Below are 47,189 nucleotides of genomic sequence, written 5' to 3' on the forward strand. Positions count from 1 at the left end.
TAAAAAACGAAACATCATCGAACGCTTCTTCGCCAGACTTAAACAGTTCAGAGGTATTGCAACACGATATGACAAGCTGAAGTCAGCCTCCGCGTGCTTGGCGTCTTCTGCGGCCACGTCTGCGCCATGCCGGATATAAGCCGACAGGAACAGGGCCACCCCTCCGCACAGGTCTGCGTCCCCGCTATCGGGGCCACCTGCCTTGTTGCTGAGGTAATCGGTCAGGGCGTCACAGATCACGGCAACGCGGCGTTGGTGGTCGGCCTGCCAGTTCAGAGAGTAAGCTGCACGTTCCAGAGGGGTCATTGTGCCGCCTTACAACTGGGCGTGCGTGATTTGGCATCTGCTGCCAATGTTTCTCCCACGACGATTACTCGTTTAGAACGTGGCGAACCCCTTTATTCCCGTACAATCGAAGCCATCCGCACAGCCTTGGAGGCAGCGGGGGTCGAGTTCGTTGGAGAGACAGGCGTCCGTCTGCTGGGGCCTGCCGCTCAAGCGTTACGGAAGCGCGAGAAAGAAAAACAGAAGCTGCGTGAAGATTCCGGTATTCCCGAAGCAAAATTTATTCCCCGCGATGGCTCCGATCTGAAAGCACCGGCAGCCCCCGTTCCCACACCCCAAAGAGCAAAAGAAAAGTGAAGTTGTTGCTGAGAATGGCGGGGGTGATGGGGCTGGAGTTAGGTTGAGGAAGGATACAAACGGTTGAGCAACAAAGCTCGAACAGCCCAAGCTGGTGTGGCTTACATTGCGTGGCAGTTGGCGCGCCGGGGCTGGGAAGTTTTGCCTGCGTCAGAAACTCAAAAACAATCTACTTTACTTAAGGTTAAGAAAGAAGGAATCAGTTCCCCTTTTCTTATCCAATCTCGTGCATTTAGCAGCAAAGCCGCTGTCAGTCTTGGCGCGGATATCACTGGGCCAGACAGTCTCCCGTTCGATTGGATGGCGATTACCATCAATGTGCGTTCAGAGACGCCAACATGTTTTTTGCTGAACCGGCAGGACGTGATTGAGCGCATGAAGCAAGACCCTAATGGACCGCTTTATTGGGTAGATCCCTCTCGGTATATTGATACTAAATTCGAAGGCCGGTGGGACAAAATTTAAAAACTTGATTCCAGCGGACTACGAAGTAGTCATTATCATAATGTCACTTTGATTCCTAAATGGTGAGAAATGGACGTACGCATTCTAGAAGAAGTTATTCATCCCGAGCACCTCAAGGGTGATTGGCAGTTGTGTTTGCAAAAAGTCATTTATGAAGATGGTAAAGAAAACCTTGGAGGATATCGCTTTATTTGGCGTCATGAGGGACGTATGCAGCCAGCTCGGGGACAAGCCAGAATTCCAACGCTGGAAGATGCCGAAATTCTGTTTCTCTTAGCGCGCAGAAACGGCTGGGGTCGTTAAAATAAGCGCGGTTGTGGTTAGGCCGGGTGCGGGAAGGTAGTAGCTCCCCATCCGGTCGCTTAAGCTCTCTTGCGAGGTGTCCCCATTGATGACATTGTCATTTTATGGATGCGAGAGAAAAAGTCATCAATAATGACATTATCCCCGCCCAGATTAGAGCAGCCCGCGCCTTGATAGGCTTAACGCAGGATGATCTGGCATCCGCAAGCGGCCTCCCTAAACGTACCATTGCGCGTATCGAACTGGCAGAAGTCGCCCCTCGCCAGTCCACACTGTCCGCCATTCGCACAGCTCTAGAGACCGCAGGCGTGGAGTTCATTGCTGAAAACGGTGGTGGGGCTGGGGTGCGGTTGAGGAAAAGCACGGGTGAGAATGATGATACCGAATGACTGGGAGGATCGGCACGCACTTTCAAAAGAAACCTCCTATCGAACGCACATCTCAAGCCATGGACGGTCTGGAAAAGAGTTCTGCTTTCTACGAATGCCGTGCCCTGTCGAAATTATGGATTATGGCCTTGTCCTTTTCCCGCTCTGCAATGGGGTCCAGTCCGCTTTCCAGCACCTTACGGCACTCAGAAGCCCGCACCCGCGCATCGGCCAAGGATAGACTGTGCGCACTGCCAAGGCTCATCTGGCGGCGGGTGCCTGTTATGGGGGATTTGAAGCGTAGCTCCCAAATGCGGGACCCTCCCACCACCATAAGCCAGAGACCGCCCCCGTCACATAGGCCGCCATTTTTGTGTTTGGATGCCTGCAAGGCTGTCAGTCGGTTGGGTGGGAGTCGGCTCATCGTCTTTTACCCCTCTTATTACCCCCCTTAAAACATGGAATGTGGGGGAACGTCCAGAAACAACCGTGGACGGAAAGGGGCGTAATGCGCTGGTAAACCAATGGTTTTTGGAACGCCATGGAACGGTATGGGGCGTGGGTTAGGCGGACTTCCCCTCCGCCAAAGCCTCCCTACCATCCAGACAAAAATCTAAAATACACAGCAAAAACCTATAACGTCTGTAAAGCATACAGGCGTTGGTACAGCCCGCCCTGTTGCTGGACCAGTTGGGCGTGTGGGGCGTCTTCTACAATCCGCCCGTGGTCGAAGACCAGTATGCGGTCCAGCCCCACCACGGTGGACAGGCGATGCGCCACAACAAGCACCGTGCGGCCATCCATCAGCCGTTCCATGGCCTCCTGCACCTGTGCCTCGGACTCGGAATCCAGACTGGCCGTGGCCTCGTCCAGCACCAGTATGCGGGCATCGGCCAAAAAAGCGCGGGCAATGGCGACGCGCTGGCGCTCCCCACCCGAGAGTTTAATGCCCCGCTCCCCCACCAGTGTTGCGTAGCCTTCGGGCAGGCGTTCTATAAACTCCGCGGCATTGGCCAGACGGGCGGCCTGTGCAATCTGCTCGGGCGTGGCGTCTGGCTTGCCGTAGGCAATATTTTCGGCCAACGAGCGATGGAACAAAATAGGCTCCTGCGGCACCAGAGCAATCTGGCGCCGCAGGTCGGACTGGCGCACGGTGGCCGTGTCCACGCCATCAATCAGCACCTGCCCGCTGTTTTGTGCGTAAAGGCGCAAAAGCAGCTTGGTAAAGGTGGATTTACCAGACCCCGAAGGCCCAACCAGCCCCACACGGCTCCCCGGCGCAATCTGCACTGACAGGTCGGTAAAAAGGGGGGTCTGCTGCCCCGGATACTGGAAAGTCACGTGGTCAAACGCGATAGCCCCGTGCGCTACGTGCAGGTCAACAGGGTGTGCGGGGTCCGCCACCCCTGCGGGTGTGCGCCACAGCAGGAGAAGTTCCTCCATTTCGTTCACCGAGCGCTGCACGACCGAGACCTGCTGCCCGATATCGCGCAGGTAGCCCTGCACCAGAAAGGTCATGGTCAGCACATAGGCCACATCCCCCGGTCCCGCACGGCCATTGCACCACAACCAGACCGCAGCCGCCGCCAATGACAGGCGCATGACCACCACAGCGGCGGACTGGATGTTGGCGCTATCGGTCCCGCGTATCCACATCCGTGCGGTTGCCGTGCGCCACTGGTCCAGCGTGTTGGCCAGTCGCGCCTCCTCGCGCGCTTCCGCCCCAAACGCCTTGACCACCGCATTACAGGTCATGGCATCGGCAAGGGCGGCCCCCACTTTGCTGTCCCCCGCATTGGCCGCCTGTGCGGAAGGGGCCACATAACGCAGCGTTAGCATGCACGAAAGTGCGACAAACAGCGCGGACAAAACCCCAAGCATGGCCCCCATGGCGGGCCAGTGCCAGCCCAGCACCAGCGTGGTCAGCACCAGCAGGCAGAACTCGGGCAGCAGCATGAGCAGAAGTGTGTCGTCCAGCATATCCACCGCCCACATGCCGCGCGTAAGCCGCCGCACGGTGGAACCTGCAAAGGTGTTGGCGTGCCAGTCCGTGCTCAGGCGTTGCACATGGGCAAACGACTCCGTGCCGATTTTTTGCATGACCCGCGTGGTCAGCCGCGTAATACCAAGGTAGGCGTAGCGTTTGGCCACAACACTGCCAAACCCGCAGGCCGCAAGGGCGGCAACCATCCACTCCGCATCGTGCAGCCGCGCGGACTGGCTGGCCGGTTCCGCCACATCGGACACCAGACGGCCCGCAGCCAACGGCATAAGCACATCAGCCAAAGTCGCCAGCAACACCGTAATCACGGTCACGGCCAAAGGCAGGGGAAAAGCCAGCCACAGGCGGATGACAAAACCCAGCACATCAACAAACAGGGATGTTTTGCGCGCAGCAGAGGAGGAGCGCGAGGCAGAAGTGACCATGAACCAGAAATCCGAAAAAAGCGTATTCGTCCGCACCGGCGGGGCAGGTGCTCAGTCTGTATCGTGAAGGCGCGATATTGCGCAAATCCGCCACCGCTGGAAAAATGGCACCCCCCACCCCTTTGCGATACACAAGCCCCATGCCCCCCAAGACCCCGCGCAAAAGCCCGACCAGCCCCTCCGCCACACACAGCGCCCCTGCGCAGGACGGCCCAGTGCCCGAGCGCAACACGCCCACACCTGCTGCACCGGGCAACGCCGGTTCGGACCCGCACGCCCAAAGCGGAGGCGGCAAAAGCGCACCCAAAACCGGCAAAACCACCAGCACCCGCCCGGCGGGCGGAGCCACAAAAGCCAACGCGCAGGCCAAAAAAAGCGCCCCAAAACCCCGTGCAAAAGCTGCGGCAGCGGCCCCCACCAGCACGCCCGCCCAGACCGCCCCGCGTGATATGACAAAGGCAGAAGTCCACCTGTTCCTGACCGATCTGTCCCGCGCATGGCCGGATGCACAGACGGAACTGCACTACACCACCCCCTTTACGCTGCTGGTGGCTGTTGTGCTGTCCGCTCAGGCAACGGATGCTTCGGTCAACCGTGTCACTCCAGCCCTGTTTGCCGCCGCCCCCACCCCGCAGGCCATGGCCGCACTGGGGGACGAGCAGGTGGGCCAGTTGATCCGCACCATCGGGCTATGGCGCAACAAGGCCAAAAACGTGGTTGAACTCTCGCGCCAATTACTGGCCGAGCATGGCGGGCAGATTCCCGGCACGCGCGAAGAATTGGAAAAACTGGCAGGTGTTGGGCGCAAGACCGCCAACGTGGTGCTGAATGTGGCGTTCGACCAGCCCACAGTGCCGGTAGACACGCATGTCTTCCGGCTGGCCAACCGCTCCGGCCTTGGCCGTGGCCGCACGGTGGAAGCTGTGGAAAAAAAGCTGGAAGCCCGGATTCCGCGCCCCATGGTGCGCGATTCCCACCACTGGCTCATTCTGCAAGGGCGTTACGTGTGCAAAGCGCGCAAGCCCGAATGCTGGCGGTGCGCGGCACAGCAGAGCTGCCTGTTCCCCGATAAAACACCCCTCCCACGGCCCAAGGCGCCACGCGCAGCACTGTAGGTGGGGTAAGGCTGCGGGTTACAGCCAGCCGAGCAGTTCACGCCGGGCGAGTTTTTCCAGCAGGCGGATGCTGGCTGGGCTGTCGTTCAGGCAGGGAACAAGGGTAAAGGACTCGCCTCCCGCCTTAAGGAACTCCTCGCGCACTTCGTGGCCAATTTCGTCCAGTGTTTCCAGGCAGTCGGCCATAAAGCAGGGGGTGACCACCGCAATATGTTTGACCCCTCTGGCCGGGAGCGCCGCAATAAAGGGGGCTGTGTACGGCTCCAGCCACTTGGTTGGCCCAAACCGGGACTGAAAGGTCATGGGCAGGGTGGTCTCGTCCATCCCCAGTTCGGCGCGCAGGGCGGCCACAGTGCGGGTGCATTCCGCCAGATACGAATCGCCCTTGTCCACATATTGCTGCGGCAGACCGTGGAAGGAGGCGACAACCATCTGGAACGGCCGGTCCGCGTGCATCTGCTCCTCGCGGATGGAGGAGGCCACGGCGGTAATAAAATCCGGATCATCGGGGAAGGATGGCACGGTGCGGACGGCGGGCTGGTTACGCAGCTTCATCAACACCCGAAAAAACTGGTCATTGGCCGTGGCTGTGGTGGTCGCACTGTATTGCGGGTACAGCGGCAGGCACACAATACGGTCACACCCCTGCTCCATAAGCGAGCGGAGCGCCTGCGCAACAGAAGGGCGGCCATAGCGCATGCCCCACGCCACGGGCACGCCATCGGCTGCAAACTGCTCGGCCAGTTTTTCGCCCTGATGGCGGGTGTAGGTGCGGAGCGGGCTTTCGTTCCGTTCGGCGTCCCACACACGGGCATAGGCGCGGCCACTGCGGCTGGGCCGTGTGGTCAGGATCACACCTTGCAACAGAGGCTGCCAGAACAGGGGCGAGCCTTCAATAACCCGCCGATCAGACAGGAACTCGGACAGATAGGCGCGCACGGCGCGGTACCCCGTACCCTCGGGCGTGCCAAGGTTAAGCAGCAGCACACCCGGCCTGCCACCGCGCGGCTGCCCCTGAGCGGACTGTTGGGCCTGTGGCGGAATATGGTGGAAAACCATGCAACCTCTTTATTTCTTTTTTATAGCCCGACCCAAAGGGCCGTTGGCCGGGTGTGCCAACACCGCCTTTGAATTCATGCACGATGCAGGAAGTCGTATCCTGTTGACATACATTTTTGCATAATTGATGGCAGGGATGCGGTTTTGGCCTGCGCCACAGGCAGCAAAAACCCTTCCCCGACATCCTGATTGGAAAAACGCGCCACACGCGCCGCGTAAACCACCACATTAAGCGTAAAATGCGTGAACACATGCTTAACAGCACCCGCGTTGCACCACTGGGCGGCAACGGGTGCATGGGTCAGGGCTTCGGCCTCGGTCCAGGGTGCGGCACGCCAGTCTGTGCCGGGCAGTTCGGTCATGGCGGCCAGCAACCCGGTTTCTGGCCGTTTGCGCAGCAGCACATGCCCTGCTGCGTCCATAACCATAAAATGCACGCCATACCGCACGGGGCGTTCGGCCTTGGGGGCCTTGCGCGGCAATGTGGCCGCAGTACCCTGTGCATGGCCCGCGCACACATCCTGCCATGGGCACAGCCCACAGGCTGGCTGGCGGGGCGAACACAACGAAGACCCCAGATCAAACAGTGCTTGTGCAAAATCGGACGGGCGGGCGCGGGCCGGGGCATCCGTATTAAGCCCGCTGGCCAGTTGCGCCAGCGTTTTGCGCGCCGCAGGCAATGGGGCCTGCACATTGTACAGCCGGGCGGTTACGCGCTCCACATTGCCATCCACCGGCACAACCGGCACGCCAAAGGCAATGGCGGCTACAGCAGCGGCGGTGTACGCACCAATACCGGGCAGGGCGCGCAGCCCCTCCACTGTGCGGGGGAACGCGCCCAGAGCCGCCACAGCCTGCGCGCAGGCATGCAGGTTGCGCGCGCGGGAATAGTAGCCAAGCCCGGCCCATGCGGCCAGCACATCATCCCGCGGGGCGGCGGCCAGCGCCTGAACAGTTGGAAATTTTTCCACAAATCTGAGATAATACGGCCCAACAGCCTTGACCGTTGTCTGCTGAAGCATGATCTCGCTCAACCAGACCCGATACGGGTCGGGTGTTTCCCCCTCCCTGCACCGCCATGGCAGGGTACGGCGGTGTCTGTCATACCAGTGCAGCAGGGCGTGGGCGGGTGGCGTAATCACGGAGGCTGTTATGGCGAAGGAAGTTCATTCGGGCAAGGCGGGAGCACCCGCAAGGCAGGCCAGCCCCCCCCGCAAGCCCGCCCCCCGTGCACGGGCAAAGGAGGAGGCCCCGCCCCCGCGCCGGGTCATGAAGGCCCTTACACTGGCGGCCCTGCTGCCCAACGTGACCGCCCCTGCCTTCCGCCGCCGCTCCCCCACGGGGGCCATGCTGTTTGCCCGCTGGGCAGATATTGTAGGCCCCGCCCATGCCGCCGTGACCACCCCCCACAGGCTGAGCGCCGCCACGCTGACCGTTGCCTGCGCAGGGCCGGTTGCCATGGAACTGCAACATCAGGCGGACATGCTTATGGCGCGGATTAACACATGGTGCGGGGAGCCACTGGTGGCGCGGCTGCGCTTTGTGCAGGACCCCACGGCGGGCACACGCCGCAGGCAGCCTGCGCGCAAAAACCACGCCCCCGCCTGCACCCTGCCCGACATGCCAGATGATTCGCTACGCACCGCGCTGGAGCTGCTGGGCACGGAAATTTTACAGGCCACGACAAAAAAAACCTAACAGAATTAAAGAGTTATTTCTTTTATTGTCATGGTTTTATGACAAAGCCGCTTAATGCTTGAAATTGACACATTGTCGGTGTTCTAAGACCGCGCACCAGATGCGCAGTGGCACTCTTGTGCAACAGTCAAGAGCAGAGCAGTTAACGAACAGGACTTATCATTATGTTGCGTAAACCCGGCACCACGCCAGGGATTACTACCCCCGCCGCCCTAAAAACATTGAGGCAGCATGGGCCAGAAACCCTGTCCGATCTCCAGTTTCTGGAAAACTGGACAACCCGGCCGCGCTATACCGCCGCCAGTGTGCTGCGCGCGGGCCAGATCCGCCGCACAAACCCGAACCTGATGAACGACATAACAGCAGGCATGCGCCAGCGCGGCAAATAACTCCGGCAGGGTAACCCCCTGCACGGCAGGACCATTTGCATCCGCCCGCCCGAACGGGCACCATGGGCTTTATGCTGCTACGTGTTTTTACCTGTGCGGACCAGCGTGTCTGGCGCAGGGCCTTTTCCCTTATCGCTCTGGGCGGGCTGGCTGTGCTGTCCGCCTGCGCGGGGCCGGGCAAAACATCGTACAATGCGCCGGGGTCGGCCCTTAATCCGTGGGGGCCGTATATTCACGAAGCCTCGGACCGGTTTTCCGTTCCCCAGTCATGGATCCGGGCTGTCATGCAGCAGGAATCGGGGGGCCACCAGTACATAAACGGGCATCTGACACGCTCGGTACACGGCGCGGTCGGGCTTATGCAGATCAAGCCGGACACTTACGCCGAGCTGGCCCAGCGTTACCACCTTGGCTCCGACCCCTATAACCCGCACGACAATATTATGGCCGCTACCGGCTATATTCACGAACTCTACGAGCGTTTTGGCTCGCCCGATTTTCTGGGCGCTTATAACTGCGGACCACAATGCATGGAAAACCACCGCTCACGCGGGGCGCCCCTGCCCGGTTATGCCCGCACTTACATGGCCGCCATTACCCCCCACCTGAACGACCCCGTACCCCCCAGTTCCCTGCCCGTACAGTCCGAGCCAACGTTAGCGCCAGAACAGGTGGCCCCGGTGCAGGTGGTCCAGAACACCCCCCAACCCTATGGCCCGGCCAGCGCCCCCCCTATGGAGGATGACACATTGCCCCCGCCCTCCGCCGGAGCGGACAGCCCCACCCCACAGGGAGCGGACACCTCCGACCTCCAGCCCGCAAGCTACCAGCCCGACACGTACCGGGCTGTCAGTTCCGCCCCCCTTGCCGGTTCGGGCATTGTCTGGCGGCCTGCGGGGGCTACGGGTAACGCTGTTATTCAGATCGGGGCTTTTTCCACACCCGTGCGGGCCATGCATGCCATAGCCCTCGCCCGGCAGTCCTCCCCCGCACTCAGCCACGCCCAGAACCGGGTGGAAAAGGTCACACCCGCCGGGCGTGCGCCAGTATGGCGTACACGGCTTGCGGGGCTGCCCGCAGGGCAGACCGACACCATATGCTCTGCCCTGCGCCAACAGGGGCTTTCCTGTATTGCCATCACACCCTAAAATATTACATAACTGTTAAGTTTACTTTTTGCTAAAACCTTCTTTTTACAGGGGATTACTAAAATAATTTTTTCTGACCGGCGTGAATGATCTTAATGTTCGTGACCGGTACCAACTACTGGTAACCAACGGACCCATCTGCCCATGCACGCACCCCCCACAGATAAAGGCGCACAACCAGACCGCCCCTTGCTCAACATTTTTCTGCTGGGGCACATGCGCGTCCTGTCTAACACGGGGCTTTCGCTTTTACCCACGGGCACCAAAACCAAGGCACTTCTGGCCATTCTGGCCCTGTCCAACCGTCGGCCTGTCGCCCGCACACGGCTGGCCGAACTACTGTGGAGCAAACGTGCGCCCGAACAGGCGCGCGCCTCCCTCAGGCAGGAAATCCACCGGCTGATGGACGTTCTCCACCCCCTTGGGCCGGAAGTCCTGGACGTACAGCGCCACACACTGGCCATACGCCCCAACCTGACCGACATTGATACCGAGCATGTGCTGCGCGCCACACCCCAGACGGTTATGGACCTGCCCGACCCCCTGCCCCCGCTGCTGGAGGACCTGAGCGCGGTGGACCCCGGCTTTGCCGTATGGCTGGAGGAAGAACGTAACCGCCTGCTTGACCACAAAATTGCACAGCTTGAAGCCCTGCTGGCCAGCGCCCCCACCCCCGCCACAATCATGGCCGCAACGCGCAGGCTGCTCCGCCTGAACCCGCTAAACGAGGGCGCATGGCGCGCCAACATTCTGGCCGCCATGCACAGCGAGGAGGAAGGGACTGCCTTACTGAGTGCGGAAACCTGCCTCCGCACTTTTCAGGACGCCATTGCCACCACACCGGGGCAGGAGACCATGCGCCTGATTGCAAAGCTACGGGCGACACACCTCCAGAACACACAGGCGGCCGCGCACACGCTGCCCCAAACACCGCATCCCGCGCAGACAGTGGCAGACGGGTCCGGGTGTATGCTCAGCGCCACGGTGTTTCTGGCCTGCACCCAACAGCAGAACAACACGGAAACCGTGGCTCTGGCCGAACAGTTCCGTGGCGAGCTTGGGCTGGATCTGGCCATGCACGGCGTACTGGACGTAAGCGTACAGACCGAGCATTTTGCCGCCTCGCCTTTTCCGTCGCTCCCCGCACGGGGGCGGTGGGATTTTCTCATCGGCATTACCATAACCGGGGGGAGCGGGTCGGCACTCACATGTCTTTTGCAGGCGTTTGACACCCGCCTGAACGACACGATCGTATGGGGCCACAGGCTTACCCTGACCCCCACCACCTTACGCGCCCTGTCCAACCGGTTTGCCGCCATACTGATTCTGAGCCTGTTCAAGACTGAAGCGCGCAGAATGGCCAGTATTCCCGTAGCCGAGCTTTCCCCCTTCGGGTTGGGTCTGCGGGCCTTTACCCTGAGCATGCGCGCCGATGCAGGCCTGTACCACACCATTGAACACCTGCTGAATGAGGCGGAAAAACGCGCACCGGAAAACCAGTTCCTGCTGTTTGTGCGCGCGCATTACCTGCTCATCCGCATGTATGATGAATGGCATGTGCCCGTGGCGGACGCCATCCGCCCCATGATTACCATGCTCAAGCAGAATTTTGCCCTGTTCCCCGGCAATCGCGCCACCCGCTACCTGCTGAGCACCGGCCTGTTTTACGCCAACCAGCCAGACGAGGCGCGCTTTCTGCTTGCCCAGATGCACCTGAGCCTGCCCACCGATTCCCCCGCAAGCATGCTGGCCCTGCCCGATGGGCTGGACGCCCTGTGCCGTGGAGACGCGGTGACCGCAGCGCGCATTTACACCGATTTTTTTAGCATGGTCTCCACCATGCCGCAGTTCAGTGCGCCGGATCAGGAATTTATTCTGTCGTGTTTTCTGGCAGACCAGTATGAGGAAACCCTGCTTCACGCACGCGGCATTCTAGCCACCTCCCCCGACCGTTCGGCCATTCTGGTACCAGCCCTTGCCGCGGCCAACATGCTGGGCCACCAGTCTTTAGCGCAGGATTACCGCCAGCGGCTGCACCGTTTGCAAACCCCGCTCACCCCCTGCGCCATAGAGGGGCACTATGCCTACCTGCCCCTGTTTATGCGGCAAAAACTCTGCCACGCGCTCCACCTGCCCCAACCCTGAGCGCGCAACACACCCCCACACCAGAGCAGACAGGCCACGCAGACGCTTGGCGGAAAAGAGTTGAAAGGATATGAAGACGGACAGGAACACCTGTGCCGCCAGCCAGACCTGACTTCTTTTTTATCCGGCGGACCGGGAAAGACGGATACCCAAGTGCCAAGGAGCCACATCAACGCCATGCTTCGCCGTCTCATGCCCAGCCATGCCGCTGCAAGTCGCCCCCACCCCATGCCTTTTGGCAAATGGATGACCACCGCCACAGCTCTGGCCGGGGTCAGCATGCTCAGCGCGTGCTCACTCTTTGACCACTCCCACAATGGCATTACCGCCCCACAGAACCACCTGCTGGTTGAAGACCGCGGCGCATCCGGGGGGGAAGCCAGCCTGAAAGGCGGCGTAAACGCCTACCTGTGGCGCGCAACGCTGGATACCCTCTCCTTCATGCCAATCGCCACGGCTGATGCGGAAGGCGGCCTGATCCTGACGGACTGGTACACCCCCCCCGCAACACATGATGAGCGGTTCAAGATTACCGCCTTTGTGCTGGACCGCCGCCTGCGCTCGGATGCGCTGCGCCTGAGCGTGTTCCGCCAGCTCAAACAGGACGGCACATGGGTGGATACCCCACCAGCCCCCAACACGGCGTCCGACATTGCCACGCGCATTCTCTCCCGCGCGCGCAAACTCCGCGCCGATAACGGCAATCAGGACTAACACCCCCGGCCCTGGCCGTGTTTGTCCTTAGTTTTTCCTTATAGCCTGCAAGCGTAGATCCAAATTCCATGTCCCAGCCTTCCAGCCCATCCCCTTCCTATGACTTTAACGCAGTTGAGCCAAAGTGGCAGAAGGCGTGGGAACAAGCCGATATTTTTACCGTGCCCGATGTCCCTCCGGCGGATAAGCCCAAATATTATGTGCTGGAAATGTTTCCCTACCCCTCGGGGCAGCTCCACATGGGGCATGTGCGCAACTATGCGCTAGGCGACGTTATTGCCCGCTACAAGCGCGCCCGCGGCTTTGCGGTGCTGCACCCCATGGGCTGGGATGCCTTTGGCCTACCGGCGGAAAATGCCGCGCGTGAGCGGGGCGTACACCCGCAGGAATGGACGCTCGCCAACATTGCCGCCATGCGCACGACTTTGCAGCGGCTGGGCTTCTCCCTCAACTGGGACCGCGAGATCGCAACCTGCCTGCCCGAGTATTACGGCAAGCAGCAGAAGCTGTTTCTGGACTTCATGCAGGCAGGTCTGGTGGAACGGCGCGAAAGCTGGGTGAACTGGGACCCGGTGGACCAGACCGTGCTGGCCAACGAACAGGTCGTGGACGGCAAGGGCTGGCGCTCTGGCGCGCCCATTGAAAAAAAACAGCTCTCCCAGTGGTTCCTGCGCATTACCGACTTTGCACAGGACCTGCTGGACGGGCTAAAAACGCTCGACCGCTGGCCCGAGCGCGTGCGCACCATGCAGGAACGCTGGATTGGCCGCTCCGAAGGGGCCAAGCTCACCTTCTCGCTGCACGAACCCCCTGCCGGGCTGGACACCAACCTGAACGCGGTGGAAGTGTTCACCACCCGTCCGGACACGCTGTTTGGCATGTCCTTCCTTGCCATTGCCCCCGACCACCCGCTGGCCCAGTGGGTCGCCCAAAGCAACCCGCAGGCTGCCGAGTTTGTGGCGGAATGCCGCCGCCTTGGCACATCGGTCGAAGCTGTGGAAACCGCCGAAAAGCGCGGGTTTGATACCGGGCTGCGCGTGAACCACCCGTTCATGGACAAGAGCTTTCCTGTCTGGATCGCCAATTTTGTGCTGATGGATTACGGCACGGGCGCGCTGTTTGGCTGCCCCTCGGGTGACCAGCGCGATCTGGACTTTGCGCACAAATACACCCTGCCGATCATACCCGTAGTACTGCCCGAAGGGCAGGATCAGGCTGACTTTGCCGTGACCACCACCGCCTATGCGGGCGATGGCACCATGATCAACTCCGGTTTTCTGGACGGGCAGACCACCGCACAGGCCCGCAAGTCCGCCATTGCGCGGTTGCAGGACCTTGGCGTGGGCCAAGGGGTTGTCAACTGGCGGCTGCGGGACTGGGGCATTTCGCGCCAGCGGTACTGGGGCTGTCCCATACCGGTTATTCATTGCCCCACCTGTGGCGCTGTGCCGGTGCCCGATGCACAGCTCCCGGTCACGCTGCCCGAGGATGTAACCTTCGACAGGCCGGGCAACCCGCTGGACCACCACCCCACATGGAAGCACACCACCTGCCCATGCTGTGGCAAGCCCGCCACGCGGGAGACCGACACGTTTGACACGTTCGTAGACAGTTCGTGGTATTTTGCCCGCTTTACCGCCCCCCACGCCGCCACCCCCACCGTGCGCGAAGCCGCCGATGGCTGGCTGGCCGTGGACCAGTATATTGGCGGGATCGAACACGCCATTCTGCACCTGCTCTACGCCCGCTTTTTTACCCGCGCCATGCACCGCACCGGCAACCTGAATGTGGATGAGCCGTTTGCGGGCCTGTTTACGCAGGGCATGGTCAGCCATGAAAGCTACAAGGACAGCGCAGGCCACTGGCTGTACCCCGAGGAAGTGGAGCGCACGCCCGAAGGTGTGGTCAAGCGCGGCACCACCGACCCCGTAACTGTGGGCCGGGTGGAAAAAATGTCCAAGTCCAAGCGCAACACGGTGGCCCCTGTTGCCATTATCGAGCGTTTTGGGGCCGATACAGCCCGCTGGTTTGTTCTGTCCGACAGCCCCCCCGAGCGGGATATGGAATGGACCGAAGCCGGTGTGGCCGGTGCCGCCCGCTTTGCCCAGCGCCTGTTCCGCACCGTGTGTGGCGTGGCCGCCAGCGTGCCTGCCAACACCCCCTGCCCGGCAGATATAGACCGCAAGGCGGACGCGCTACGCCGCACCACCCACCGCACCCTTGCCGCGGTCACCGAAGCGCTGGAAAACTTTGCCATTAACGTGGCGGTTGCCCGCCTGCACGAACTGACCTCCGCTCTGGCGGATGCGGAAAAAACCGCCAGTGTTGCAGGCATGGACTTTGCCCGGCGCGAAGCCGCCCACATTCTGTGCCTGCTCTGCGCGCCCATGATGCCCCATCTGGCCGAGGAAATGTTTGCAGGTCTGGAACCCGGTGCGGGCCTTGCCGCAACACAGGCATGGCCCACCCCCCTGCCAGAGCTGCTGGCGGCAACGCAGGTCACCATAGCCGTGCAGATTCTGGGCAAGCTGCGTGGCACCATAGAAGCCCTGCCCGATGAAGACCCCGCCGCCGTGCTGGCACGGGCGGAAGCCGAACCCAACGTGGCGCGGCTTCTGGAGGGCAAACGCATTGTCAAACGCGTGCATGTGCCCAACCGCATTGTAAACTTTGTAACGGCAGGCTGATGACCCGGACCCGCTCCCTTTTATCCCTCGGCAAGGCCACACTGGCAGCCACCGCTCTTATGGCAGCCCCACTGCTCCTCAGCGGGTGCGGGTTCAAGCCATTATACGGGGAGGAAAAGGGGGCGGTTGATGTGTCCGCCGAGTTGCAGGACATTTACGTTGCCAATATTCCAGAGCGTTTTGGCCAGCAACTCCGGCTTGCACTCCAAAGCCAGATGGCAGCCGATGGGCCGGAAGACCCACACAAATACAAGCTTGTCGTCCTGCCCACCCTTAGTGCCGAAGCCATTGACATTCATGGTGACAACACCACCGGGCGGACCCGTATGCTGGCCACCGCGCACTGGCGGCTGATGACAATTGAACAGGCCCCCCAACTGGTCGCGCAAGGGTACACCCAAACGCTGGATGGGTACACAAACACCTACGAACAGTATTTTGCACTGGCCCTGAACATGGAAAGTGTTCGCGGCCGCGTGGCGCAAGCGTTGGGCGAGCAGGTTACGCAGCAGGTGGCCACGTGGTTTAGAACCCACGCAACCCCCGCCGCCGTACCCGATAACCAGCCCAAAGCCTTCTACCCCTCGCCCAACCTCATTCCCGATTCCGACAGGGGCGCTGCCATGGAACAGGAAGGGGCAGACGCCATTCCGAACATGGCGACCGGGCGCGAACCCATTGACACCAATTTCTGACCGCCGGGCGGGCTGGTCATGAAAATAGATGCCCGAGGCACCGCCCGCGTTCTGAACGACCCCGGAGCGTGGCGCGTTATTCTACTCCACGGGGAAGATACGGGGCTGATCCGCGAACGCGCGTTACAGGCCACGCACCGGCTGGCTGGCACGCTGGACGACCCGTTCCGCATTGCCCTGCTGGACCGCGAAACCCACAACAGGCTGGAAGAAGAAGCAACCGCCCTTTCCCTTATGGGTGGCCGCCGCGTTGTGCGTGTGCGCGATGCCTCGGACGCACTGCTCAAGCCTGTTGAGCATGTTCTGGCCCAGAGCACGGACACGCTGGTCATTCTGGAAGCCCCCGGCCTTGCCTCCCGCTCCAAGCTACGCCAACTCATGGAAAAACAGCCCCAGTGCGCCAGTATTGGCTGTTACCCCGAGGAAGGGCGCAATCTGGAATCCTCGATTACCCAGATGCTGGCAGCCCATCAGGTCCGGATAGAGGCAGACGCCCTGCACTGGCTGGCTGGCAGGCTGGGCGCTGACCGCGCGGCAGCCCGCAGCGAGGTGGAAAAACTGGCACTTTACGCAGGAGATGGCGGCACACTGGCCCTTGAAGACGTGCGCGCCTGTATTGGCGATGCAGGCAGCGTATCGGTCGAGGATGCAGCCTTTGCCGCCACTGAAGGCAACCGGACGGAGACCGACACAGCCCTGGAGCGCGCTCTGGCGGAAGGCACCGCCCCCATTGCCATTATTCGGGCCTTTATGGGCCATATGCACCGCCTGCGCCGGGTGCGTGCGGCCATGGCTGCGGGGCAGAGCCGCAGTGACGCGCTGAAAACCCTGCGCCCGCCGGTGTTTTTCAAACGCACGGCAAGCTTTGGCCGCGCGCTGGAGTTCTGGTCCCTGCCTGCACTGAGCAAGGAGCTTGCGGAACTACAGGCACTGGAGCTGGCCTGCAAGCAAACGGGAGCGCCCGATGTGCTGCTGTGCCGCCGCCACATTGCCACGCTGGCAGCCCGCGCGGCCCTGTACAGCCGCCGCTAGTTCCTGCTTTTCCCCTTGTCCGGCGGGGGGGCATTCAGTATACAAAAACGGTGTGTCCGCGTAGCTCAGTAGGATAGAGCACAGGATTCCTATTTAATTGGGCACCATAACTGGAAACACTATGGTGAATCCGCTCAAAGTCGGGGAACGCTACGGCCTGCAAGGGCCTTGCCAATCCCGAGCCAAGCCGTTCCTTACGGGCGGAAGGTGTAGAGACTGGACGGGCGGTGCCTAAAGACCTGCAAACACAGGTCTATGGTAAAGGGACAGTCCAGCCCACAAACGCTCCGGCAACGCAGCGGCAGTGAAAGCTGTAGTGGGATGAATCCTGGGGCCGTGGGTTCGAATCCCGCCGCGGACACCAACACACACACTCCCCTTTTCCGCCCTGACAAGCACCACCATAACAGGTGGCTGTGTGTGAAAAACCTCCGTTATTCTCTTGATAAACACAAACACCTACCGCCAGACTGGCGTGTGGGAGTGCCCCAGACCACAACGCCCCATTATGCCAGAAAATATTATGTTAAGTATTACCTGACACGTTATGAAATACTAAACAATTTATACCAGAAAAAGAGCGTCACAAAAAAGTTATTCCCCCATTCCACCTTGCCCACACCCAGAAATGATGCTCTAAAATAGTTTATTATATATTTTGTATAGAATGTTTGAGCCAATCCAGCATTCTGAAAGGTGACACATGAAACGTGTAGCTGAAAGAATATTGTGTAGCTCTCTCATTTTACTCACAAGTGGCTGCTATAGTATTGGAAGTTATAAACTCGGAAAAGATCAGGACCAATACGCAAGTTCCATGATCGAGGCCAGTAAACGCCAGACACTTTCCAACCTTGTGCGCCTGCGTTACGCCGATACACCCGGATTTTTGGATACAACACAGCTCATCTCGGGTTACCAGCTACAGCGCAGTGGTTTTCTTGGTGTTGCATCCGACACTTTTCCCATCCGCCCCAATGGGGGCATAGCCGCGCAATTACAGGAAAGCCCAACCTTTACGTTCCAGCCCGTAACGGGTGATGCCTACGCCCATAATTTTTTGCGCCCCCTGCCCCCCGCCAGCCTGTTGCCACTGGCCATGGGTGGCCTACCCATAGATGTGTTGCTGCGCCTTTCCGTGCAGTCTATTGATCTTATGAGTAATAACCGCCCATTTTCGCGCAATGCGGGCGATCTGGATGCCGAGGTCGATGCCCATAGTGCGGATTTTTTAAGCCTGCTGCATGACCTGCGTCTTTTGCAGGCGGCGGGCCTGCTGAACATCCAGTTGCAGCAGGCACCCGGAAGTGGAAAAGAAAGTGAAAACAGCCGTGTTTTCATGAGTATTTCTTCAACAACAGACCCAAACCTGTCCGCTCTGGTTGAAAAAACCAGAAAGCAGCTCAACTTTTCGCCCAAATACGAGCGGATGGAAGTGGTTTACGGCGTTGGCGCCCCAAGCCCGGGGCAGATTAAAATGCTGACCAGAAGCATGTTGAGCATTCTGGGCCAGATTGCCTACCAGATTCAGATCCCAGACGATGAAGTCTCGTCCGGGAACACCCGCAAATCTGTTGATAATGGCGGCAATACCGGGGCCAAACCCCTTATGGACGTTCATTCGGGCCACAAAGAGCCAGACAATGCGTTTGTCGCCATTTTGTACGACCATTACTATTACTGGATTGATCGCGGGGATTTTGAGAGCAAACTGGCCTTTACCATTACCCAGATGCTGCTTGAACTGTCCAAAACAACCCTGAACCCCGGAGCCGTGGTGACCATTCCTGTCAACAAATGACGGGCCACCACAGCAGAACAGACCTCCACCAAAATAAACTTATTTTTCTTCAGTTTTTCACAAAACAGGAAAAATCTTCATGACGTCCAGCACTCCTTGCGATCAGCCTGCGCGTTCGCTTATCAGCACATCTCTGGCCACACCCGCCCTGCGCGCGGACCGGTGGCTACTGGTCCTTGACCTTGCACGCAAATGGTCTACGGCCAATGGTGTCGACATTAAAAAAAGCCTTTCCAGATCTTTGGAAAAACTGGATGAGGTTGAACGATTTTTTGCCTATCCGGGTGCGCAGTTGCTCGACCGGCTCAAAGCCTGCCTGAACGATGATGACAGCAAGGCCTTCCTGCGCCTTGCCCAGCGCATTTCCACCACCATTGTATCACGCAAATACCACCGCGACGCCGCATCGTGGAACATGGATGACCATGAGGACGAACCCCTTAACCGCCTGCCGCAAGCCATAACGCACCTTAAAAACACGCCGTATTTTGAGGTCCTGAGCGTTGTGCCGCACGCGCCCTCGCGCTGGCCGCTTATTCAGGAAGAAGCCCGCGGTGTGCGCCGTGCGGAAGACGACTTTATCTACCAGCCGGTCATTGTGGGCAACGCACAGGACGCCCTGACCGGCATCCTGCTGAACCCCGATATTGGGGCTGTGGTCCTGTACGAAGGCTTTACCGCACAAAGCCCGGCGGAAAACCCCCTTCTGGCGGCTTTTCAGAGTGTGATCGACTTCTCAAGCATTGAGGATGACGAAACACTTGTGCTCCAGCTTGCGCAGGCCATTAAAAAAATCCGCCCGGAAATGGATATCTACCTTCTGAGCGACAGAAACATTGAAACACTGGCAGGCAAGCCCGAAAGCCGGTTTTTCAACCGTATTTTCTACCAGATGGAAGAACCGCTGGAGTTGCATCTTTCCATTCTGGAAGGCATTCGCAACCGCTACAGAACGCCGTTTTTTGATAACCTCAAACGCTATGCCCAGCGCCCTATTGCAACCTTCCATGCCCTGCCCATAGCCCGCGGCAAGTCGGTCTTTACGTCCAACTGGATCAGCGACATGGGCGAGTTCTACGGCCCCAACCTGTTTCTGGCTGAAAGTTCCGCAACAACCGGCGGGCTGGACAGCCTGCTGGAGCCGACCGGCAACATCAAGGACGCGCAGTCCATGGCGGCGCAGGCCTTTGGGGCTGACCACGCCTTTTTTGTCACCAATGGCACATCCACCAGCAACAAGATGGTGCTACAGGCCCTGCTGGCTCCGGGCGACATTGTTATTCTGGACCGCAACTGCCACAAATCCCACCATTACGGGTGTGTGCTTGCCGGTGCGCAGCCTTACTATGTGGAAGCCTTCCCGCTGGTGGAATACTCCATGTATGGCGGCGTGCCCCTGCGCACGATCAAACAGGCGTTGCTGGCGCTCAAGGCGCACGGTGACCTTGCGCGTGTGAAAATGGTCGATCTGACCAACTGCACGTTTGACGGTCATGTCTATGATACGCGCCGGGTTATGGAAGAATGCCTTGCCATTAAACCGGACCTGATCTTCCTGTGGGACGAGGCATGGTTTGGCTTTGCGCACTGGTCCCCCCTGCTGCGCCAGCGCACCGCCATGGGGGCCGCCGCCGCCCTGACCGAATCCCTCGCCCGGCCGGAAGCCCAGAAAGCATGGGACGAGCAGGCCAGCGCTCTGGGCAAAAACCCTGATGATGAAACCCTGCTGAACACACGGCTGGTCCCCGACCCGCGCGCGGTGCGGCTGCGGGTGTACCAGACCAACTCGGTGCACAAATCCATGTCCGCTCTGCGGCAGGGGTCCATTGTGCTGGTCAAGGATGTGGACTTTGAGCATGTAGAATCCCAGTTCCACGAAGCGGTGTTCACACATGCCTCCACCAGCCCCAACCTCCAGATTATTGCATCGCTCGATGTGGCCCGCCGCCAGATGCAGCTTGAAGGGTATGGACTGGTCAGCAACGCCTTGCAGATTTCGCTTGAAATTCGCAAACAGATCAACAGCCACCCGCTGATTTCCAAATACTTCCGCGTGCTCAACAATGCTGAAATGATCCCCGAGGCATTCCGCAAATCTGGTCTTGCAGATTACAATGATCCCAACATAAGCTGGGACAAAGCCCTCCAGTCCATCAAAACGGATGAGTTCCTTCTGGACCCCACGCGTATGACCCTGTCCTGCGGGGCGGCGGGTTTTGATGGCACAACGTTCAAGAACATTCTGGCCGACAAGTTTAATATCCAGCTCAACAAAACATCGCGCAACAGCGTTCTGCTCCAGTCCAACATCAACAACAACCGGTCCGACATTGCCCTGCTGATCCGGGTTCTGGTGGATATTGCCACGGACATTGAAAAGAAAGTTCTTGATAACGACGATGGTTATCGGAAAACTTTTGAAAACAAAGTGCATGAACTGGTGGACGACCTGCCAGAACTCCCCAACTTCAGCCACTTTGATGACCGTTACCGCGACCAGCCCACAGCCAAGACCCTGCACGGCGATATCCGCCGAGCTTTTTACGATGCGTATAACGAGGCAGAGTGCGAATATATTCCACTCGATAGCCCCGAAATTGCCCAGCGTCTGCAATCTGGCCCGGCACTGGTGTCTGCCAACTTTGTTATTCCCTACCCTCCGGGGTTCCCCATTATGGTGCCGGGGCAGGTGATTACACAAAGTATTGTGGACTTTATGCGCAAGCTGGATGTGAAGGAAATCCACGGCTTTAACAAAGCTCTGGGCCTGAAACTGCTCAAGCGTGTTCCCGACAGAAACAAGGGCTGAACACGCCCGCGTGCCGCTCCCGCACCCACCGTGCGGGAGCATTTTTTTTGCATCGGCTCTGCAAGGCTGTCACTTGCGGGTGAAGGAGCTTACACATGACAGTGCACTGGATTGCAGAGACGCTCCGCGCCTCTCCTGAACTGGCGATCTTTCTGACACTGGCGATCGGGTTTTGGGTCGGGTCGCTCAAATTCGGCAGTTTCAGCCTTGGGGCCGTTACGGGCACGCTGCTGGCCGGGGTTCTGGTCGGGCAGTTGGGCATTGCCATTTCGCCTCAGGTCAAATCCGTCTTTTTCATTATGTTCCTGTTTGCCGTGGGCTTTGGCGTAGGGCCACAGTTTGTCCGTGGCATAGCCAATGACGGTTTGCCGCAGGCTATTTTTGCCGTCATTATTTCCGCTTTATGCTTGGTGTGCGTGTATGTGGCCGCCATTGTTTCGGGCTACGGGCCGGGCATGGCGGAAGGGCTTCTGGCCGGATCGCAAACCATTTCCGCCTCCATTGGGCTGGCAACCGATGCGATCAACCGTAGCGGCCTCTCGCCCGAGCATATCCAGTCCGAACTGAACGCCATACCCGTGGCCTATGCGGTAACCTACCTGTTTGGCACCGTGGGCACAGGCTGGATGCTGGCATTTTTAGGCCCCAAAATCCTGCGCATCAATCTGGCAGAGGAGTGCGAACGCTATGAGCGGGATATGAACATCCGCTCCGCAACCGAAAGCGCGGATACCGCGTGGCACACCTACATTATGCGCGCCTACAAGCTGAAGACGGCCGGCCTGATTGCGGGCAAAACCGTAGCGGATGCGGAAAAAGCGCAGGACAAACGTATTTTTCTCGAAAATCTGCGTCGTAATGGCAAAATTATTCCGTTCGACAACACAACCCTCCTGCAAGAAGGCGACATTGTTGCCGTATCCGGCCCGCATGACGCGCTGGTCTACTGGTCCAACCATGCCGAAGAAGTGGCTGATCAGGAACTGATCGAAATTCCCGTGGAAACGGTGGATGTGATTGTGACCAGCAAACAGCTCAGCGGCCAGCGCCTTGTTGACCTGTCCACCGCCCCTTACGCCCGCGGCATTTACATTAACTCCATCCGCCGTGGCTCCATGAATGTGGAGATCCCCGTCCTCTCCCAGACCGCAATCAACCGGGGGGACATCATTAATATAACCGGCAGCCGCAGGCATGTGGCCGATGTGATTGCAAATGTGGGTTATGCCGACCGCCCCACCAATGTCACCAGTATGGTGCTGGTGGGCGGGGGTATTTTTGTGGGGGGGCTGCTTGGCTCGCTCGTGCTGCCTATTGGCGGTGTGCCCATTACCCTTTCCTCCTCCGGCGGGGCGCTGATCGCAGGGCTTGTGCTGGGCTGGCTGCGCGGTGTTACGCCAAAGCTGGGCAATGTGCCTTCGGCTTCCGTGTGGTTCATGAACACGGTTGGTCTGAACATTTTTATTGCAGTTGTTGGTATTTCCGCCGGGCCAACCTTTATCCGGGGGTTGCAGGAAGCGGGTGTGAGCGTGTTTTTCTGGGGGGTGTTCGCCAGCGCCATACCCATGCTGCTGGCCCCCCTTATTGGCAAATATATTTTCCGCTTTGACCCCGCAATCAATCTGGGCTGCTGTGGGGGAGCGCGCACCAGCACGGCCTCGGTCGCTATGGTGGCGGATGTTGCCAAAAGCAATGTGCCCATGCTGGGGTACACAGTGCCTTACGCCGTAAGCAATACCCTGCTGACCATGTGGGGTCTGGTTATTGTGCTGCTGCTCGCCTGAGCCAGCAGACCTGCCCAACGGCTGCATGACCATGGCAGCCCAAGGCGGGCGCCACAACGCCCGCTAACCCATTTGTGTCTGGTCGGTCCATGGCTGCCGCCCCTGCTGGGCAGAACAGCCTTATACTGGCCAGACACCCCCTTATTAGTCCAAAAAAATATTCACCCGCGCGCACAGGCTGCTATCGCACGCGCCTGTGCATCGCCTGAAGTTGAATTGCACCCAAAGCGCCAATAAGGGCAGCGTGCCTTACCTTGTAAAAATTCGGGAAATCCTTTTTATAAGTGCGCCACAAAATACTTAATTTAAATATGAATTAACGGAATAATCGCATGCCCCCGGCCCCGCAACCTGTTCCTCCATCCACGCAAAAACCGGCCATAACCAACCAGAACGCCTATATTGTGGCGTGGTTTTTGTGCCTGGTGTTCTACTGGTTGCAATATTCCACCCGCTCCGCACCCAGCGTTATGGTGGGGGAGCTGATCTCCTCCTTCGGGCTGACAACCGTTGGTTTAGGCTCCCTGCTTGGACTTTATTACTACACCTACTCGTTGTGCTCCATTATCTCCGGGGCGGCGGTGGACAGGTGGGGGGCCAAATACACCATTTCCTTTGGGGCACTGGTTCTGGCTGCGGGCACATGCCTGTTTGGCTGGGGGAACGAATGGATGGCAAGCCTTGGCCGCCTGATGCAGGGTGCGGGGTCGGCTTTTGCTTTTGTCGGGGCGGTGTACCTTGCCGCGCGTGGTTTTTCCAAAGAACATCTGGCCACAGCCGTAGGGATAACCCAATGCGCGGGCATGATGGGGGGCGCCATGGGGCAGTCCACCGTGGCGTGGCTGATTCATGGCGTGATCAACTGGCATTTTTTCTGGATTGATACGGGCGGGCTGATTGCACTTGTGGCCGTGTTTATTTTTTTCCTGACCCCACAGGAACACAAAAGTGCAACAACCGCTGTCCACCCGGCAGGGTCCATGTTTACGCCGTACAGGAGCGTACTCTCCAACCCTCAATCCTATTTATGCGGGCTGTGCTCGGGTCTGCTGTTTTTGCCAACAACCGTTGGCAGCATGACATGGGGCATAACTTTTTTAACCCAGAGCTGGCACATTGGGTACCATGAGGCCGTTATGCGCGCAGCCATGGTGCCGGTTGGCTGGATGGTTGGCTGCCCCGCCCTTGGCTACCTGACCGACCGCATAGGCCGCCGCAAACCTGTGCTACTGGGCGGTATTGTTGTTATGGCGCTAACCGTAGCCGCCATTATTTACCTGCCGGGCAACACCTTTCCCCCCTATGTTCTGGCGTTTGTGCTGGGGGTATCCTCCGGTGCGGCCATGATCCCCTACTCCATTATCAAGGAGGTCAATGCCGATGAGGTCAAGGGGAGTGCAACGGGGGCCATCAATTTTCTGGTGTTTGTCATGAGCGCCATTGTATCGCCCCTGTTTGCAGCATTTTTGCAGCATCTGGGCCACGGAGCGCCTTTAACTGGCGTGCAGTTTTCACAAGCTTTCAGCTTTGGGCTGGTGGGTATTGTGCTGGCTGGGGTGCTGACCTTTTTCCTGCGCGAGACAGGTCCGGGCCGCCACCCCAAGCACTAAGCCTGCTTGCACAGGCACTGGTTGGTGCGGGCCATCAGGTCCGCACCATAGGGTGCGGGCATAAAAGCCAGAAGTTTTTTCATATCGAGAAAACACGCCTCGAACCCGGTTTCGAGTGTTTTTTGAAAAAACTCCCGCGCCATAGAAATATTTCCATTCTGCAAGGCCAGCCGGGCCATATTCAGCGCTCCCCAACAATCCCCCGCCTCTGCTGCGGCCTCGTAATACTCACGGGCCACGGACAGACCTTTTGGGGAATTATCCTCGTGCAAAAGCCCAATCATGTTCAGTGCTTTTGCAACACCTGCCTGAGCGGCCTGAACGTACAGGCCATAAGCCCGCGCCACATCACGCGGCGGGCCATGACCAGCCATATACAGATCAGCCAGATTGAAAAAAGCCCAGCCGTAATTCTGCCCGGCCGCCATTTCAAAATACTGCATGGCCACTAACGGGTTGGGTGTTACCCCCCAACCACGTTCGTAGGCGCGACCAAGCATGTTCAGGGCCGCAGGCTGGCCACTTCTGGCGGCAACCTCGATCATGCTGAAGGCTGCCTGCATCTGCCCCCGATCCAGATAGATCTGGGCCAGCACAAGCTGCCCTTCCACCGGGGAGGGTGGCACCCTCCCCCCCTGCGTTAAGGTGGCTGGCGTGGGCGGCACGCTGCCCTCGTTCGTGTTGGAGGGCAGCGTGCTCCCGGCTCTGTGCAATACCGGTTCTGGCATTGTTCAGAATGTCACGCCAACGTTGCCAATAAAGGTACGCCCGGCCGCAGGCACCGCGCGGCTACCAGAGAAGGACGATGCATAGTTCAGGTGGTTGGTAATGTTATTGGCATTGAAGGACACACGATAATGCCTGTACTCCCATGACAGCATGCCGTTGAAGTTGAAGTTATTGGGCATGCGCGCGGTATTGGTCGTATCCGGCCCGGCCCAGTAGCCCGATGCGTACTGCACCCCGCCACCAATCTTGAGATCACCCCAGTTGGGGCTGAGCAATGCACGTGACAGATCATACGAACTCCAGACAGACATGGAATTATGCGGCACCTGTGGCGCGGTCTTGCCATTGGAGGTAGTGCTATGGGTCACTTTGCCATCCATGTAGGAGTAGGATGCAAAAACCTGCCAGTCTTCTGTAATTTTCCCGGTTGCACTCAGTTCAACACCACGGATGCGGCGACCACTCCCCGCATCTCCAAAACCGGATTTCAGATCACCATTCACGTCCGTGTATTGTGAATTGTTTTCGCTAATCTGGAAAAAGGCCAGTGTGGTGCCCAGTCTTTTGTGCAGGAAGTCAGCCTTGGTGCCAAATTCAAACAGGTCACTGCGCTGGGGGGTCAGGTCAACTCCTTTCTGCGCCACGTCGTGTGTGGTGGTTCTGAGTGTAACCTGAGAGGACACATCCGTGCCAACCGGCTTATAGGACCGGGCGAACGTGAAGTAAAAAGACGCCATTTTGAAAGGCGAATACACAAGACTACCCGATGGACTCCAGCGATCAGACTTCTGCTCCGCACGACCATTGGCCTGTGTAGCGCGGGTATAATACGTGCTGGAGAAGGAATCCCACCGTCCGGTGCCAAACAGAGCAAGCTGCTTGGTCAACTGGATTTTGTCCGCAATAAACAGGCCCAGATCCCGCGCATTGGCATTGCCGTACCCTGCATCGGGGAAGCTGATTGTTGTGCCACTCGCCTGATATTGCGGGTTACGGATGGTCTGGTTGTTGCTACGGTTGGCATAGCTGCCCGGCCAACGGCTATCGCTGGTATAATTGATATCTATACCGGCCTTAACATCATGTTTGATAAACCCGGTGTTAAAGCGCGCACGGCCCATGAACACATTTTCCACCCCCCAGCCCTGCTGGCGGTATGCGACGCCACCACCTGCGCCATAAGGCAGGGTCGGGTTGCCACCGTTCAGGAACGCCGTAGCACAGGCCCCGCTACAGGCGGCCGGAGTTGTGGCTGCGTATTCACGGTCATACAGGCTCAGGCGGGTGTCGTTGGTAATGGTCAGCCAGCTATTAACCTCGGATTTAAGAGCCGATGTAATGGCATGAATATTGGACTGGTCGCGGTCAAAGCTCCGGGTGTAGCTGGTGTTGCGCGGCAGGCCGTATTCGGTAATCGGGCGATATATGCCGTTTACTTGCAACATGCTTACCCCGTAATCCGGGTTGCTGTCGCTCCCCAGCCACTGCCATGTCAGATGCCACGATGTTTTGCTGCGCAGGCCCACACCAAAGTCCACCGCCGCACCATAACGGTTTGCACTGACATTATTGCGGTCCACAATATCCTGCCGGTTGAACATGCCGTTCACCCGAATGGCCATGTCATTATTGATCTGGTAGTTGATGTCCCCCGCTCCACGGAAGAGGGGGCCACTGCCAAATGACTGGTCATAACTGAAGGCATTGCCAAGGTGGGCGTGTTTCTGGCTCATGTTGATCACACCGCCAACATTGCCTGCGCCAAAATATTCACCCGATGGGCCTTTAATGACCTCCACACTCTCGGTATTGAACATATCGCGCGTGTAGGTGCCAAAATCGCGCAGGCCGTCGGTGTACATATCCCCACGTGCCTGTAGGCCACGAATACGGAACTGGTCGCCGTTCAGCCCCCCGGCACCTTCCCCGGTGGACATGGTAATGCCGGGCACATTGCTGAGTGCCTGATCCAGAGTAAAGGCGCGCTGCTGCTTGATCAGCTCTTGCGGAATAACGCTGATTGTTTGCGGCGTGTCCCGCACACTATCGGGCATTCTGGAAATATTGAGAATCTGGCTGTTGGTATTGCCAGACTGATAACCATTCTGGTCATCCTGCCCGGTATGTCCGCCAACCCGCACGGCTGGCAGCCTGATGGCATGATCGGACGAGGATGGTTCGCTTCCCCCCGGCAGATCCTGCGCCTCGGCCTCCCCTGCGGCAAAACCAAACCCCACCGAAACACCAATGGCCATGGCTGTGCGCAATGTTTTGCTCTGTGTTGGGGGCCGCTGTGTGTAACCCATGCCCTAATACTCCCCGTTCCGCCCTTGGGATAAGGCGGAACGCTTTCAAAATCTGGTTGAAACACACCGCCACATAATTTTAGTCAGGGCTGATATGCAAATGATTATCAATATCATGAATTGCCTTGCCCTGATGGCTGTGTTAATTTTGCCACAACCAATGAGCACCGCATTGGTGCTGTTTTTTTATTACATCCTGAAAAAATAAAGACCAATCCAAAACCGGGTTTTATAGACCGAACGGTTCCCGCTGGATTTTCCTGCTTTGATAAAGATTCTCACTTGCAATTAAAATCGCATTTAGGCATTGCTCACCCACTGCGCGAGTACTCACCCGTTGCGGGTGGAACCTCTGGCACAACCATAGCCCCAATGCGCTCATGGGTGAAAAAAACGCCATAACCCAAGAAAGGAACTGGTGTTTTTACATCACTGTCACTCAATGGGCTTTTATTGAACAGGTCTGAACCATGCCTTCTGCCACGCAACTGTCACAGAATTTTTCTCCGTGGGATATGTTCCTTGGCGCAGGCGCCATTGTGCAGAGCGTTATGGTCATTCTTGCTCTGGCAAGCCTGCTCAGCTGGACTGTGCTGATCGCCAAGTCGGTCGAGTTCATCCGCACGAAAAAAGGCCTGACAGAAGCTGAAACCATTCTGGAAGAAGCCGAAACGCTGGATGGGGGAGAAGCCCATACGCGCTGCTGCCGCATTGCCCACACACTGGTCATGGCGGCAGAAACAGAACGTGCGCGCTCGGCCGATATTCCCGATGATACGGACGGCCTGAAGGAACGCATTGTGCTGCACCTTGAACGGCTGGAAGCTGCCGAAAGCCGCCGCCTGATGCGCGGCACCGGCCTGCTGGCCACCATTGGCGCGACTTCCCCTTTTGTCGGGCTGTTTGGCACGGTCTGGGGGATTATGACCTCCTTTACCGGCATTGCCGCCACCAAGGCCACCAGCCTTGCCGTGGTGGCCCCCGGCATTGCCGAGGCCCTGCTGGCCACAGCCCTCGGGCTGGTCGCAGCTATTCCCGCAGTGGTTATTTATAACCATCTGGCCCGCCAGTCTGCTGCATGCCGTGCGCAGGTGGCCGATATTGCCTCCCTTATCATGCGTCTGGTCTCGCGCGATCTGGGGCGGATGCAAAGCCTGCTGGATGGCGGGCGCGTTGTGCGCTTTGGCAACCGCGCCACCGGCGCGGAATAACAGGAGCGGCAAACATGGCCATTCACCTGCGCCACACGGATGAAAACCCGCACGAAGCGCACGACATTAACGTCACCCCTTTTATTGATGTCATGCTGGTTCTGCTGATCATTTTTATGGTCACCGCACCGCTGACAACCGTAAACGTGCCCGTGGACCTGCCCTCATCCACCCAGCAACCAGCCCCCCGACCGGAAAATCCGGTTTTTGTAACCATTCAGGCAGACCAGACTCTGGCCGTAGGCGAAGACACGGTGACCCAGAATGACCTGCCCGCAGCCCTGAATACTGCGGCAAAAGGGAACAAGGACGAGCGCATTTTTTTGCGCGCAGACAAAACCGTGGATTACGCAACCCTTATGAGCGTTATGGATAAGCTCCGCGCGGCAGGGTACCTCAAGGTCGCATTAGTGAACCTGCAAGGGCAGGAAGAAGGCACGCAGGCTCCATGAGTGCCTCTACCCCCCTTCCCCCGCTTGCGTTCTCTTTCCACCATTGGAAAACAGAACTGCTCCGCAGGGAACAGCGGCGTGAAAAACGGTTATGGGGGCTTTCCCTCCTGGCCGTAAGCGTCATAAGCGCAGGTGCTCTGTGCTGGGCCATGCGTCTGCCTGCCCCCGTCCCGCCCATGCCAGACGCGGCCCCTGCGGCCATTGCCATGGATCTGGCCCCCAGCCCGGTTTCCATTCCGGCACCTCCAACGGACGCACCACCGGGGCCGCCACAAACCCTCTCCCAACCCGATCCGGAACCTGTTCTTCCACCACAGGTTGCAGCACCGCCAGCACCGGCCCCCAACCCGCCGGTACCCGTGCCAGAACCTGAAAAACTCCACAAAATTGTTAAAAAGCACAAACCTGCCCCACGCGTGCCAGTGCCCGCCCCAGACCTGCACAAAACAGCAGAGCAAAACACCGCACCCCCAGCCTTTACGGCCCCTGCATCCACCGCGCAGGCCGCTCCGCCACCGGGCCTGACCTCGGCCCAGCACACGCACGAACCCGCCACATGGCAGGGCTTACTGCTGGGACAACTGGAAAAATTCAAACGCTACCCCGCGCAGGCCCAAATGGCTGAGCAGCAGGGCACGTCCATGCTGACCTTTACCATGGACCGCAAAGGCCATGTTCTGTCCGCCCATCTGGCGGGCAGTTCTGGCCACGCTCTGCTGGATGAGGAAACACTGGCCCTTGTCCACAGGGCCGAACCCCTGCCCACCCCGCCAGACAGCGTGCCGGGGGAGCAGATCACTCTGACCGTACCCGTGGAGTTCGACCTCAAACACAATAGTGACTGAAACCCCACGCACAGGCGGGAGTTACTACTCCATAGCGGAACTGCACCACCCTTGGCGCAGATGCCATGCAGCACCCAGGGCGCACCGCAAAAAATACGAGATATAAAAGGAAACCGTTATGGCTTTTGAACTGCCAGCCCTCCCCTTTTCCTACAACGCCCTTGCCAACAAAGGCATGTGTCAGGAAACACTGGAGCTGCACCATGACAAACACCATCAGGCCTATGTAACGGCACTGAACGGTTTTGTAGACGCCAAACCGGAATTACAGGGCAAATCGCTTGAGGAGATCATTCTTGCCGCCAAGGGCAAGTCCGATCTGGCGCCGGTTTTTAACAATGCAGGGCAGCACTGGAACCATATTCTGTTCTGGAACAACCTCTCCCCCACCGGCGGGGCCATTCCCAGCGCGCTGGAAGCCAAAATAAAGCAGGATTTTGGAAGTGTTGAAACGTTTAAGGACGACTTCAAAAAAGCCGCGATCTCGCAATTCGGATCAGGCTGGGCGTGGTTGGTGCTCGCCCCCTCGGGCAAGCTGGCCGTCACCAAAACCGCCAATGGCTCCAACCCGGTAGCCGAAGAGCAAGGGCAGGTTCTGCTGGGGTTGGATGTGTGGGAACACGCCTATTATCTGGACTTCCGCAACCGCCGCCCCGACTACATTACCAACTACCTCGACAAGCTGGCCAATTACGAATTTGCCGAAGCCCAGCTTAAAGCGGTCTGATCAGCACATTGCCGTGACCCGTGGCGCTAATTATCCACGGGTCATGCGGGCCAGAGCCAGTTCGGACTGTATTGTCCGCACCAGCTCTGCGGCAGGCATGGCTCTGGCCAGCGGCGCTCCCTGCCCGGCCCATTGCGCACCAAACCCTGTTTCTCCACATGCGCGGGCGGCAGTATTGAGCGCCTTGGCTGCGGCATAGGCTATGGGATAGGCCGGTGGTTCTGGCATAGGCTGTGGCCCGACCAATGTGCTCCAACGGTTGGCCAGACCACGTGCGGGTCTGCCAGAAATACACGATAGCAGACGGGTATGGTGTGCAGCAGGCCCCATAAGCGCCTGCCGGTAGGCGGCATCCGCGCCAGATTCGGAGCATGCTACAAAAGCCGTTCCCAACTGGGCGGCGACTGCTCCCAAATCCAACATGGCGGCCACGCCCGCGCCATCCATAACGCCGCCAGCCGCCACCACAGGGCAACCACCCCAGCGCGCCAGAAGCCGCGTTAACGCAACCACGCCCAACCCGTCATCCGGGGCTGCGGCATCAAACAGACCTCTATGCCCCCCGGCCTCCAGACCTTGGGCGACCACTCCATCCATACCCGCTTTTTGGGCCATTTGGGCTTCGGTCAGGCTGGTCACAGTTGCCAGCAGAACTGCGCCCGTATTCCGCAATGCCTGCACGTCTTCAGGGGCAGGTAATCCAAAATGAAAGCTGATAACGCGCGGCCGGGTCGCCAGCAGCATAGGCAGCATGTCCGGGTCATCATTAAAACTGGTGTAGGGTGCTTCCAGCGTTGTAGGCACCGGCGCACCATATTGAGCGAATAGCGGTTGTAACCATGCCAGCCACGCGGCCTCCTGCAATGGGTCAGGTTGCGGTGTGGTGTGCACGAACACATTCACATTAAACGGCCGCTCAGTGCGTGCCTGCACCTGTGCAATCATGTCGTGCGCGCCAGCTGCATTTGTGGCGCCAACCCCTATGGCCCCCAACGCGCCAGCATTACACACCGCCGCAGCCAAAGCCGGAGTGGATACACCCGCCATGGGAGCCTGTAGCAAAGGAAGATCTAATCCAAGCTGATCAATAAAGGACATACTGGCTCCTTTGGCCTCAAGTCGGCAAAGCCTCTGCTGGCTTTGACCAACTACAGAATAACAATGACCGGGTAATCATCCAGAAAAATCCAATCCCGCGCACATCTATATAAAAATTAGATGAATTGATTATAAAAACCGCCAAAATCCAATGCCAGACCCGGGTCTGCATTATGAACATGGAGATTTTTCAACATAAATATGTCATATGGCACTCACAACAAAGCCCAACAGGCATATTAGCCACCAGAAGGAAAAGAACCATGATGCTACGGAGTAACACCGTAAAAACCGTTTTTCTTTTAAGTATTGCGCTATTTGTCTCGCACCCGGCAAAAGCCGAACCGAGTATTATCGGTCTTGGTAATTTTTCTTGTGAGAAGTATCTGAAGCTGCTGGATATCAACCCGCGCGCAGATGAAAAATTCATGGCATGGGCACAAGGCTATATCAGTGGCCTGAGCAATGACCTTCTGCAGGCTAACCCCAACGCCAACCCGAATGACTTTGTGAGCAACATGACGTATGGCTCTGAAAAAATAAAACAGTCCTGTATCGAAAACCCAGAATCCAAGTTCTATACTGCTGTGGAAAGCGCATTCCACGACATTGAAAAACATCAGGGCGCTGAATAACACCCTGAGGGCGCGGACTTTCCCGCCATCAGCGCTGCGTTACGGTCCATCCGTGCTCACACGCAGCGCTTTTCAACCTGACTCACAACCACGGTACAGCCCCCGTGAATAAACCTGTGGATAATGTGCATAAAACAAAATGGCACCGACTCCACACATGGGAATAAACGGCAGAATACTGCCGAAAATATACTTTATTCCTTGTTTTCTACACATTCCTTTCTGAGAGACGAGTCTCTCCAGAGATGCGGTCATTTCTCTCGTATGCTTGGCCTTAAAGAGTACGCACACTTGCGATCAGCCAATACAAGTCTCTCATCTTCAGTCTCCTCAGGGAGCCTGAAGCACATCATGCCGCTCATATCAATGGGTCCTGAGCCTAGCGAACCATGCCATATCGTGTTTCGTAGTCATCAAAACAACCTCTATTTTAGATATACGATTCTCCGACCTGTGCATCTATCTAATATTAGATTTATCGATTTAACTCATAGAGGGCATTTGAAATGGAATCAGCCCATAAATAGTTCATATTTTCAACGTTCGTTTTGGTATATTTCACACTATACTTGATCAATACATCAGAACTCGCGCCCATTTCCTTATGTATTGCTCGCCATTTGCTATATGCCATATCCGAATTTTCTTCGCCATTACGGTATAACCTAAGCTCTTCATTGGCTAATGAAGCATTTCCATTATGCTTAAATAAGAGATGTGCCCAGACTGTTTTTGTATTGGTTACCCAGCAGACGGCAGGGTTAAGCATGCATGATGCCTCTGATCCGACGCCTATCTGGAAGTACTTCAGGCCAGCATCGCGAATAAGCTTCGGAACTGTATTGGAATTTTTCAATTCCATAAATTTTTCAGAAACGTCATAAAGACGCTTTCTTGAATTAACATTTTCTTCAAGGATTTTAGGCCCTAACTCATGATCCGAGGCGCTATAATTCCCATGTCCATTGCCTATACCAACGAGCAGGTCAGAAAAATCCACAACATTCCTGGCTTTGAAAAGCGAGAGCAAATGAGTGTGTACATCATGACGTTCGTAATAATGATCTGAAATATCTCTCCAATCAAGTTCAACCATTATTTTTTCAATAGACATTTTTCGTTTCCTTGGTTGTTATAGAGCTTACAAAATTTTCATCGAAACAGTGTATTTCTCCTTTATTAACATATAAAGGACCATGAATTTCCTTATTTTATTTCTCCAGCTTTTCATCAGTTTCACTCAAAAATAGACGATCTGCAATCTGTTCAAAATTGCCCCTCCATTTGATCGGAAAAAGTAGACAGGTAAATACCGTCTCTACTCATGAAGCCTATGCGCAAGTGATGTCGTGCGCATCCGGGGTGATACCTGCCCTCTTATGGCGCACCACGCCCGTCCGAAAACTACGCGTGAATTCGACGCCATGGACGGCCGATCTCGCACGTGAAGAAGCCATCAAGGTTCTTGCACGGGTGCATATCTGACTGACCTGCAAAAGCCTTGGCGCCGCATTCGGAAAGCCGCCGGTCTGGAGGACGTCAGGATACACGATCTGCGCCATTCCTTTGCTTCTGACGCACTGGAAATGGGGGCTGACCTGACGATGATCGGTCGTATGCTGGGACACAGCGATATCAAGACGACAGCTCGTTACGCTCACCTAAAGCGGGAGAACGTGAGGCTCTCAACTAATCTGGTGTCAGAGAAGATATCCTCAGCACTTTTGGGACGCTGAAAATGACAACTATCGACACAGATCAGCTTACGCTCCCACTCAGACATAGGGTGCTTCCGCTGGCCCCCTAAGAGTGGACATACCCTTGAACCATCGAATCACGAGATACAAGCCGTGTTCGGTCCCAAAGCTGTTGTTACAATTTCGTCTACGCTGAATGCTTCGAGACGATCAAAAACGAATTCGGTTTTGATCATAACAAAACCCGCTCCTGGCATGGTTAGCATTTCTCAACCGGTCCGTGGGATGGGGGTGCCAGCCATGCCAGCAATCTGGACCCCAGATAATATGGTGGGTTATCCCCACCCTGCCATTGCGGAAAAATAAGACGCAGTGTGTTCTTGTCCGGTTTTGACACGCACTCTCCCCCAAAACGATCAGCACGAGAGCGCCTGCATTAGACTTGGCAGGTTTGATCAGATCATCATTCCGGCCCGGCCTGTGTTACGGCGTAGCACTCTCAGTCCTGAGTATTTTTTCATGAATAATATGCATTTTATAGAACTATATTGCTGAGTTTTACTCACAATCATCCTGATAAATCAGGCCATAGTCACGCCTGATATTTATACCGTAAAAGGAAGTTTGGCAGGGCACTCCAAGCAAGCAGTCATTTGCGTCGTTACTGGTCAATATCATGAGACACGATTTTCTGATGATCAGCCGCGCATAGGCCATGATCCCCCAGAACCTGAATAACCCGGCATGTCTGCACTGTGCCACAGGTGCATTGTACTATCATACGCTCAAGTTCCTTATGCAGGGCCTTCAGCCTTACAAGCCGGTGCTCCACTTCCGCAAGCTGGCGCTTTGCAATGGCATCAATGGCGTCACAGCTCTGGTCGGAGTCGTCCGACAGAGCCAGCAATTCACGAATATCGTCCAGCGGAAAACCCAGTTCGCGCGCATGGCGAATAAAATTCAGACGTTCGCGGCTGGTATGATTGTAAATTCTCTGCCCACCTTCATTCCGTTCCGGCTTGGGGAGCAGCCCGATCTGCTCATAGTACCGGATGGTTGGCACTTTTACACCAGTCAGCCCAGACAGCTTTCCGATACTCAACATGCAGAATCCCCTTGAACCTCTAGTTACTAGAGGATGTAGCTATCTCATTCTCTCTCGTTGGGACAGGAGGATATAATGCCGGATACACATGAATGGTTCGTAACAGGGATGGACTGCCCATCCTGCGCTACAAAAATAAAAGGAGCCGTAGCCCAGCTACCCAGCATTGAAGCGGTTGAAATATCTGTCATGTCCCGAAAACTCAGGGTTACGGCAACGGCGCATGCCACTTCCCCGGCAGACATTGAAAACCGGGTAAAAAGCCTTGGTTACGGTATTGAAGCCATTGCACAGGCAGGCGGCGCGCGCAATGAATCTGACGAGCACACCACACAAACCGCCGCGCCTTGGTACCGAACAGGAAAAGGGCATCTTGTTCTGCTCACCGCAACCTTGCTTGTGGTGGCATGGGGGCTAACACTTCTGCTGCCGGCTTCCGGGAACTGGCCTTTTATTGTAGCGTGCCTTGCGGGCCTTATCCCCATTGCCTTACGGGCTTTTGCCGCCATCCGTGCAGGGCAGCCTTTTTCCATTGAAGCACTGATGACCATTGCCGCAACTGGTGCGCTGTTTATTGGCGCAGCGCAGGAAGCGGCTCTAGTTGTCTTTCTGTTTGCAGTGGGCGAACTGCTTGAAGGCGTTGCTGTAAGCCATGCACGCGATGGCATTCGGGCGTTAAGCACGCTGGTCCCCAAAACGGCACTGCGCGAAAAAAACGACATGCTGGAAGACGTCGCGGCAGCAGAACTTGTGCCCGGCGATATTGTTATTGTGCGGCCGGGGGACCGTATCCCTGCCGATGGCACGATCATTTCTGGCACCGGCGGTGTGGATGAAAGCCCCGTAACGGGTGAGAGCATGCCCGTAACACGTGGGCCGGGCGACCCGGTATTTGCTGGGGCGATTAATAACGAAACAGCCCTGCGGATACAGGTAACACGTGCAGCCGCAGACAATACCATTGCCCGGATTATCCGGATGGTTGAACAGGCGGAAGACTCACGCGCACCAACACAGCGGTTTATTGACCGCTTCAGCCGTTGGTACATGCCTTCCATTGTAGTTCTGTCTGCACTGGTTGTAGCTATCCCACCCCTATTTTTTGGGCAGGCGTGGTCGGTCTGGGTCTATCGTGGCCTGTCCCTGCTGCTTATTGGGTGCCCGTGCGCTCTGGTTATCTCGGTCCCTGCCGCCATTGCATCGGCTCTATGCGCTGGGGCACGGCACGGCCTGCTTATGAAGGGCGGTGCCGTTATTGAAGCCACGGCGGCAATCAAAACGGTTGCACTGGATAAAACAGGCACCCTGACCATGGGCCAGCCCGAGGTAACGGATATTCTCTGCCTGGATCAGCACTCTACGGCCGAAGTTCTTGCTCTTGCCGCAGCAGTGGAAAAAGCCTCCAACCACCCGTTGGCTCAGGCCATTGTACGCAAAGCGGCAGGCATGGCGCTGCCAACTGTGCAGGATAGCCGCGCCATTGCGGGCAAGGGTGTGTCTGCCATGCTTGATGGGCAGATCATAACAATCGCCAGCCCCCGGCATGCAATGCAGGATGGCGCATTGTCCAGCACAGCCGCGGCACAGGCCACTGCCATGGAAAGTGAAGGCAAAACGGTTGTTGTCCTTTATACCGGCACGGCTCTGGCACTGATCGGATTACGGGATGAACCAAGGCAGGATGCGCAGGAAACAATACGGCAACTCCGCAGCCTTGGGGTCACGCCCATTATCCTGACAGGAGATAACCAACGCACAGCCGCAGCCATTGCAGCCCTGCTGCACACGGATTACGAAGCCGAACTGCTGCCGGAGCAGAAACAGCAGACCATCCGCGAACTGGCAGCACGTGGCCCGGTTATGATGGTGGGGGACGGCATTAACGATGCCCCAGCCCTTAAACAGGCAACCGTTGGTGTTGCCATAGGATCGGGAACAGATGTTGCGCTGGAAACCGCGGACGCCGCCATACTGCGTAACTGTATTACAGACATTCCGGCCCTTATTCGCCTTGCCCGCTCGACCATGGGCAATATCCGGCAGAATGTATCCATCGCACTCGGGTTGAAAGGGGTTTTTCTGGTAACAACCATTATTGGCATGACGGGCCTGTGGCTGGCCATTATGGCCGATACCGGCGCCACCGTTCTTGTAACCCTGAACGCCCTGCGGCTTTTACGCACAAAACCCGCGGGACTTGCACAAAAAAATTAGGAGAGCCTGCCCTTGCCCTTTGATGCTCCAGCAACAAAAGGCAAGGGGCAAAATAGGCATGAGAGCAAGGGTCGTCGGCCTACACTCTCATGCCTGACATAGGCAAACAGTCGCTATACCCTGCGAGCCTGATTTTCTACCTTTTCCCTGCCGTTCAGGTTCACGTCATTTTCCTCTGTTATGAAGGTTATGACTTTCAACAGGATGACATGAACGTGACTAACAAACGAGAACAGACCAACAGCGCAATCCAGCTCGCCCGTTATGGGGTAATCATCCTGAGTCTGGTTTGCATGAGCCCCCGACTGGCCCATGCAGACGATGCTACAGAAGATATTTGCAAAACTATCGGGCAAGGCATTAGCCTGCATATTGATGGCACCTATGGTGGGTACCCATTTTCCGTATTGCGTGAAGCAGTATTGGGTGGGGTTGCCTGTCCTTCCGGTGCGCTGCAAGTGCAGGCATTTGAGACTATAGCAGCCCCACCTCCACATATGCGGATCACCGTCAAACGACCGTTGGGGCAAGGGCGGCAGGGAACAATCTCCGCCATGCTGTATGCCCAAGGACGATTTGTGATTGGCGAGCGGATGTCCCTCTCCTCTTTCTCTCGTACACAATCCCCCTCGTCAGTCAAAGCAGACATAAACCTCGTGACCACGAATTTATGGAACGATCTGGCGGCGCGCGTGACGCATAACAAGCCAATTATTCCTCAATGATTGGGACGTGAGTCATCCAATGCGGCTTGTCCTGTTTTTAAGTGTGGCTTGCTGGGGCATAGGCATGCCCTCCCTTCAGGCCCAGACACCGCAAAAGGCGCTGTCTTTCCATGATGCGGTCAGCATGGCCTGGAGCATTGACCCCGTGCGTAAGGCACTTCAGGTGGGACATCATTCCGCCAAAGCACGTGCCAGTGCGGCTGGTTCCTGGTTTGCGGGCGGGCCAACACTCTCGGGTGAGTATATGGATGACCATGCCATAGGCAGTAATGAGGGATACACAACCTATCAGGGCGGTCTGTCCGTACCGCTCTGGCTGCCCGGGCAAGGTAGCGCTACCCGCGAGGTCGCGGGTGCGGAATCTGAATCCATTAATGAGCAGCTTAACGTCGAGCATATGGTGCTTTCGATCAAAGTGCTGGAAGCTGCCGCAGCATTGCAGATCGCGCAGGCGCGCCTGAATGTAGCAAACGCGCTGTACAGCGCCACAAGCCGGATCAACCAGAATGTGACGCACGCGGTGCACGCAGGCGAACTGGCTCTTTCGGACAGCCAGATGGCACAGGCAGGACTGGAAAATGCCCGTAATGAACAGACACTGGCGCAAGAGGCCATGAATAATGCCCTTGCCGAGCAGGAAGTCCTGCTGGGGCGTGCCAGTGAAGTGGACTTTAACAGCGGTGATGGGCTGGCACATGCACGTTTTGTGGACCCGCATGATATGGAAGAGAACGACCCACGCATAAAAGTCGTGCGCCATAATGTTGAAGCTGCGGAAGCAAACATGAAGCTGGCGCGCCGGTCTTTTATGCCTAATCCAGAAATTGGCATTGATGCCATCCATGAAAAACAATACGGCAGCCCCTGGGATGACCGTGTAGGCATTAACTTCAGCGTTCCGTTGCCGAGTGAAGTGCGCAATACGCCCATGATGTCCGAAGCCAGCAACCGGCTGGCCACGGCCAATAGTGAGGAAATGCAGGCGCGCCGCATGGTGCATCTGGAAATTACGCGGGTCCGCGAGCGTCTTATGGCGGCAACAACCGCCCGACAGACCATGCGCACAGCCGCAGACAGTCTGGAAAAACGTGCCGTAGCGCAGGAGCGGGCATGGCGGGTTGGTGAAGTAGCATTGAATACGGCCTTGCAAGCCCGGCAGGAAGCCTGCAACGCCCAGATGGCCAGTGCGCGGGCAGACATTGAATGGCGTGTTGCAACCATCCGCATGCTGCTTGCCATGGGCGTTGTGCCATGAAAAAATTCCTGCTCCTTTGCTTTGCAAGCGCCTTCCCGCAGTTTGCCGCCTATGCCGCAGAACAGGCGTTACCGACTGATATCTCCCTTGATGCCGCTGCGGTCAGCCATGAAGGGATTACGGTCTTTCCCGTTGCATCTGGCACGGTTTTTCCGAGCATACCTGTCGTCTGTCAGGTCATGCCCGACACCACGCGGCTTGTGCACATTCACCCCGCAGGCAATGGTAAGGTGCTCGCGGTGCTGGTCCAGCCCGGAACACATGTACGCCAAGGGCAGCCACTACTGCGTTATCAGGACCATTCCCTGCACGCCGCCCAGTTACAGGATGCACAGATACAGGCAGCCCTGACTGCTGCCATTGCAGCACAGCATGATGCTGCAATGGCTGTACAGCGTGCACAGCTGCTGGCGGGACAGGCCGTATCCATTGCCGAGTTACACCGCAGACAGGATGCGCTGGCGCAGGCCAATGCCAATGTGCGGACCCGTCAGGCCGATGCCGATACGCTGGGCCATCGCTTCAAGGAGGAGTTCAACTCGGTTTCGGAACAGGGCGCACGTAAAGGCCGTGACGAAACGTCTACTCTGATTGCTCCTGTGGATGGCGTGGTGCAGACACTCGATGTTAGCGTTGCGGCAGACCTTTCCCCCGCACAGGATGTCATGACACTGGCGGACCTTTCCAGCGTATGGGTTGTCTCCGATGTGACGCCGGAGCAGGCAGCGCATATTCAGCCCGGTGTCCAGCAGATTACGGAGACCATTGCAGGACCGGTTTCCTCACGCATCAATACGGTGGGCGCAATGGCCAGTGCCCTTACGGGGCTGGTCAGGCTGATCAGCATTGTACCTAACCCAACTGGGACACTGGTGCCCGGTATGGTGCTTAATGGAATACTTTCCGAAAAAGATGGTGTCCGGGGGCTAGTCGTGCCATCTGAATCCATACAGAAAATTGCTGGCCAGTCTGTTGTTTTTATCCAGAAAGACAACACACATTACCATCCGGTTGTGGTGGGTGTTGCCATGGACAATGGTGAGCAGGCCGTTATCCACACAGGGCTGAAGGAAGGGGAACATGTTGTAGTCCACGGCAGCTTTGCATTGCGCTCCGTTGTGGAACTGGCCGGAATGGACGCGGACTGATGGTGCGCAAATACCTGCACGCATTGCTGCGCAGCCGTCTGCTGGTCATGGGCGGGCTGAGCCTGTTAATGGCTGCCGGGGTTATGGTGGTCATGGGCCTGCCGGTGGAGGCCGTGCCCGATATTTCTCCCAAGCAGGTCCTTGTGTCTGTTGTCGCCCCCGGTCTAGCGACCGAAGAAGTGGAAAAACTGATTACGTTCCCCGTGGAAACAAGCATGACCGGCATTCCTGGCATGACGGATCTACGCTCTGTTTCCCGCAGCGGGGTTTCAGTCGTTTACGCACAGTTTGCCGATGATACGGACATCAACCTCGATCGCACACGTGTTAATGAACGGATGCAGCAGGCCCGAGCGACCATATCCGTCCCCGGTATTACACTCAGCATGGGGCCACTTGCCACCGGCATGGGTGAGATCATGCAATTCCAGATCAAGGGAGCGGGGCATTCACTTACAGAACTGAACCGTCTGATGAACTGGGTCGTGGTGCCCCAGATGCGTCTGGTGCCTGGTGTGGTGGATGTAAACGTGAACGGGGGTGGAGAGGAAACATATGAGGTCACACTGGACCAGGCACGACTGGTTGCCAGCAATCTTTCTGCTGGAGATGTCTACCGCGCGATAGATGGCAACAATGCCGCATCTGGTGGTGGGTGGATTACACACCATGCGGAGCAGCAGATTGTTGTCGGTCGTGGTCTGGTGCGCGGCCTGGATGATTTTGGGAACATTCCTGTCCGAAGCAATAGCGATGGATCTATCCTGCGCCTGCGTGACCTTGGGCACGTTGGCATGGGAATGCGCACCCGCCTTGGCGCAGTCACCCGCGATGGACAGGGTGAAATCGTCATTGGTGTAGTGATGATGGAAAGCAGGGCAAGCTCGAATGCAACGCTGGCGGCCATAAAGGACGCCCTGCCCCGCATCCGGCAATCCCTGCCGGAAGGCGTTACGCTTGACCCCTATTACACCCGCGCCACATTGACCGACACCACCATTGCCACTGTGCGTGACAACCTGCTTATGGGGGCCGTGCTGGTGGTGGGCGTGCTGATTGTCGTGATCGGCAACTGGCGGGCGGCTCTGGTTATTGCATCCGTTATTCCGGTCGCTCTTGTCACAACCATGGCTGGCATGCGGTATTTTGGCATTTCAGCCAATCTGCTGAGCCTTGGCGCCATTGATTTTGGCATGATTGTTGATGGCTCTCTTGTTGTGGTCGAGCATATTCTCGCACGACGGGAAGAAGAACCTGATGTGGACTTCACGGCTCTGGTTATCTCATCCGTGCAACAGGTCATACGCCCGGTAGGGTTTGCCATACTTGTTATCATCATGGTGTATCTGCCGGTGCTGACGTTACAGGGCATAGAAGGACATATGTTTCGCCCTATGGCGCAGACTGTGATTATGGCGCTTCTGGCTTCCCTGCTGTACTGCTTTACCTGTGTTCCCGTTCTTTCCGTTTTGCTGCTGGGACGTGTGCACCCCAAAGGCGAGACGTATCTGATAACCACCCTGCGCGCGCCATACGCCATCATGGTCAAATGGGGGAAAGACCATCCCCGCATTCTGTTTGGTGGCACTCTGGCCATTCTGGTGCTCTCCGCCGGATTGGCAATGCGGCTGGGCGGAGAGTTTATTCCCCAACTGGATGAAGGGGCGCTCACAGTAACAACAACGCGCCTTCCTTCGGCATCCTTAAACACGGTACTTGCATCCGTTTCTCTGCAGGAGCAGATCCTCCGCCGTTTTCCTGAGGTCAAAGCCGTGGTCAGCAATACTGGCACCTCCGCCATACCAACCGACCCAATGGGCGTGAATGAAACAGACAGTTTTATTTTCCTCAATGACCCTTCAACATGGAAAACCGCACACACTCAGGCCGGACTGGTTGCCGCAATGGATGAAACCCTGCGGCGGGAACTTCCCGATGCGCTTTACTCATGGAGCCAGCCTGTCCAGATGCGTATGGACGACCTTCTGTCAGGTGTCAGAACCCAGATTGCTGTTTCCATTTATGGTGACAACCTGCAAACCCTTGCCAGATTAGGCGATCAGGTGGCTGCGGTCATGTCTGGCGTGCAGGGAGCAGCAGACGTAGCCCCTGCGGGTGATGGCACCGTGCCGCTGATTGTCATTGACGTGGACCGCATTCAGGCGGCCAGCCGGAATGTTGCCATGCAGGATATTCTGGATACGGTAGAAGCTGTCGGTGGCCACATAGGGCGCCCTGTGACTGTGGGTAATGCCATGATCAGCACCCAGGTCCGGTTTGATGCCCATCAGGTCGCGTCCATTGCTGCCATCAGCACACTACAGATCCGGCGGGCCGATGGTCTGGGGCGTGTCATGCTGTCACAGGTTGCGCATGTGCATGAGGTGGACGGTCCACCACGCATCAGCCGGGACAGGGTGCGCAGGCGCATGGTCATACAGGCTAATGTCAGGGGCCGGGACCTTGCTTCCTACGTGGCGCAGGCACAGGCCCGCGTCAGGCAGGAGGTCAAACTCCCTGCAGGTTACACAATGGAATGGCAGGGTCAGTTCCAGAACCTGCAATCTGCCACACGTCGGCTGGAGCTTGTTCTGCCCATTGCTCTGGGGCTGATCTTTGCGTTGCTGGTCCTCGCATTTGGTGCCCTACTTCCGGCCCTGCTCGTGTTTATCAACCTGCCGGTAGCTGCAACCGGCGGCGTTATTGCCCTCACACTCAGGGGGATGCCGTTCAGTATTTCTGCAGGCATCGGGTTCATTGCCCTGTTTGGTGTTGCTATTCTCAATGGTGTTGTGCTGGTCAGTGAAATATCAGCTTTGCGCGCCAGAGGCATGCAGGTTGCCCAGGCTGCTTTCAGGGCTGCCCAGTCGCGCTTCCGGCCGGTCATGGCTACGGCTCTTGTGGCAAGCCTCGGATTTTTCCCCATGGCGTTTTCCCAGAGTGCCGGAGCAGAAGTGGAACGGCCATTGGCCAGTGTTGTCATCGGTGGGCTTGTATCCTCCACTCTGCTGACGCTTCTGGTGCTCCCCTTGCTATATGCCCGGACCGTGCGGGAAAAGGAGCAGAGTTAATGCGTATCCTTATCGTTGAAGATGAACAGGATCTGGGTACAGCGGTACAGGAACGGATTGGTCTGGAAGGGCATGCCGTGGACTGGTTCATGACACTGGAGGACGCCCGGGCAGCCCTCGATGCGGTAGAGTATGACTTCATCTTGCTGGATATGGGATTACCAGATGGCCATGGGCGCGAATTACTGCGTGAAATCCGCCAGACATCGCGCAATGTTGCCATCCTGATTACCACGGCAGAAGACCAGATTAGTGACCGGATTACCGGCCTGTCTGATGGGGCGGATGATTACATTGTCAAACCATATGATCTGAATGAACTGGTTGCACGGATTGCGGCTGTCGCGCGCAGATATGTTGCTCCTCGTAAGCAGATAATCCACTACCTGGATGACCTGACAATTGACCGCGAAAACCAATCTGTCTCACGCAATAACCAGAGACTGGACCTGACAGCCCGCGAATGGACGATCATGGAACTGCTGTCGCGCAATCCGGGCAGGATTTATTCGCGCCAGCAGATTGATACAGCACTCTACGCCCTCGACCATGAGGTGGACAGTAACACCGTGGAGGTTTTTATCAGCCGTTTGCGCAGAAAGGTAGGGAATACGGCCATACGAACCATTCGTGGCCGTGGGTACTGCCTGAATGACAAGACACACAACGCATGAAAAGCTGGAAGCTTTCAACGCGCATTGTCAGCGGTATTTTGATGGTGGTCATGCTGGGCATGCTGCTGCTGAGCACGGCCGTGGGTGGGTTTACCCGTTATGAGGTGACGGAAAGACTGGATAATTCCTTGCAGGAAGTCTCTGAACGCCTGCAGACAGTTGTAGCAGACCGAATGCGCAACCAGACCTCTGTTTCCGTCGCATGGTTACCAGAAGCTGGCCCCCGAACACTGGCGTATCAGGTGCTTGATGATACGGGGCATATTGTACTGCGCTCACAGAATGCCCCCACCACTCCGTTTGTTCAGGGTGGCAAGGTCGGGTTTGTCAACGTGGCGCAGTTTCGCGTTTATGTCGCGGCCCCTTCGGCTGATCACTATCATGTTCTTGTGGGAGAGCCTACATTCCACCGACAGGAAGCCGTCCGACGGGCCATCATGATTTCCATCGTCCCGATGCTGCTTTTTATGCCGGTCATCTGGTTGCTGGTACGTCTGATTGTGCACCGGGCCCTGCGCCCCATGGACCGCCTGCACGATGAAATGCGCGCTCGTGGGAGTGGGAACCTGCGCCCCATTCTCTCCCTGAACCTGCCAGATGAGCTGCTCCCCATCCAGCGCTCCGTCAACACACTTATGGAACGGCTGGAAACTGCTTTATCAACTGAACGTGCTTTTGCCGCCAGTGCAGCCCATGAACTCCGTAATCCACTGGGGGCACTTATGGCACAGGTGCAAATGCTCGGCCGTATGCTCCCCGCTGGCTCGGAGCTGGATGAACGGGTGGAACTCATAGCCAGCCGGACCCGCAGACTAGCCCGGACTGTAGAAAAACTGCTGCAATTATCGCGCGCATCGTCCGGCATTGCATTCCGCCGAGACCGTTTTGATCTTTTGGCTGTCATACACGTTCTGGTCGATGACCTTTCGTGCAATGTGTATGATGACGTGCATATTATTTTAAAAACAAACAGAATATCAAAAATATTTGTCTACGGAGACATGGATGCAACGGGTATTCTAATCCGTAATCTTCTGGAAAATGCCCTGTTACACCGCAATATCGCAAGACCCGTTGTTGTAACCATTCTGCCTGACGGCTGTATTGATATTACGAACGATTGTGCCGCATTATCCCCTGAAACTCTTGCCAGATTAACAAACCCATTTGTGCGTGGAAGCCATACAGTGTATGGCAGCGGACTGGGGCTGGCTATTGCCAGCAATATTGCCCAACAAATGAACGCCACGCTCTCGCTCTGTTCCCCTCTTGCCGGAACAACACGTGGTTTTGGTGTTTCCATCCGTTTTCCTGATCTGGAAACCCAGACTGATAATCAGGACGACTAGCACTACAGTTGCATTTTGTGTTGAGTTCTGACTCTATGGGTAACCATGATTCAGGATATGATGAGTGGCGGTGCGTCTGTTGAGGAGACGCTGGCTTTGTGGGCGTCCGGGCTTCGGTCCGCCAAGGAGCGGATGGCGCCGCTGTTTACGCAGAAACGTGTCGTAGATTCAGCCTGTGCTTTTCTTGATGTTTTGATTGGCAATGAACCACGCAAGACGGGATGGATGCGAGCGGAAGCCGCAGGAGATCCTGGTCCATGGCGGCAGCAGGCGCTTCTGGGGCGGGGGCACTGGGATGCCGATGCTCTTCGTGATGTCGTCAGGGATTATGTAATCGAGCATCTGGGCACTGAAGAGGGCGTGCTGGTCATCGACGAGACCGGTTTTCTGAAGAAGGGTCAGGCGTCCTGCGGTGTGGGGCGGCAGTATACGGGATCTGCCGGCAAGATCACGAACTGCCAGATTGGTGTATTTTCCACCTATGTATCGACGCGGGGCCATGCCTTTGTGGACCGCGCCCTGTATCTCCCGAAAGACTGGACATCGAACCGTGAGCGCCTGAAGCAGGCCCACGTTCCCGATGACGTGGTGTTTGCAACCAAACCGGCGTTAGCCTCGATGATGATTGAGCGGAGTATTGAGGCCGGTGTGCCCTTTCGCTGGGTTGCAGCAGACAGCGTGTATGGCGTCGGTGATGTGGAACGCACGCTTCGCCGGGCTGGAATTGGATATGTCCTTGGCGTCAAAGGCAATTACTGGTTCGGGTCATGGTCAACAAACCCGTTGATTGCAGGAGAATCCAGAGATATTGCCTCGGATCTGTCAGAGCAGGACTGGCGCCGTCTGTCTGCGGGACACGGCACAAAAGGTGAGCGACTTTATGACTGGGCGTATCTTCCGCTTGCTGATCTGGATGCTGAAGAATTTGACTACCCTATAGCCGGACCATGGGTAATCCCCCCATTTTTAGTGGGGCATTGAATGAGAATTCAGGCAGCTGTTTTTAGTTTCTGGGCGGGGGTTAGCCCGCTGTTCCCCATGTTGGGTCTGTCATGGT

38 protein-coding genes and 3 pseudogenes are annotated in these 47,189 nt (G+C 57.2%); 31 read left to right on the forward strand and 10 right to left on the reverse strand.

The features are described from left to right. A partial coding sequence (locus tag AABE20_RS04540) for a hypothetical protein (protein ID WP_338332093.1) occupies positions 1-306 on the reverse strand: 306 nt, incomplete at its 3' end. On the opposite strand from AABE20_RS04540, the pseudogene AABE20_RS04545 reads away from it, so the two are divergent. From AABE20_RS04545 to AABE20_RS04560, 4 genes and pseudogenes are all read left to right on the forward strand, one after another. Continuing rightward, positions 253-510: pseudogene (locus tag AABE20_RS04545) on the forward strand (hypothetical protein); the annotation flags it as partial. The gene AABE20_RS04540 and the pseudogene AABE20_RS04545 sit on opposite strands and share 54 nt — an antisense overlap. 195 nt (positions 511-705) lie before the next feature. Continuing rightward, a complete protein-coding gene (locus AABE20_RS04550) occupies positions 706-1,107 on the forward strand; it encodes a hypothetical protein (protein WP_338332057.1) in 402 nt (133 codons plus the stop codon). A gap of 69 nt (positions 1,108-1,176) precedes the next feature. After that, a complete protein-coding gene (locus AABE20_RS04555; protein WP_338332058.1) occupies positions 1,177-1,410 on the forward strand; it encodes a hypothetical protein in 234 nt (77 codons plus the stop codon). Positions 1,411-1,514: 104 nt separating this feature from the next. After that, on the forward strand, positions 1,515-1,799 hold the full coding sequence (locus AABE20_RS04560) for a helix-turn-helix domain-containing protein (RefSeq protein ID WP_338332059.1): 285 nt from the start codon (positions 1,515-1,517) through the stop codon (positions 1,797-1,799). An 88-nt stretch (positions 1,800-1,887) separates the two neighbouring features. Here AABE20_RS04560 and AABE20_RS04565 read toward each other — a convergent pair whose 3' ends face one another. Both AABE20_RS04565 and AABE20_RS04570 read right to left on the reverse strand, forming a co-directional pair. Next, positions 1,888-2,202, reverse strand: coding sequence for an Arm DNA-binding domain-containing protein (locus tag AABE20_RS04565; RefSeq protein WP_338332060.1), 315 nt, complete (start codon positions 2,200-2,202; stop codon positions 1,888-1,890). Between the two features lie 209 nt (positions 2,203-2,411). Then, on the reverse strand, positions 2,412-4,205 hold the full coding sequence (locus tag AABE20_RS04570; RefSeq protein ID WP_338332061.1) for an ABC transporter ATP-binding protein: 1,794 nt from the start codon (positions 4,203-4,205) through the stop codon (positions 2,412-2,414). A 449-nt stretch (positions 4,206-4,654) separates the two neighbouring features. On the opposite strand from AABE20_RS04570, the gene nth reads away from it, so the two are divergent. After that, positions 4,655-5,320: an endonuclease III gene (nth, locus tag AABE20_RS04575; protein WP_338332090.1), complete on the forward strand. Its 666-nt coding sequence runs from the start codon at positions 4,655-4,657 to the stop codon at positions 5,318-5,320. A gap of 18 nt (positions 5,321-5,338) precedes the next feature. Here nth and hemH read toward each other — a convergent pair whose 3' ends face one another. Both hemH and mutY read right to left on the reverse strand, forming a co-directional pair. Further along, the gene (gene hemH, locus AABE20_RS04580; protein ID WP_338332062.1) at positions 5,339-6,379 is read right to left on the reverse strand and encodes a ferrochelatase; all 1,041 of its coding nucleotides are present in this window, start codon (positions 6,377-6,379) and stop codon (positions 5,339-5,341) included. A 74-nt stretch (positions 6,380-6,453) separates the two neighbouring features. Further along, complete coding sequence (gene mutY / locus AABE20_RS04585; RefSeq protein WP_338332063.1) at positions 6,454-7,521, reverse strand: A/G-specific adenine glycosylase; 1,068 nt, start codon at positions 7,519-7,521, stop codon at positions 6,454-6,456. A 10-nt stretch (positions 7,522-7,531) separates the two neighbouring features. Here mutY and AABE20_RS04590 point away from each other — a divergent pair, with 10 nt between their 5' ends. The 12 genes from AABE20_RS04590 (at position 7,532) to AABE20_RS04645 (ending at position 24,891) form a co-directional block, all read left to right on the forward strand. Next, the gene (locus AABE20_RS04590) at positions 7,532-8,077 is read left to right on the forward strand and encodes a DciA family protein (RefSeq protein WP_408740695.1); all 546 of its coding nucleotides are present in this window, start codon (positions 7,532-7,534) and stop codon (positions 8,075-8,077) included. A gap of 164 nt (positions 8,078-8,241) precedes the next feature. Then, positions 8,242-8,466: a hypothetical protein gene (locus AABE20_RS04595; protein ID WP_338332064.1), complete on the forward strand. Its 225-nt coding sequence runs from the start codon at positions 8,242-8,244 to the stop codon at positions 8,464-8,466. 71 nt (positions 8,467-8,537) lie between these two features. After that, complete coding sequence (locus AABE20_RS04600; RefSeq protein ID WP_338332065.1) at positions 8,538-9,614, forward strand: transglycosylase SLT domain-containing protein; 1,077 nt, start codon at positions 8,538-8,540, stop codon at positions 9,612-9,614. A gap of 144 nt (positions 9,615-9,758) precedes the next feature. Beyond that, positions 9,759-11,759 carry an AfsR/SARP family transcriptional regulator gene (locus AABE20_RS04605; RefSeq protein WP_338332066.1) on the forward strand — a complete coding sequence of 667 codons (2,001 nt, stop codon included), beginning with the start codon at positions 9,759-9,761 and terminating at the stop codon, positions 11,757-11,759. A gap of 177 nt (positions 11,760-11,936) precedes the next feature. Next, entirely contained in the window at positions 11,937-12,473 is a 537-nt protein-coding gene (locus AABE20_RS04610) for a DUF3576 domain-containing protein (RefSeq protein WP_338332067.1), read from the forward strand. Between the two features lie 68 nt (positions 12,474-12,541). Further along, positions 12,542-15,160, forward strand: coding sequence for a leucine--tRNA ligase (gene leuS / locus AABE20_RS04615; RefSeq protein ID WP_338332068.1), 2,619 nt, complete (start codon positions 12,542-12,544; stop codon positions 15,158-15,160). Further along, positions 15,160-15,855: a hypothetical protein gene (locus tag AABE20_RS04620; protein ID WP_338332069.1), complete on the forward strand. Its 696-nt coding sequence runs from the start codon at positions 15,160-15,162 to the stop codon at positions 15,853-15,855. Before leuS ends, AABE20_RS04620 begins: the two co-directional genes overlap by 1 nt. 18 nt (positions 15,856-15,873) lie before the next feature. Further along, positions 15,874-16,887, forward strand: a complete 1,014-nt coding sequence (gene holA, locus AABE20_RS04625; RefSeq protein ID WP_338332070.1) for a DNA polymerase III subunit delta — start codon at positions 15,874-15,876, stop codon at positions 16,885-16,887. Positions 16,888-17,704: 817 nt separating this feature from the next. After that, positions 17,705-18,688: a hypothetical protein gene (locus AABE20_RS04630; protein WP_338332071.1), complete on the forward strand. Its 984-nt coding sequence runs from the start codon at positions 17,705-17,707 to the stop codon at positions 18,686-18,688. 79 nt (positions 18,689-18,767) lie between these two features. Then, entirely contained in the window at positions 18,768-21,497 is a 2,730-nt protein-coding gene (locus tag AABE20_RS04635) for an ornithine decarboxylase (protein ID WP_338332072.1), read from the forward strand. Between the two features lie 95 nt (positions 21,498-21,592). Next, positions 21,593-23,281 (forward strand): aspartate-alanine antiporter, encoded by a 1,689-nt coding sequence (gene aspT / locus AABE20_RS04640; protein ID WP_338332073.1) that lies wholly within the window; start codon positions 21,593-21,595, stop codon positions 23,279-23,281. Between the two features lie 332 nt (positions 23,282-23,613). Then, on the forward strand, positions 23,614-24,891 hold the full coding sequence (locus AABE20_RS04645) for an MFS transporter (protein ID WP_338332074.1): 1,278 nt from the start codon (positions 23,614-23,616) through the stop codon (positions 24,889-24,891). On the opposite strand, the gene AABE20_RS04650 is transcribed toward AABE20_RS04645, so the two are convergent. Then, a complete protein-coding gene (locus AABE20_RS04650) occupies positions 24,888-25,619 on the reverse strand; it encodes a tetratricopeptide repeat protein (RefSeq protein WP_338332075.1) in 732 nt (243 codons plus the stop codon). The genes AABE20_RS04645 and AABE20_RS04650 overlap by 4 nt on opposite strands. Positions 25,620-25,622: 3 nt before the next feature. Then, the gene (locus tag AABE20_RS04655; RefSeq protein WP_338332076.1) at positions 25,623-27,926 is read right to left on the reverse strand and encodes a TonB-dependent receptor; all 2,304 of its coding nucleotides are present in this window, start codon (positions 27,924-27,926) and stop codon (positions 25,623-25,625) included. Between the two features lie 470 nt (positions 27,927-28,396). Between AABE20_RS04655 and exbB the strand changes: the two genes are divergently transcribed. From exbB to AABE20_RS04675, 4 genes are all read left to right on the forward strand, one after another. Continuing rightward, positions 28,397-29,137 carry a tonB-system energizer ExbB gene (exbB, locus tag AABE20_RS04660; RefSeq protein WP_338332077.1) on the forward strand — a complete coding sequence of 247 codons (741 nt, stop codon included), beginning with the start codon at positions 28,397-28,399 and terminating at the stop codon, positions 29,135-29,137. Positions 29,138-29,151: 14 nt separating this feature from the next. Beyond that, complete coding sequence (gene exbD, locus AABE20_RS04665) at positions 29,152-29,589, forward strand: TonB system transport protein ExbD (RefSeq protein ID WP_338332078.1); 438 nt, start codon at positions 29,152-29,154, stop codon at positions 29,587-29,589. Next, positions 29,586-30,434, forward strand: coding sequence for an energy transducer TonB (locus AABE20_RS04670; protein WP_338332079.1), 849 nt, complete (start codon positions 29,586-29,588; stop codon positions 30,432-30,434). The genes exbD and AABE20_RS04670 overlap by 4 nt, the downstream gene beginning before the upstream one ends. 118 nt (positions 30,435-30,552) lie before the next feature. Next, positions 30,553-31,161, forward strand: coding sequence for a superoxide dismutase (locus AABE20_RS04675; RefSeq protein WP_338332080.1), 609 nt, complete (start codon positions 30,553-30,555; stop codon positions 31,159-31,161). Between the two features lie 30 nt (positions 31,162-31,191). On the opposite strand, the gene AABE20_RS04680 is transcribed toward AABE20_RS04675, so the two are convergent. After that, entirely contained in the window at positions 31,192-32,259 is a 1,068-nt protein-coding gene (locus AABE20_RS04680; protein WP_338332081.1) for an NAD(P)H-dependent flavin oxidoreductase, read from the reverse strand. 263 nt (positions 32,260-32,522) lie between these two features. Here AABE20_RS04680 and AABE20_RS04685 point away from each other — a divergent pair, with 263 nt between their 5' ends. Beyond that, positions 32,523-32,894 carry a hypothetical protein gene (locus tag AABE20_RS04685; protein ID WP_338332082.1) on the forward strand — a complete coding sequence of 124 codons (372 nt, stop codon included), beginning with the start codon at positions 32,523-32,525 and terminating at the stop codon, positions 32,892-32,894. A 475-nt stretch (positions 32,895-33,369) separates the two neighbouring features. Here the strand turns inward: AABE20_RS04685 and AABE20_RS04690 are convergent, their stop codons facing one another. Further along, positions 33,370-34,008 carry a hypothetical protein gene (locus tag AABE20_RS04690; protein ID WP_338332083.1) on the reverse strand — a complete coding sequence of 213 codons (639 nt, stop codon included), beginning with the start codon at positions 34,006-34,008 and terminating at the stop codon, positions 33,370-33,372. A 346-nt stretch (positions 34,009-34,354) separates the two neighbouring features. Here AABE20_RS04690 and AABE20_RS04695 point away from each other — a divergent pair. Then, positions 34,355-34,630 (forward strand): annotated as a pseudogene (locus tag AABE20_RS04695) (tyrosine-type recombinase/integrase); the annotation flags it as partial. A gap of 622 nt (positions 34,631-35,252) precedes the next feature. Here AABE20_RS04695 and AABE20_RS04700 read toward each other — a convergent pair. Then, complete coding sequence (locus AABE20_RS04700) at positions 35,253-35,696, reverse strand: MerR family transcriptional regulator (RefSeq protein ID WP_338332084.1); 444 nt, start codon at positions 35,694-35,696, stop codon at positions 35,253-35,255. Positions 35,697-35,771: 75 nt separating this feature from the next. On the opposite strand from AABE20_RS04700, the gene AABE20_RS04705 reads away from it, so the two are divergent. The 8 genes and pseudogenes from AABE20_RS04705 to AABE20_RS04740 form a co-directional block, all read left to right on the forward strand. Continuing rightward, complete coding sequence (locus AABE20_RS04705) at positions 35,772-37,910, forward strand: heavy metal translocating P-type ATPase (RefSeq protein ID WP_338332085.1); 2,139 nt, start codon at positions 35,772-35,774, stop codon at positions 37,908-37,910. A gap of 209 nt (positions 37,911-38,119) precedes the next feature. Next, positions 38,120-38,635 carry a hypothetical protein gene (locus AABE20_RS04710; RefSeq protein WP_408740703.1) on the forward strand — a complete coding sequence of 172 codons (516 nt, stop codon included), beginning with the start codon at positions 38,120-38,122 and terminating at the stop codon, positions 38,633-38,635. A gap of 19 nt (positions 38,636-38,654) precedes the next feature. After that, on the forward strand, positions 38,655-39,890 hold the full coding sequence (locus AABE20_RS04715) for a TolC family protein (protein WP_048854859.1): 1,236 nt from the start codon (positions 38,655-38,657) through the stop codon (positions 39,888-39,890). Beyond that, the gene (locus AABE20_RS04720; RefSeq protein ID WP_338332086.1) at positions 39,887-41,038 is read left to right on the forward strand and encodes an efflux RND transporter periplasmic adaptor subunit; all 1,152 of its coding nucleotides are present in this window, start codon (positions 39,887-39,889) and stop codon (positions 41,036-41,038) included. Before AABE20_RS04715 ends, AABE20_RS04720 begins: the two co-directional genes overlap by 4 nt. Continuing rightward, positions 41,038-44,109, forward strand: a complete 3,072-nt coding sequence (locus tag AABE20_RS04725) for an efflux RND transporter permease subunit (protein WP_338332087.1) — start codon at positions 41,038-41,040, stop codon at positions 44,107-44,109. Before AABE20_RS04720 ends, AABE20_RS04725 begins: the two co-directional genes overlap by 1 nt. Beyond that, positions 44,109-44,783, forward strand: coding sequence for a response regulator transcription factor (locus tag AABE20_RS04730; RefSeq protein ID WP_338332088.1), 675 nt, complete (start codon positions 44,109-44,111; stop codon positions 44,781-44,783). Before AABE20_RS04725 ends, AABE20_RS04730 begins: the two co-directional genes overlap by 1 nt. Continuing rightward, entirely contained in the window at positions 44,780-46,132 is a 1,353-nt protein-coding gene (locus AABE20_RS04735; protein WP_338332089.1) for a sensor histidine kinase, read from the forward strand. The genes AABE20_RS04730 and AABE20_RS04735 overlap by 4 nt, the downstream gene beginning before the upstream one ends. Positions 46,133-46,177: 45 nt before the next feature. After that, a pseudogene (locus tag AABE20_RS04740) lies at positions 46,178-47,083 on the forward strand (IS701 family transposase); the annotation flags it as partial. Between the last annotated feature and the right edge of the window lie 106 nt (positions 47,084-47,189).

This window comes from Acetobacter zythi (genome assembly GCF_963921165.1).
Taxonomy (GTDB): Bacteria; Pseudomonadota; Alphaproteobacteria; order Acetobacterales; family Acetobacteraceae; genus Acetobacter.

What these genes read in the sequence shown, in the direction of transcription:
- AABE20_RS04555 (WP_338332058.1), top strand. Translation starts at nt 1,177, where the DNA reads ATGGACGTACGCATTCTAGAAGAAGTTATTCATCCCGAGCACCTCAAG.
- AABE20_RS04560 (WP_338332059.1), top strand. Translation starts at nt 1,515, where the DNA reads ATGGATGCGAGAGAAAAAGTCATCAATAATGACATTATCCCCGCCCAG.
- AABE20_RS04565 (WP_338332060.1), bottom strand. Translation starts at nt 2,202, where the DNA reads ATGAGCCGACTCCCACCCAACCGACTGACAGCCTTGCAGGCATCCAAA.
- AABE20_RS04570 (WP_338332061.1), bottom strand. Translation starts at nt 4,205, where the DNA reads ATGGTCACTTCTGCCTCGCGCTCCTCCTCTGCTGCGCGCAAAACATCC.
- nth (WP_338332090.1), top strand. Translation starts at nt 4,655, where the DNA reads ATGACAAAGGCAGAAGTCCACCTGTTCCTGACCGATCTGTCCCGCGCA.
- hemH (WP_338332062.1), bottom strand. Translation starts at nt 6,379, where the DNA reads ATGGTTTTCCACCATATTCCGCCACAGGCCCAACAGTCCGCTCAGGGG.
- AABE20_RS04590 (WP_408740695.1), top strand. Translation starts at nt 7,532, where the DNA reads ATGGCGAAGGAAGTTCATTCGGGCAAGGCGGGAGCACCCGCAAGGCAG.
- AABE20_RS04595 (WP_338332064.1), top strand. Translation starts at nt 8,242, where the DNA reads ATGTTGCGTAAACCCGGCACCACGCCAGGGATTACTACCCCCGCCGCC.
- AABE20_RS04600 (WP_338332065.1), top strand. Translation starts at nt 8,538, where the DNA reads ATGCTGCTACGTGTTTTTACCTGTGCGGACCAGCGTGTCTGGCGCAGG.
- AABE20_RS04605 (WP_338332066.1), top strand. Translation starts at nt 9,759, where the DNA reads ATGCACGCACCCCCCACAGATAAAGGCGCACAACCAGACCGCCCCTTG.
- AABE20_RS04610 (WP_338332067.1), top strand. Translation starts at nt 11,937, where the DNA reads ATGCTTCGCCGTCTCATGCCCAGCCATGCCGCTGCAAGTCGCCCCCAC.
- leuS (WP_338332068.1), top strand. Translation starts at nt 12,542, where the DNA reads ATGTCCCAGCCTTCCAGCCCATCCCCTTCCTATGACTTTAACGCAGTT.
- AABE20_RS04620 (WP_338332069.1), top strand. Translation starts at nt 15,160, where the DNA reads ATGACCCGGACCCGCTCCCTTTTATCCCTCGGCAAGGCCACACTGGCA.
- holA (WP_338332070.1), top strand. Translation starts at nt 15,874, where the DNA reads ATGAAAATAGATGCCCGAGGCACCGCCCGCGTTCTGAACGACCCCGGA.
- AABE20_RS04630 (WP_338332071.1), top strand. Translation starts at nt 17,705, where the DNA reads ATGATCGAGGCCAGTAAACGCCAGACACTTTCCAACCTTGTGCGCCTG.
- AABE20_RS04635 (WP_338332072.1), top strand. Translation starts at nt 18,768, where the DNA reads ATGACGTCCAGCACTCCTTGCGATCAGCCTGCGCGTTCGCTTATCAGC.
- aspT (WP_338332073.1), top strand. Translation starts at nt 21,593, where the DNA reads ATGACAGTGCACTGGATTGCAGAGACGCTCCGCGCCTCTCCTGAACTG.
- AABE20_RS04645 (WP_338332074.1), top strand. Translation starts at nt 23,614, where the DNA reads ATGCCCCCGGCCCCGCAACCTGTTCCTCCATCCACGCAAAAACCGGCC.
- AABE20_RS04650 (WP_338332075.1), bottom strand. Translation starts at nt 25,619, where the DNA reads ATGCCAGAACCGGTATTGCACAGAGCCGGGAGCACGCTGCCCTCCAAC.
- AABE20_RS04655 (WP_338332076.1), bottom strand. Translation starts at nt 27,926, where the DNA reads ATGGGTTACACACAGCGGCCCCCAACACAGAGCAAAACATTGCGCACA.
- exbB (WP_338332077.1), top strand. Translation starts at nt 28,397, where the DNA reads ATGCCTTCTGCCACGCAACTGTCACAGAATTTTTCTCCGTGGGATATG.
- exbD (WP_338332078.1), top strand. Translation starts at nt 29,152, where the DNA reads ATGGCCATTCACCTGCGCCACACGGATGAAAACCCGCACGAAGCGCAC.
- AABE20_RS04670 (WP_338332079.1), top strand. Translation starts at nt 29,586, where the DNA reads ATGAGTGCCTCTACCCCCCTTCCCCCGCTTGCGTTCTCTTTCCACCAT.
- AABE20_RS04675 (WP_338332080.1), top strand. Translation starts at nt 30,553, where the DNA reads ATGGCTTTTGAACTGCCAGCCCTCCCCTTTTCCTACAACGCCCTTGCC.
- AABE20_RS04680 (WP_338332081.1), bottom strand. Translation starts at nt 32,259, where the DNA reads ATGTCCTTTATTGATCAGCTTGGATTAGATCTTCCTTTGCTACAGGCT.
- AABE20_RS04685 (WP_338332082.1), top strand. Translation starts at nt 32,523, where the DNA reads ATGATGCTACGGAGTAACACCGTAAAAACCGTTTTTCTTTTAAGTATT.
- AABE20_RS04690 (WP_338332083.1), bottom strand. Translation starts at nt 34,008, where the DNA reads ATGTCTATTGAAAAAATAATGGTTGAACTTGATTGGAGAGATATTTCA.
- AABE20_RS04700 (WP_338332084.1), bottom strand. Translation starts at nt 35,696, where the DNA reads ATGTTGAGTATCGGAAAGCTGTCTGGGCTGACTGGTGTAAAAGTGCCA.
- AABE20_RS04705 (WP_338332085.1), top strand. Translation starts at nt 35,772, where the DNA reads ATGCCGGATACACATGAATGGTTCGTAACAGGGATGGACTGCCCATCC.
- AABE20_RS04710 (WP_408740703.1), top strand. Translation starts at nt 38,120, where the DNA reads ATGAACGTGACTAACAAACGAGAACAGACCAACAGCGCAATCCAGCTC.
- AABE20_RS04715 (WP_048854859.1), top strand. Translation starts at nt 38,655, where the DNA reads ATGCGGCTTGTCCTGTTTTTAAGTGTGGCTTGCTGGGGCATAGGCATG.
- AABE20_RS04720 (WP_338332086.1), top strand. Translation starts at nt 39,887, where the DNA reads ATGAAAAAATTCCTGCTCCTTTGCTTTGCAAGCGCCTTCCCGCAGTTT.
- AABE20_RS04725 (WP_338332087.1), top strand. Translation starts at nt 41,038, where the DNA reads ATGGTGCGCAAATACCTGCACGCATTGCTGCGCAGCCGTCTGCTGGTC.
- AABE20_RS04730 (WP_338332088.1), top strand. Translation starts at nt 44,109, where the DNA reads ATGCGTATCCTTATCGTTGAAGATGAACAGGATCTGGGTACAGCGGTA.
- AABE20_RS04735 (WP_338332089.1), top strand. Translation starts at nt 44,780, where the DNA reads ATGAAAAGCTGGAAGCTTTCAACGCGCATTGTCAGCGGTATTTTGATG.